The organism is Pseudonocardia broussonetiae, assembly GCF_013155125.1.
Classification (GTDB): domain Bacteria; phylum Actinomycetota; class Actinomycetes; order Mycobacteriales; family Pseudonocardiaceae; genus Pseudonocardia; species Pseudonocardia broussonetiae.
This window is the reverse complement of sequence record NZ_CP053564.1, coordinates 5,205,898-5,261,597: the sequence shown is the minus strand read 5'-3', so window position 1 is coordinate 5,261,597 and position 55,700 is coordinate 5,205,898. Positions and strand designations below refer to the sequence as shown.

Annotated in this window: 55 protein-coding genes and 1 riboswitch (2 of these 56 only partly in view); of the genes, 17 read left to right on the top strand and 38 right to left on the bottom strand. The window is 75.4% G+C overall.

Annotated features, from left to right (window positions below; translation table 11 throughout):
- Together recQ and HOP40_RS25535 are read right to left on the bottom strand one after the other, a co-directional pair.
- Positions 1 to 77, bottom strand: partial view of a DNA helicase RecQ gene (gene recQ / locus HOP40_RS25540; protein WP_420821768.1) — the 5' portion only. Its footprint begins 1,744 nt before the window's first position; only the first 77 of its 1,821 coding nucleotides appear in the window; it begins with the start codon at positions 75 to 77; its stop codon lies beyond the left edge, outside the window.
- A 26-nt stretch (positions 78 to 103) separates the two neighbouring features.
- A complete protein-coding gene (locus HOP40_RS25535; RefSeq protein WP_172162863.1) occupies positions 104 to 1,192 on the bottom strand; it encodes a winged helix DNA-binding domain-containing protein in 1,089 nt (362 codons plus the stop codon).
- A 92-nt stretch (positions 1,193 to 1,284) separates the two neighbouring features.
- Here HOP40_RS25535 and HOP40_RS25530 point away from each other — a divergent pair, with 92 nt between their 5' ends.
- Complete coding sequence (locus HOP40_RS25530) at positions 1,285 to 2,463, top strand: acyl-CoA dehydrogenase family protein (protein WP_172162860.1); 1,179 nt, start codon at positions 1,285 to 1,287, stop codon at positions 2,461 to 2,463.
- A 7-nt stretch (positions 2,464 to 2,470) separates the two neighbouring features.
- Here HOP40_RS25530 and HOP40_RS25525 read toward each other — a convergent pair whose 3' ends face one another.
- Genes HOP40_RS25525 through HOP40_RS25515 form a run of 3 tightly spaced genes read right to left on the bottom strand, consistent with a single transcriptional unit; the run spans position 2,471 to position 5,345 of the window.
- A complete protein-coding gene (locus HOP40_RS25525) occupies positions 2,471 to 3,463 on the bottom strand; it encodes a Gfo/Idh/MocA family protein (protein WP_172162857.1) in 993 nt (330 codons plus the stop codon).
- Between the two features lie 14 nt (positions 3,464 to 3,477).
- Positions 3,478 to 4,239: an SDR family oxidoreductase gene (locus HOP40_RS25520; RefSeq protein WP_172162854.1), complete on the bottom strand. Its 762-nt coding sequence runs from the start codon at positions 4,237 to 4,239 to the stop codon at positions 3,478 to 3,480.
- The gene (locus tag HOP40_RS25515; RefSeq protein ID WP_172162851.1) at positions 4,239 to 5,345 is read right to left on the bottom strand and encodes a phytanoyl-CoA dioxygenase family protein; all 1,107 of its coding nucleotides are present in this window, start codon (positions 5,343 to 5,345) and stop codon (positions 4,239 to 4,241) included. The genes HOP40_RS25520 and HOP40_RS25515 overlap by 1 nt, the downstream gene beginning before the upstream one ends.
- A 52-nt stretch (positions 5,346 to 5,397) precedes the next feature.
- On the opposite strand from HOP40_RS25515, the gene HOP40_RS25510 reads away from it, so the two are divergent.
- Positions 5,398 to 6,393 (top strand): LacI family DNA-binding transcriptional regulator, encoded by a 996-nt coding sequence (locus tag HOP40_RS25510; protein ID WP_240157275.1) that lies wholly within the window; start codon positions 5,398 to 5,400, stop codon positions 6,391 to 6,393.
- A 1-nt stretch (position 6,394) separates the two neighbouring features.
- Here the strand turns inward: HOP40_RS25510 and HOP40_RS25505 are convergent, their stop codons facing one another.
- The gene (locus HOP40_RS25505; protein WP_172162845.1) at positions 6,395 to 7,342 is read right to left on the bottom strand and encodes a helix-turn-helix transcriptional regulator; all 948 of its coding nucleotides are present in this window, start codon (positions 7,340 to 7,342) and stop codon (positions 6,395 to 6,397) included.
- Between the two features lie 62 nt (positions 7,343 to 7,404).
- Here HOP40_RS25505 and HOP40_RS25500 point away from each other — a divergent pair, with 62 nt between their 5' ends.
- Positions 7,405 to 7,818, top strand: coding sequence for a VOC family protein (locus HOP40_RS25500; protein ID WP_172162842.1), 414 nt, complete (start codon positions 7,405 to 7,407; stop codon positions 7,816 to 7,818).
- A gap of 65 nt (positions 7,819 to 7,883) precedes the next feature.
- Positions 7,884 to 8,672, top strand: coding sequence for a TIM barrel protein (locus HOP40_RS25495; RefSeq protein ID WP_172162839.1), 789 nt, complete (start codon positions 7,884 to 7,886; stop codon positions 8,670 to 8,672).
- A gap of 474 nt (positions 8,673 to 9,146) precedes the next feature.
- Here the strand turns inward: HOP40_RS25495 and HOP40_RS25490 are convergent, their stop codons facing one another.
- The 12 genes from HOP40_RS25490 to iolC are packed head-to-tail and all read right to left on the bottom strand — an operon-like array spanning position 9,147 to position 22,218.
- On the bottom strand, positions 9,147 to 10,130 hold the full coding sequence (locus HOP40_RS25490) for a LacI family DNA-binding transcriptional regulator (protein WP_172162836.1): 984 nt from the start codon (positions 10,128 to 10,130) through the stop codon (positions 9,147 to 9,149).
- A gap of 41 nt (positions 10,131 to 10,171) precedes the next feature.
- Entirely contained in the window at positions 10,172 to 11,188 is a 1,017-nt protein-coding gene (locus HOP40_RS25485; RefSeq protein WP_240157274.1) for a Gfo/Idh/MocA family protein, read from the bottom strand.
- Positions 11,185 to 12,054, bottom strand: coding sequence for a sugar phosphate isomerase/epimerase family protein (locus tag HOP40_RS25480; RefSeq protein WP_172162833.1), 870 nt, complete (start codon positions 12,052 to 12,054; stop codon positions 11,185 to 11,187). Before HOP40_RS25480 ends, HOP40_RS25485 begins: the two co-directional genes overlap by 4 nt.
- Complete coding sequence (locus HOP40_RS25475) at positions 12,051 to 13,046, bottom strand: Gfo/Idh/MocA family protein (RefSeq protein ID WP_240157273.1); 996 nt, start codon at positions 13,044 to 13,046, stop codon at positions 12,051 to 12,053. The genes HOP40_RS25480 and HOP40_RS25475 overlap by 4 nt, the downstream gene beginning before the upstream one ends.
- Positions 13,043 to 13,957 (bottom strand): ATP-binding cassette domain-containing protein, encoded by a 915-nt coding sequence (locus HOP40_RS25470; RefSeq protein WP_172162830.1) that lies wholly within the window; start codon positions 13,955 to 13,957, stop codon positions 13,043 to 13,045. Before HOP40_RS25470 ends, HOP40_RS25475 begins: the two co-directional genes overlap by 4 nt.
- 4 nt (positions 13,958 to 13,961) lie before the next feature.
- Positions 13,962 to 15,029 carry an ABC transporter permease gene (locus HOP40_RS25465; protein ID WP_172162827.1) on the bottom strand — a complete coding sequence of 356 codons (1,068 nt, stop codon included), beginning with the start codon at positions 15,027 to 15,029 and terminating at the stop codon, positions 13,962 to 13,964.
- A 59-nt stretch (positions 15,030 to 15,088) separates the two neighbouring features.
- Positions 15,089 to 16,069: a sugar ABC transporter substrate-binding protein gene (locus HOP40_RS25460; RefSeq protein ID WP_172162824.1), complete on the bottom strand. Its 981-nt coding sequence runs from the start codon at positions 16,067 to 16,069 to the stop codon at positions 15,089 to 15,091.
- Between the two features lie 34 nt (positions 16,070 to 16,103).
- A complete protein-coding gene (locus HOP40_RS25455; protein WP_172162821.1) occupies positions 16,104 to 17,600 on the bottom strand; it encodes a CoA-acylating methylmalonate-semialdehyde dehydrogenase in 1,497 nt (498 codons plus the stop codon).
- Positions 17,597 to 19,483 (bottom strand): 3D-(3,5/4)-trihydroxycyclohexane-1,2-dione acylhydrolase (decyclizing), encoded by a 1,887-nt coding sequence (gene iolD, locus HOP40_RS25450; protein WP_172162817.1) that lies wholly within the window; start codon positions 19,481 to 19,483, stop codon positions 17,597 to 17,599. The genes HOP40_RS25455 and iolD overlap by 4 nt, the downstream gene beginning before the upstream one ends.
- On the bottom strand, positions 19,480 to 20,367 hold the full coding sequence (gene iolB, locus HOP40_RS25445) for a 5-deoxy-glucuronate isomerase (RefSeq protein ID WP_172162814.1): 888 nt from the start codon (positions 20,365 to 20,367) through the stop codon (positions 19,480 to 19,482). The genes iolD and iolB overlap by 4 nt, the downstream gene beginning before the upstream one ends.
- Entirely contained in the window at positions 20,364 to 21,239 is an 876-nt protein-coding gene (locus tag HOP40_RS25440) for a Cgl0159 family (beta/alpha)8-fold protein (RefSeq protein ID WP_172162811.1), read from the bottom strand. The genes iolB and HOP40_RS25440 overlap by 4 nt, the downstream gene beginning before the upstream one ends.
- A complete protein-coding gene (iolC, locus tag HOP40_RS25435) occupies positions 21,232 to 22,218 on the bottom strand; it encodes a 5-dehydro-2-deoxygluconokinase (RefSeq protein WP_205346910.1) in 987 nt (328 codons plus the stop codon). The genes HOP40_RS25440 and iolC overlap by 8 nt, the downstream gene beginning before the upstream one ends.
- 108 nt (positions 22,219 to 22,326) lie before the next feature.
- Here iolC and HOP40_RS25430 point away from each other — a divergent pair, with 108 nt between their 5' ends.
- Positions 22,327 to 23,070: a GntR family transcriptional regulator gene (locus HOP40_RS25430; protein WP_240157272.1), complete on the top strand. Its 744-nt coding sequence runs from the start codon at positions 22,327 to 22,329 to the stop codon at positions 23,068 to 23,070.
- 10 nt (positions 23,071 to 23,080) lie between these two features.
- Here HOP40_RS25430 and HOP40_RS25425 read toward each other — a convergent pair whose 3' ends face one another.
- The 3 genes from HOP40_RS25425 to HOP40_RS25415 all read right to left on the bottom strand — a co-directional run bounded on the left by HOP40_RS25425 (position 23,081) and on the right by HOP40_RS25415 (position 27,515).
- Positions 23,081 to 23,794: a YqjF family protein gene (locus tag HOP40_RS25425; protein WP_205346909.1), complete on the bottom strand. Its 714-nt coding sequence runs from the start codon at positions 23,792 to 23,794 to the stop codon at positions 23,081 to 23,083.
- A gap of 122 nt (positions 23,795 to 23,916) precedes the next feature.
- Entirely contained in the window at positions 23,917 to 25,743 is a 1,827-nt protein-coding gene (locus HOP40_RS25420; protein WP_172162808.1) for an ABC transporter ATP-binding protein, read from the bottom strand.
- A complete protein-coding gene (locus tag HOP40_RS25415) occupies positions 25,740 to 27,515 on the bottom strand; it encodes an ABC transporter ATP-binding protein (protein ID WP_172162805.1) in 1,776 nt (591 codons plus the stop codon). Before HOP40_RS25415 ends, HOP40_RS25420 begins: the two co-directional genes overlap by 4 nt.
- Positions 27,516 to 27,635: 120 nt before the next feature.
- Here HOP40_RS25415 and fgd point away from each other — a divergent pair, with 120 nt between their 5' ends.
- Positions 27,636 to 28,637, top strand: coding sequence for a glucose-6-phosphate dehydrogenase (coenzyme-F420) (fgd, locus tag HOP40_RS25410; protein ID WP_240157271.1), 1,002 nt, complete (start codon positions 27,636 to 27,638; stop codon positions 28,635 to 28,637).
- Positions 28,634 to 29,404 (top strand): enoyl-CoA hydratase/isomerase family protein, encoded by a 771-nt coding sequence (locus HOP40_RS25405; protein WP_172162802.1) that lies wholly within the window; start codon positions 28,634 to 28,636, stop codon positions 29,402 to 29,404. Before fgd ends, HOP40_RS25405 begins: the two co-directional genes overlap by 4 nt.
- 63 nt (positions 29,405 to 29,467) lie before the next feature.
- Here HOP40_RS25405 and HOP40_RS25400 read toward each other — a convergent pair whose 3' ends face one another.
- The 3 genes from HOP40_RS25400 to HOP40_RS25390 are packed head-to-tail and all read right to left on the bottom strand — an operon-like array spanning position 29,468 to position 30,414.
- Positions 29,468 to 29,893 (bottom strand): ChaB family protein, encoded by a 426-nt coding sequence (locus HOP40_RS25400; RefSeq protein ID WP_240157270.1) that lies wholly within the window; start codon positions 29,891 to 29,893, stop codon positions 29,468 to 29,470.
- A 3-nt stretch (positions 29,894 to 29,896) separates the two neighbouring features.
- Positions 29,897 to 30,205 (bottom strand): DUF4235 domain-containing protein, encoded by a 309-nt coding sequence (locus HOP40_RS25395; protein ID WP_240157269.1) that lies wholly within the window; start codon positions 30,203 to 30,205, stop codon positions 29,897 to 29,899.
- Positions 30,202 to 30,414, bottom strand: coding sequence for a hypothetical protein (locus HOP40_RS25390; RefSeq protein ID WP_172162799.1), 213 nt, complete (start codon positions 30,412 to 30,414; stop codon positions 30,202 to 30,204). The genes HOP40_RS25395 and HOP40_RS25390 overlap by 4 nt, the downstream gene beginning before the upstream one ends.
- Before the next feature lie 110 nt (positions 30,415 to 30,524).
- Between HOP40_RS25390 and HOP40_RS25385 the strand changes: the two genes are divergently transcribed.
- Positions 30,525 to 30,950, top strand: coding sequence for an ATP-binding protein (locus HOP40_RS25385; protein WP_172162796.1), 426 nt, complete (start codon positions 30,525 to 30,527; stop codon positions 30,948 to 30,950).
- A gap of 12 nt (positions 30,951 to 30,962) precedes the next feature.
- Here the strand turns inward: HOP40_RS25385 and HOP40_RS25380 are convergent, their stop codons facing one another.
- From HOP40_RS25380 to HOP40_RS25360, 5 genes are all read right to left on the bottom strand, one after another.
- The gene (locus HOP40_RS25380; RefSeq protein ID WP_172162793.1) at positions 30,963 to 31,793 is read right to left on the bottom strand and encodes an AfsR/SARP family transcriptional regulator; all 831 of its coding nucleotides are present in this window, start codon (positions 31,791 to 31,793) and stop codon (positions 30,963 to 30,965) included.
- A 195-nt stretch (positions 31,794 to 31,988) separates the two neighbouring features.
- On the bottom strand, positions 31,989 to 32,933 hold the full coding sequence (locus HOP40_RS25375) for an ATP-binding protein (RefSeq protein WP_172162790.1): 945 nt from the start codon (positions 32,931 to 32,933) through the stop codon (positions 31,989 to 31,991).
- Positions 32,930 to 33,865 carry an MEDS domain-containing protein gene (locus HOP40_RS25370; protein WP_172162787.1) on the bottom strand — a complete coding sequence of 312 codons (936 nt, stop codon included), beginning with the start codon at positions 33,863 to 33,865 and terminating at the stop codon, positions 32,930 to 32,932. Before HOP40_RS25370 ends, HOP40_RS25375 begins: the two co-directional genes overlap by 4 nt.
- Before the next feature lie 313 nt (positions 33,866 to 34,178).
- A complete protein-coding gene (locus HOP40_RS25365; RefSeq protein WP_172162785.1) occupies positions 34,179 to 35,744 on the bottom strand; it encodes an acetolactate synthase large subunit in 1,566 nt (521 codons plus the stop codon).
- A complete protein-coding gene (locus tag HOP40_RS25360) occupies positions 35,741 to 36,250 on the bottom strand; it encodes an OsmC family protein (RefSeq protein ID WP_172162783.1) in 510 nt (169 codons plus the stop codon). Before HOP40_RS25360 ends, HOP40_RS25365 begins: the two co-directional genes overlap by 4 nt.
- On the opposite strand from HOP40_RS25360, the gene clsA reads away from it, so the two are divergent.
- From clsA to HOP40_RS25335, 5 genes are all read left to right on the top strand, one after another.
- Positions 36,249 to 36,944, top strand: coding sequence for a cardiolipin synthase ClsA (clsA, locus tag HOP40_RS25355; protein ID WP_172162781.1), 696 nt, complete (start codon positions 36,249 to 36,251; stop codon positions 36,942 to 36,944). The genes HOP40_RS25360 and clsA overlap by 2 nt on opposite strands.
- Positions 36,945 to 37,001: 57 nt before the next feature.
- Positions 37,002 to 37,379: a glycine cleavage system protein GcvH gene (gcvH, locus tag HOP40_RS25350; RefSeq protein WP_172162779.1), complete on the top strand. Its 378-nt coding sequence runs from the start codon at positions 37,002 to 37,004 to the stop codon at positions 37,377 to 37,379.
- A 77-nt stretch (positions 37,380 to 37,456) separates the two neighbouring features.
- Entirely contained in the window at positions 37,457 to 37,903 is a 447-nt protein-coding gene (garA, locus tag HOP40_RS25345) for a glycogen accumulation regulator GarA (RefSeq protein ID WP_172162777.1), read from the top strand.
- Positions 37,904 to 38,047: 144 nt separating this feature from the next.
- Complete coding sequence (locus tag HOP40_RS25340; RefSeq protein ID WP_172162775.1) at positions 38,048 to 38,521, top strand: bifunctional nuclease family protein; 474 nt, start codon at positions 38,048 to 38,050, stop codon at positions 38,519 to 38,521.
- A 177-nt stretch (positions 38,522 to 38,698) separates the two neighbouring features.
- Positions 38,699 to 39,277 carry a MerR family transcriptional regulator gene (locus HOP40_RS25335; protein ID WP_205346908.1) on the top strand — a complete coding sequence of 193 codons (579 nt, stop codon included), beginning with the start codon at positions 38,699 to 38,701 and terminating at the stop codon, positions 39,275 to 39,277.
- Positions 39,278 to 39,307: 30 nt separating this feature from the next.
- Here HOP40_RS25335 and HOP40_RS25330 read toward each other — a convergent pair whose 3' ends face one another.
- Positions 39,308 to 39,598, bottom strand: a complete 291-nt coding sequence (locus HOP40_RS25330; protein ID WP_172162773.1) for a YiaA/YiaB family inner membrane protein — start codon at positions 39,596 to 39,598, stop codon at positions 39,308 to 39,310.
- A gap of 92 nt (positions 39,599 to 39,690) precedes the next feature.
- Positions 39,691 to 39,784, top strand: a riboswitch (glycine riboswitch).
- Between the two features lie 164 nt (positions 39,785 to 39,948).
- On the opposite strand from HOP40_RS25330, the gene gcvP reads away from it, so the two are divergent.
- Complete coding sequence (gcvP, locus tag HOP40_RS25325; protein ID WP_172162771.1) at positions 39,949 to 42,816, top strand: aminomethyl-transferring glycine dehydrogenase; 2,868 nt, start codon at positions 39,949 to 39,951, stop codon at positions 42,814 to 42,816.
- Positions 42,817 to 43,202: 386 nt separating this feature from the next.
- Here the strand turns inward: gcvP and HOP40_RS25320 are convergent, their stop codons facing one another.
- Positions 43,203 to 44,249, bottom strand: coding sequence for a class I SAM-dependent methyltransferase (locus HOP40_RS25320; protein WP_172162768.1), 1,047 nt, complete (start codon positions 44,247 to 44,249; stop codon positions 43,203 to 43,205).
- A 175-nt stretch (positions 44,250 to 44,424) separates the two neighbouring features.
- Here HOP40_RS25320 and HOP40_RS25315 point away from each other — a divergent pair, with 175 nt between their 5' ends.
- Positions 44,425 to 47,226, top strand: coding sequence for an AfsR/SARP family transcriptional regulator (locus HOP40_RS25315; protein WP_172162765.1), 2,802 nt, complete (start codon positions 44,425 to 44,427; stop codon positions 47,224 to 47,226).
- Here HOP40_RS25315 and HOP40_RS25310 read toward each other — a convergent pair.
- The 6 genes from HOP40_RS25310 to HOP40_RS25285 all read right to left on the bottom strand — a co-directional run bounded on the left by HOP40_RS25310 (position 47,196) and on the right by HOP40_RS25285 (position 53,810).
- Entirely contained in the window at positions 47,196 to 48,431 is a 1,236-nt protein-coding gene (locus HOP40_RS25310) for an MFS transporter (RefSeq protein WP_205346907.1), read from the bottom strand. The two genes, HOP40_RS25315 and HOP40_RS25310, sit on opposite strands and share 31 nt — an antisense overlap.
- On the bottom strand, positions 48,428 to 49,207 hold the full coding sequence (locus tag HOP40_RS35575) for a PIG-L deacetylase family protein (protein ID WP_205346906.1): 780 nt from the start codon (positions 49,205 to 49,207) through the stop codon (positions 48,428 to 48,430). Before HOP40_RS35575 ends, HOP40_RS25310 begins: the two co-directional genes overlap by 4 nt.
- A 116-nt stretch (positions 49,208 to 49,323) precedes the next feature.
- Complete coding sequence (locus HOP40_RS25300) at positions 49,324 to 50,166, bottom strand: 3-methyladenine DNA glycosylase (RefSeq protein ID WP_172162759.1); 843 nt, start codon at positions 50,164 to 50,166, stop codon at positions 49,324 to 49,326.
- Between the two features lie 10 nt (positions 50,167 to 50,176).
- Complete coding sequence (locus HOP40_RS25295; RefSeq protein WP_172162756.1) at positions 50,177 to 51,250, bottom strand: hemolysin family protein; 1,074 nt, start codon at positions 51,248 to 51,250, stop codon at positions 50,177 to 50,179.
- Positions 51,243 to 52,583 (bottom strand): hemolysin family protein, encoded by a 1,341-nt coding sequence (locus tag HOP40_RS25290; RefSeq protein WP_172162753.1) that lies wholly within the window; start codon positions 52,581 to 52,583, stop codon positions 51,243 to 51,245. The genes HOP40_RS25295 and HOP40_RS25290 overlap by 8 nt, the downstream gene beginning before the upstream one ends.
- Positions 52,584 to 52,700: 117 nt before the next feature.
- Positions 52,701 to 53,810, bottom strand: a complete 1,110-nt coding sequence (locus HOP40_RS25285) for a DNA glycosylase AlkZ-like family protein (protein WP_172162750.1) — start codon at positions 53,808 to 53,810, stop codon at positions 52,701 to 52,703.
- A 91-nt stretch (positions 53,811 to 53,901) separates the two neighbouring features.
- Between HOP40_RS25285 and coaA the strand changes: the two genes are divergently transcribed.
- Together coaA and HOP40_RS25275 are read left to right on the top strand one after the other, a co-directional pair.
- Positions 53,902 to 54,858 carry a type I pantothenate kinase gene (gene coaA, locus HOP40_RS25280; protein ID WP_172162747.1) on the top strand — a complete coding sequence of 319 codons (957 nt, stop codon included), beginning with the start codon at positions 53,902 to 53,904 and terminating at the stop codon, positions 54,856 to 54,858.
- Positions 54,859 to 54,875: 17 nt separating this feature from the next.
- Positions 54,876 to 55,364, top strand: a complete 489-nt coding sequence (locus HOP40_RS25275; RefSeq protein ID WP_172162744.1) for a MarR family winged helix-turn-helix transcriptional regulator — start codon at positions 54,876 to 54,878, stop codon at positions 55,362 to 55,364.
- 3 nt (positions 55,365 to 55,367) lie between these two features.
- On the opposite strand, the gene HOP40_RS25270 is transcribed toward HOP40_RS25275, so the two are convergent.
- Positions 55,368 to 55,700 carry the end of a DUF427 domain-containing protein gene (locus tag HOP40_RS25270; RefSeq protein ID WP_172162741.1) on the bottom strand. The gene runs 465 nt beyond the window's last position, so 333 of the gene's 798 nt are visible here — the last part of the coding sequence; the start codon falls outside the window, past its right edge — the gene reads right to left on this strand; the stop codon is at positions 55,368 to 55,370.

Below are 55,700 nucleotides of genomic sequence, written 5' to 3'. Positions count from 1 at the left end.
TGCGGGCCGCGGAACGCCTCGTAGCCGAAGACCCGGCGCAGGACGTCGAGCGGGGCGGGTGCGGTGTCGGGGAGCACGGACCCGATCGTAGGCGCCGGGTCCGTCACCCCACGACCACCTCGGGCGCCGCGCGGGGGTGCAGGAACGCCAGCAGCGCCGCGCCCTCGGCGGTGACGGCGTCGCGCTCGCCCGGCGTCAGCACTCGGAACGGGCGGACGGTGAGGGTCGCGGCGCCGCGCACGCGGACGGCCCGCCAGGTGGCGGCGACGACGCCGTCGACGAGCACCGAGCTGGGCTGCTCGCCGCTGTCCCCGCCGAAACCCAGCGTCCGGTAGTCGACCGTCCCGACGATCCGGCTGCGGTCGGCGTGGGAGAGCAGGAGGTTGTCGAAGTCGTAGAGGAAGCGCACCGGCGCGGGGACGTCGGGGTCGGGGCGCGGGGCGTCGGGGAGGTCGACGAGCGCTCGGCCGTCCTCGGTGCGGAAGGTCGCGAGCGGGAGGTCGTCGACGACCTCCGCGAGCCTCGTCAGCCCGCACCAGGTCTGGACGTCGCGCACGGTGGCGGGGCCGAAGGCGGCGAGGTAGCGCAGCACCAGGTCGGCGACGGGCACCGGCGCCTGCGCACGGCCGAGCCAGTGCTCCAGCGGCGTCTGCAGCGGTCGCCCGCTGCGGCCCCACACCCCGCGCGGGGGGACCTGCACCATCGGCAGCCACATCCGGGCGCCCTGCGCGAGCGCGTCGGGGTCGTGCCCGGGGAACCGCCCGGCCAGCGCCCGGCCCAGCTCCGCGGCCGCCATCGGACGCCCCGTGGTGAGCTCCCGCGCCCGGTCGACGAGCGCGGCCCGGTCGACCCCGGCGAGCCGGCGCCCGAACACCCCCGTCGTCGAGCGCTCGATCACGACGTCGACGAGCGGCCGCCACGCCAGCGCGTCGGCCGCGGTGACGAGGTGGATCGTCGAGCGCATCAGCGGCACCCGCACCAGCCGGCGGTCCTGGAGCGCGGTCCCGACCGCGGCCGGGTCGAACCCCGCCAGCCGCGACCACAGCCCGACGTACCAGGTCTGCGGGGTCTGGGCCTGCAACCCGGCCAGGTGCGCGACGGCGTCGACCGGGTCGAGGTCGGCGCGCTCCAGCAGGAGCTGGCGGGCCAGCGTGGCGCGGTTCAGCGCGCGCGGGCCGAGGACGGGGGTCACGGGTGCGACGATAGGGAGGGCAGCGGCCGGTTCCCGACCGCATCGCCTCTTCTCGCCGTGCCGCGTTCCCCGCCCGGTGCCACCCTGGAGCGATGACCGCCGACCCGCTGCCCGGTGACTTCTTCCGCTTCGCCGACGCCCTCACCGACGACGAGCGCGCCGTCGTCGGGAAGGTGCGCGAGTTCCTGGCGAAGGAGGTGGCCCCGGTAGCGCTGGAGCACTGGACGAAGGCCGAGTTCCCGCACCACCTCATCCCCGGGTTCGCCGCGCTGGACATCGCCGCCCTGCCCTACGAGGGCCTCGACGGCCCGGCCGCACGTCGGCAGCTCGTCGGGTTCGTGTCGATGGAGATCGCGCACACCGATCCGTCGATGAACAGCTTCTTCGGCATCCACAACGGCCTGGCGATGGGCAGCATCGACCTGTGCGGCTCGGCCGAGCAGCGCGAGCGCTGGCTCCCGGCGATGGCGCGGATGGAGAAGATCGGCGCGTTCGGGCTGACCGAGCCGCACGGCGGGTCCGACGTCGCGCGCGGGCTGGAGACGACCGCCCGCCGCGAGGGCGACGAGTGGGTGATCGACGGCGAGAAGCGCTGGATCGGCAACGGCACGTTCGCCGACCTCGTCGTGGTCTGGGCGCGCGACGTCGCGGACGACAGCGTCAAGGGCTTCGTGGTGGGGCAGGACAACCCGGGCATGACCACCACGAAGATGGAGAACAAGATCGCCCTGCGGACGGTGCAGAACGCCGACATAGTCCTGCGCGGGTGCCGCGTCCCCGAGGAGGACCGCCTGCAGGAGGCGCGCTCGTTCGCCGACACCAACAAGGTGCTGCGCCGCACCCGCGGCGGCGTGGCCTGGGGCTCCACCGGCACGATGATGGCCGCCTACGAGCTGGCGCTTGCCTACGCGCAGGAGCGCGAGCAGTTCGGGCGGCCGATCGCGGGGTTCCAGCTCGTGCAGGACCTGCTGGTGCGGATGCTGGGCAACATCACCGCGTCGCTGGGCATGGCCGTGCGGCTGGCCGAGATGCAGGAGGCGGGGGAGGCGCGCGACGAGCACGCCGCCCTGGCCAAGGAGTTCTGCACGTCGAAGATGCGCGAGACCGTCGCCGCCGCGCGGGAGGTCGTCGGCGGCAACGGCATCGTGCTGGACTACGGCGTCGGCAAGTTCTTCGCCGACGCCGAGGCCCTGTACTCCTTCGAGGGCACCAAGCAGATCAACACGCTCGTCGTGGGCCGGGCGATCACCGGCCAGAGCGCGTTCGTGTAGCCCGGGCTCAGGCGATCTCGTCCGTCCGCACCGGCCGGTGCTCGCGCAGCGACACTGTCGCGGCCTCGGCGGCCACGGCCACCGCGAGCGCGTCGTCGACGGTGCAGGGTGAGGGCCGGGTGCCCGCGACGAGCTCGGTGAACGCGGCCAGCTCCGCCCGGAACGCCGACGCGAGGCGGTCCATGAAGAACGCGTGCGCCGGGCCGGCGGGGGCGAGCGCGCCGGGGCCGAGCGGGCGGATCGGCAGGCCGTCGTCGAGCCCGGCGGCGGCGCTGTCGGCGGCGCCGTGCACCTCCAGGCGCACGTCGTAGCCGCGGGCGTTGTAGCGGCTGTTGGAGATCACGCCGATCGTGCCGTCGGCCATGGTGAGCAGCAGCGAGGCGGCGTCGATGTCGCCGAGCTCGCCGAACATCGGGTCGCCGCGGTCGGCGCCGGCGGCGTAGACCTCGGTGATCTCCTGGCCGGTGACCCAGCGGACGGCGTCGAGGTCGTGCACGGTGCAGTCGCGGAACAGCCCGCCCGAGCCCGCGAGGTAGGCGCGCGGCGGCGGGGCCGGGTCGAGCGTGGTGGAGCGGACGGTGTGCACCCGGCCCAGCTCGCCGGCCGCGACGGCGCCGCGCACGGCGAGGAACCCGGCGTCGAAGCGGCGGGGGTAGCCGATCTGCACGGGGGCGCCGCGCACGGCGTCGGCCGTGGCGCGGGCGTCGGCCAGGCCCGCGGCCAGCGGCTTCTCGCAGAACACCGGCAGCCCGGCGTCGACGGCCGCGCGCAGCAGCGCGGGGTGGGCGTCGGTGGCGGCGGCGATCAGCACCCCGTCGACGCCCGCGGCCAGCAGCTTCTCGGGGGAGTCGGCGGGCTCCGCGCCCAGGCGCGCCGCGACCTCGGCGGTGACGCCCGGCGCCGCGTCGGCGACGACGAGCGAGCCGACCTGCTCCAGGTCGGTGAGGGTCTGCGCGTGGAACGCGCCGATCCGGCCGAGTCCGATCAGTCCGAGCCTCATGTCCGCGGTTCCCATCAGTCGAGTCCTCCGAGCACGTTCTGGTCCCAGTCGACGACGGAACCGGTGACGACGCCGCTGCGCGGCGAGAGCAGGAACACCACGAAGTCGGCGATCTCGTCGACGCGGCCCAGGCGCCCCATCGGCAGCCGGGCGGCGGCGCCGTCGCGCCAGCCGTCGTCGGCGTCGTGGAAGCGGCGCTGGACGGCGTCCTCGCCCTCGGTGTCGGTCCAGCCGATGTCGACGCCGTTGACGCGCACGCGGTCGTGGCGGTGGGCGTGCGCGGCGTTGCGGGTGAGCCCGGCGAGCCCGGCCTTCGCGGCGACGTAGGGCGCGAGGTAGGGCTGCCCGCCCAGCTCCGAGGACGAGATGACGTTGACGACCGAGCCGGGCTCGCCGCGGGCGACCATGTCGGCGACGGCGGCCTGCATCGTGAAGAACGGGCCGCGCAGGTTGACCGCCACGTGCCGGTCGAACAGCTCCGGGGTCGTGTCGAGCAGCGTGCCGCGGTCGGTGAGGCCGGCCGCGTTGACCAGGCCGTCGATCCGGCCGTGCTCGGCCACCACCGCGGCCACGGACGCCCGCGCCTGCGCCGGGTCGGCGACGTCGGCGGCGACGAACCGCGCGCCGGTGTCGGCGGCGGCCTTCTCCCCGACGTCGATGCGGCGCCCGCTGATCGTGACGTGCGCGCCCTCGCGCACCGCGGCCCGCGCGACGCCGGCGCCGACCCCCTGGGTGCCGCCGCTGACGAGCACGACCATGCCGTCGAGCAGGCCCATCAGTGCGTGTCCCGTCGTGCCGCGTGCTCGGTGAGGGCGGCGTCGAACGCCTCCGCGTCCCAGCCCTCGGTCACCGCGCGCCGCACCAGGTCGGCCTGGCTGGGCGGGGCGAGACCGTCGACGGGCGGGTCGCGGTCGAGGTTGGTGGGGAAGGCGTAGCCCTCGGCCGCGGCGGCGATCGCGTGCTCGTGCCCGGGGCGCAGGTGCGGGTAGACCGCGCGGCAGACCCGGGCGCGGTCGACGCTCTCCATCGCGCGCCCGAACGCCGAGCTGATCTGCAGCAGGTTGGCGGTGCGGCGGACGTCGGCGGTGCGGTTGGTGCCCGCGCCGTGGATGACGGCGGGGTTGAAGAACGCGGCGTCCCCGGTGCGCAGGGGCAGCTGGACGTGGTGCTCCTCGAAGTACCGCGCGAACTCGGGCAGCGCCGTCGCGAGGTAGCCGTCGCCGTACTTCTGGGAGTGCGGCAGGTACAGCGTCGGGCCCGACTCCACCGGCATGTCGGCGTGCGCCACCGCCCCCTGCAGCGTGAGGACGGGGGAGAGGCGGTGCACGTGCGCGGGGTAGCGCACGATCTCGGTGGGCGGCAGGAAGCCGAGGTGGTAGTCGCGGTGCCCGACCTGGGCCTGCCCGCCCGGGTGCACGACGTTGACCTGCGAGGTCACCTGATAGCCCGGGCCGAGCCAGGCCAGCGCGACGAGGGCGAGCACGTCGGAGGCGTAGTAGTCGACGAACACGTCCGGTGCCCGCACGGCGAGCTTCTCGAGCGCGTTCCAGACGCGGTCGTTCGTGCCGCGGCCGTTCTCGTCGACAGCCGCGAAGTGGTCGCCCACCTGGCGTCCGGCGGCGTGCTGCTCGGCGACCATCGCGTCGAACTCGGCGGTGGCGCGGTCGACGACCCGGCGCTCCAGCGCACCGCGCACGACGACGACGCCGGGCCCGTCGGCGAAGGCCCGCACCAGCTCCGCGGGCGGGGCGGCCCGCACCCCGTCGGCGGAGTAGACGAGCACCTTCTGCTCGACGGACTCGGCGTGCGGGAAGTCGGCGGGGTCGGTGCGGTCGTCGAGGACGGCCAGCAGGTCGTCGAGGACGGGGGTACCGGTCGGCATCGTCGCCTCCGTTCGGTCTTAAAGCGCTTTAACGGTGTGTACCCTCCGGCACGTGACCGGAGCTGTCAAGAGGCCGCGGCTGGAGGACGTCGCCGCCGCCGTGGGGGTGTCGACGGCGTCGGTGTCGCTCGTCCTGCGGGGGGTCGCGGGGCCCAGCGCCGAGACCCGCCAGCGGGTCCTGGACGCCGCCGCGCGCCTGGGCTACCGCACCGACCGGACCGCGAGCCTGCTCGCCCGGCGCCGCACCCACCTGCTCGGCGTGCCCGTGCTGCTGCGCGACTCGTTCCGCACCGAGCTCGCCGAGGAGGTGCAGATCGCCGCCGACGAGCACGGCTACGCCCTCGCGCTGTCGGGCATCACGCGCACCCATGACGAGGAGCGGGTGGTCGAGACGCTGCTCGACCTGCGCTGCGAGGGGCTGCTGCTCCTCGCGCCCGGGCTCTCGCCGGCCGCGCTGGCCGCGCTGGGTGCGCGGGTGCCGACCGTCGTGATCGGGCGCCGGCTGCCCCCCGAGGGCTTCGACGTGGTCCGGGTGGCCGACGGGGACGGCGTCGGCGACGCGGTCGACCACCTCGTCGCGCTCGGGCACCACGCGATCGCCCACGTCGACGGCGGCAGCGCCCACATGGCCGACGACCGCCGCGCCGGCTACCTCGCCGCGATGGCCCGGCACGGGCTGGAGCCCCGCGTGGTGCCGGGCGGCGACAGCGAGGACGCCGGGGCGCGGGCCGCCCGGGCGCTGCTCGACGCCGGCCCGCCGTCGGCGGTCGTCGCGGCCAACGACCGCTGCGCGCTCGGCGTGCTCGACGTGTTCCTGCGCGGCGGCGTCCGCGTGCCGCAGGACGTGTCGGTGGTGGGCTACGACGACGCCGAGCCCGCTCGCCTCGCCCACATCCGGCTCACGACGGTCAACCAGGACGCCGCCGAGCAGGCGCGGACCGCCGTCGCGGTGGCGCTGGAGCGGCTCGACGGCGACCGCGTCGACGCGGTGGACCGGGTGCTGTCGCCGCGGCTGGTGGTCCGGGGCACCACCGCCCCACCGCCCTGACTCACGGGTAGGCCGCCGCCAGTTCCGCGCCGATGCGGGCCAGCTCGGCGCGCACCTGCGGCGGGTCGAGCACCTGCACCGCGGCGCCCCAGCCGGCCAGCGTGCGTGCGATGTCGAGTGCGGTCGGGGCGCCCACGCGCACCTCGCAGCGGCGGTCGGGACCGGGCGGGCCGGCGTCGCAGTGGCGGCCGAACTGCGCGCGCAGCACGGGCACGGACCGGGCCTCGACGACGAGCGTCGCGGTCAGCCGACCGCGCCGCGCCTCCACCTCGTCGACGACCCGCTCCCACGCCCGCTCCAGCGCGAACCCCTCGGGCCGCGCCGCGGCCAGGTCGCTGACATCGGCGTCGAGGACCCGGTCGACGCGGAACGTCCGCTGCCCGGCGTCGGTGCCCGCGACCAGGTACCAGCGGCCGTCCTTGTCGACCAGGCCCCACGGGTCGACGAGCCGCTCCGTGGGCTCGCGGGTGCGCCCGGCGTAGCGCAGCCGGACCCGGCGGCGCCGCACCACCGCGCCCTGCAGCAGGTCGACCAGCGGCGGCCGGTCGTCGTCGCGAGCGCCCCAGGCGGCGGCGTCGACGACCACGGAGCCCGCCGTGGCCGCCGCCTCCTCGCGGAACACCGCGGGCAGCGCGCGCGTCAGCTTGCGCAGCGCCGAGCGCGCCTCGGGGGCGCCGCCCGGCGACGCGGCCGGGCCGAGCAGCCGGAACAGCGCCCGCGCCTCGGGGGCGCTGAGCCCGGTCAGGTCGGTGCGGGCGCCGCCGAGCAGTGACCAGCCGCCGCCGCGGCCCGGCTGCGGGTAGACCGGGATGCCCGCGGTGGACAGGGCCTCCAGGTCGCGTCGGGCGGTGGCGACCGAGACCTCCAGCTCGGTCGCGACCTGCCCCGCCGTCACCCGCCCCCGGGCCTGCAGGAGCAGGAGGGTGGCCACGAGCCGGTCCGCGCGCACCTCGTGAGTCTGGCAGGGAAAGTGCTCAGGAGGTGAGCACTTCGGGCGGCAGGATCGGTGCCATGACCACCTTCCGCGGATTCGCCACCCTCAACGTCTGGGCCGACGAGGTCGCCGTCGCCGCCCGCTGGTACGCCGAGGTGTTCGGCGTCGAGCCCTACTTCGAGCGGTCCGGATCCGACGGCCGGCCCGCCTACGTCGAGTTCCGGGTCGGCGACACGGAGGCCGAGTTCGGCATCATCAGCAGCGCCTACCGGCCGCAGGCGGGGGACGGGCCGGCCGGGGCGATCCTGCACTGGGCGGTCGACGACCTCGAGGCGACGGTCGCGCGGCTGCGGGACCTCGGCGCCGTGGAGTACCTCCCGGTGGAGCCCAGGGGTGAGGGGTTCGTGACGGCGTCGGTCGTCGACCCGTTCGGCAACCTGCTCGGCGTGATGAGCAACCCGCACTTCCTGGAGGTGCTCGAGCGCCCTTGACAGGTGCCGCCGGAGGCGACGACGCTGTTAGCACGTGCTAACCGCCGCCACCCCGAGGATGTGCCATGCCCTTCACGCTCGCCGTCTGCGCGGAGATGGTCTTCACCGACCTGCCGCTCCCGGAGCGGGTCCGGCGCATCCACGACCGCGGCTTCGCCTGCGAGATCTGGGGCTGGACCGACAAGGACGCCGCGGTGCTCGCCGCCACCGGTGCCCGTTTCACGTCCATGACTGGCTACGTCGAGGGCGACCTGACCACCCCCGACGGCGCCGACGCCCTCCTGCGCACGGCCGAGCCGTCGATCGCGTTCGCGCGCGAGATCGGCTGTCCGACCCTCAACATCCACGGCACCGGCCTCGGCGAGGGCGGCCTGCCGGTGCGGCCGGTCGACGTCGTGACGGGGGAGATGTGGTTCGCCGCGCTGCGCACCCTGGAGCGGGTCGCGGCGCTGGCCGAGCGCTCGGGCGTCACCTACGTGATCGAGAACCTCAACACCGAGGTCGACCACCCCGGCACCCCGTTCGCCCGCGCCGCCGACACGCTCGCCCTGGTCCGCGCCGTGGGCAGCCCGCACCTGCGGATGAACCTCGACCTCTACCACGCCCAGATCGGCGAGGGGAACCTCGTCGAACTCGTCCGCCGCGCCGTCCCGTTCGTCGGGGAGGTGCAGGTGGCCGACGTCCCCGGCCGCTGCGAGCCCGGCACCGGCGAGGTGGCCTGGCCGTTCGTCGCCCGCGCGCTGGCCGACGCCGGGTACGAGGGGGTGGTGGCGATGGAGGCGTTCGCCTCCGACCCCTCCGTCGACGGTTCCGAGCGCGCCCTCGACCGGTTCCGGAAGGCCTTCACCGTCTGAGACCCCGCGAGTCGCGCTCTCGTTGCGTGCGAGTCGCGGTGGGACGGCGCGTTCGGCACGCTGTGGCTGTCGCGGCCACCGCCGACGACCACCCCGTACCGATCGCGCGTCGGCCGGATCGGGTGGCCGCCCCGAGGTGAGCCCGGTCTCCGGCAGGGCCGCCACCGTGCGGTCGGCGGCCGGGTCGCCCGTCTCCGTGTCCCTCGTCGCCTCATGATCACCGTCTCGGCGCGCTCCGGGCCGCATGTGGCCGGGAACGCGCCGAAGTGGCGATCTTCGGCCGGCCGGCCCCGCTGCTGCTGCCCGCCCCCTCGGCGTTCCGCGGAACTCAGGAACGGGCTCGGGTGCAGCCATAGCGCCCCCGGCGCCCGACGGCGCGTGAAGGCCGCCGACGCCTGCCGGCCCCACACACCGCCCCGCACTCCGCACACCGCCCGCAGCCGGTGTGCGAGCCACGAGACCGGTGCGCCGCCCTCAGGACGCCGGGGCCCGACGGCTGCTCGCCCGCTCCACGAGGGTGGGCGTCAGCACCTCGTGCCGCGGATCCGTCCGGCCCGCCACCCGCTCGACCAGCATCTCCACCGCGGTGCGGCCCATGAGCAGGCGCGGCTGGTCGACGCTGGTGAGCGAGAGCAGGGGGAGGCCGGCGAAGTTCGTGTTGTCGTAGCCGACCACCGCCGGGACCGGGTCGCCCGCCTCCACGAGCCGCGCCCACGCGTCGACGGCCACGAAGTCGTCGTGCCCGAACAGCGCCGTCGCCCGCGCCCCGCCCGGCCACGACCCGGCGGCCGCGACGACGTCGTCGCTGGTCCGCACGATCCGCGCGGCGTCGCCCAGCCCGGCCTCCTCCAGCGCCTGCCGGTACCCGGCCTCGCGCCCCGTGCTGGCCGCGTTGGGCACGTCGGCGGTGACGTCGAGGATGCGGCGGTGGCCCAGGTCGAGCAGGTGGCGCACGGCCAGCAGGCCCCCGAGCCGCTCGTCGGTGACGACCGCGTCAACGCCCGGCCCGGCCGGCGGGCGCCCCACCAGCACCGTCGGCACGACGCCCGCCGCCTCGACCAGCCGCTCGTCGGGCAGCGCGGGGGAGATGAGGACGACCCCGTCCATCCGCAGCTCGAGGAACGTCTCGATCGCCGCCCGCTCGACGTCGGGGTCGCGCAGCCCGGTGTTGATCAGGACCTGCAGGCCGTGCTCGGCCGCGCCGCTCTGGATGCCGTCGACGACCTCGGCGAAGAACGGGTAGTGCAGGTCCTGCACGACGACGCCGATCGTGCGGGTGCGACGCCCGAGGTGCCGGGCGGCGGCGTCGGGCCGGTACCCGAGCTCGGCGATGGCGTCGAGCACGACCCGGCGCCGGTGGTCGCTGACGTTCGCTGCGTCGCGCAGCACCAGCGACACCAGCGCCCGCGAGACGCCGGCGCGCGCCGCGACGTCCGCCTGCGTCACGCGTCGCACCATGCGCGGACTCTAGGACAGCGCACCAGGACAGCGGGCCGGGCTCAGAGGCGCGTGCGCGGCCGTGGCGGCAGCCCGGCCGCCCCGTAGACGGCGTCGATCAGCTCCGCGCCCCGCACGGCGTCGTCGGCGTCGGAGACGAAGGGCGCGCCCTCGCGCAGGTGCGCCCGCACGGCCTCGAGCTGGTAGAGGTAGGTCGAGCGGGTGCCCAGGTGCTCGGTGCGCTCGCCGGCGGGCCCGCGCACGACCACCCGGTCGTCGCGCTGGGGGAGCACGACGTTCATGGCCGTCGCCTCGCCGTCCTCGCCGACCACGCGGCAGGTGATCGCCCAGTCGTCGGACGCCATGTCGCAGTGCGCCTCACCGGTGACGCCTCCGGGGAACGCGAGCTGCGCGGTGAGCCGCTCGTCGACGCCGGGGTGCCCGGCCCGCTCGTCCGCCCGCGCCGACACGACCTGCGGCTCGCCGCCCGCCCACGGCGCGAACGAGCGCAGGCACTGCAGGGGGTAGCAGCCCAGGTCCATCAGCGCGCCGCCGGCGAGGTCGAGCTGCCAGCGCGGGTCGTCGTCGCGCGGGGACGGCATGGTGAACACCGCCTCGACCCGGCGCAGCGCCCCCAGCTCCCCGGACGCGACGAGCTCGTGCAGGCGCAGCAGCACCGGGTGGTGGGCGTGGTGGAACGCCTCCAGCACCGCGACGCCCGCGGCCGCGGCGGCGTCGCGCACCTCCCGGGCCTCCTCGGCGTTGCTCGCGAACGGCTTCTCGGTGAGCACGTGCTTGCCCGCCCGGACCGCGGCGAGGTTCCACGGACCGTGCAGCGCGTTGGCCAGCGGGTTGTAGACGACCTCGACCTCGGGGTCGGCGAGCACCTCGGCGTAGGACGCCGCCACCCGCTCGACGCCGTGCTCCGCGGCGAACGCGGCCGCCCGCCGCGGGTCGCGCGCCGCCACGACGACGAGCCGGTCGCCCGTCTCCTTCGCGGGTTCGACGAGCGCGCCGCCCGCGATCCGGGACGCGCCGAGGACGCCGATGCGCAGGGGTTCCGAGGAGTGGTCGATCACCGAGCGAGCATGGCACGCAGGGCGTCGACGCTCGTGCGCACGTCGGTCAGCGGGCCCTCGCCCACCGGCTCCTCGACGAGGATCGTGTCCTGCTCCAGCACGTACCAGCCGCCGTAGCCGTGCGCGCGGAGGTGGTCGATGATCGCGCCGAAGTCGACGTCGCCGTGCCCGACCGGGCGGTACATGCCCGCGCGGACCGCTTCGGTGTAGGTCAGCCGCCCGCCCTGGACCTGCTTCGCCAGCCCGAGGTCGACGTCCTTGACGTGCGTGTGCGCGATCCGCTCCGGCGCCTGGCGGGTCAGCGCGACGGGGTCGGTGCCGCCGATGAGCAGGTGCCCGGTGTCGAGGCACAGCGCGATCGAGGAGCCGTCGAGCACGCGCTGCACGTCGTCGGTGTTCTCCACCATCGTGCCGACGTGCGGGTGCAGCACCGCGCGGACGTCCCGCTCCGCGGCCACGGCGGCCAGCCGGTCGAGGTTGCCCAGCAGCGTGCGCCAGCCGGCCTCGTCGAGGACCGGGCGGGTGTCGTACCCGTCGAGCCCGCTGATCGCGGACAGCACGAGGGTGTCGGAGCCGGTGGCCGCGTAGGTCTCCAGCAGCTTCTCCACCTCGGGCACCGGGTCGTGCCCGGGCACGTGCAGCAGCAGCGGCGTGAACCCGCCGATCGCCTGCAGGTCGTGGCGCGCGAGGACCTCCACCGGGTCCTCGGGCAGGAAGCCCTCGGGCCCGAACTCGGTGGCCGCGAGCCCCACCTCCTGCATCTCGGCGAGGACGCGGGCCGGCGCGAGCTGGTGGCCCCAGCCGGGCACCTCGCAGACGCCCCACGAGATCGGGGCGCCGGCGATGCGGTCGGTCGCGCGCGTCATGCGGGTACCTCCATGCTGACGGGCCGCCCGGTCCGCCAGGACTCGTCGGCGGCCAGGGCGAGGTCGAACGCGGCGAGCGCGTCACGACCGGTGACGGGGGGCGGGGTGCCGTCGCGCACGGCGCGGGCGAACGCGTCGAGCTCCGCGGCGTAGGCCCAGGGGTAGCGCTCCTCGAAGTCGCGGGCCAGGTCGCGCGAGGCGAGCCCGGGCGTCCGCCACTCGACGCCGCGCACGTGCGGGGCGTCGATCCGGGCGGTGGCGAGCGTGCCCATGACCTCGGTGGAGCACTCGTAGCCGTAGCGGGCGCTGCGGCTGTTGTCGATCACGCCGAGCGCGCCGTTCGCGAACCGCAGCACCGTCACGGCGGTGTCGATGTCGCCCAGCGCCGCGAAGGCCGGGTCGGCGGCCGCGCCGTGCGCGTGCACCTCGACGACCTCGCCGACCATCCAGCGGGCCACGTCGAGGTCGTGCACCACGACGTCGAGGAAGAAGCCGCCCGAGCCGGACAGGAAGGCGGGATCGGGCGGGGTCATGTCGCGCAGCGAGGTGCGGAACAACGTGACCTCGCCGAGCTCGCCCGCCCGGATCCGCGCGGCGGCGGCGGCCCAGTCGGGGTCGCTGCGCCGGTGGAACCCGACCTGGAACACGATCCCGGCCTCCTCGGCGGCCTCGACCGTCGCGACGGTCGTCGCGCGGTCCAGGGAGATCGGCTTCTCGCAGAACACGTGCCGTCCCGCGGCCGCCGCCTGCGCGGTGAGCGGGGCGTGCGTCCCGGTCGGGGAGGCGATCGCCACCGCCCCGACCCGGTCGAGCAGCTCGTCGTAGGACGTCGTCCACGGCACGTCGAACTCCGCGCCGGCGGCCTCGGCGGCCGCCGGCAGCGGGTCGTACACGCAGGCGAGGCGCGCCACCGAGCAGCGCCCGGACAGGGCGGCGGCGTGCACCCGCCCCATCCGGCCGAGCCCGGCCAGCCCGATCCCGACCCGCGTCACCTGCCCGGGCCCGGGGCGGAGGATCCGGCCGGGAGGGTCAGGTCGTGCGCCTCGGCGCCCAGCTCCTGCGCCGCCTCGGCCGCCGCGCCGCCGCCCTGCTGCAGCTCGTGGCTCAGCGCCTCCAGCTCGGCGCCGCCGGCCATCAGGCCGGTGAGCTCGTCGCGGGTGATCTCGCTCTTGGCGAAGTCACCGAGGCTGCGGCCGCGCTTGAGCAGCATGAACCGGTCGCCGACGGGATAGGCGTGGTGCGGGTTGTGGGTGATGAAGATGACGCCCAGGCCGCGCTCGCGGGCCTGGATGACGTACTTGAGCACCACCCCGGCCTGCTTGACGCCCAGCGCCGCCGTGGGCTCGTCGAGGATGAGCACCTTCGCGCCGAAGTACACGGCGCGGGCGATCGCGACGCACTGGCGCTCGCCGCCGGACAGGGTGCCGATCGGCTGGTCGATGTCGCGCAGGTCGATGCCCATCGCCAGCAGCTCGGCCTTGGCGATCTTGCGCATGGCGTCGCTGTCGAGCCGGGCGACCGGGCCCCGGCCCTTGCGGATCTCCGAGCCGAGGAAGAAGTTGCGCCACACCGGCATCAGCTTCACGACCGCGAGGTCCTGGTAGACGGTGGCGATGCCGGCGTCGAGCGCCTCGCGGGGGGAGCCGAACGAGACCGGCTCCCCCTCCAGCAGGAAGTCGCCGCCGTCGTGCTTGTGCACGCCGGCGAAGATCTTGATCAGCGTCGACTTGCCGGCGCCGTTGTCACCCAGGACGCAGGTGACGGCGGCCGCGCCGACCTTCGTGGAGATGTCCTGCAGCGCGATCACGCTGCCGAAGAGCTTGGTGACGCCGCGGATCTCGAGCAGCGGTGCGTCGGTCGCGGCGCTCGAGCCGCTCGGGGTCGTCGTCTCGGTCGTGGTCATCGTGCTACCTCCCGCTCCGCTCGGCGTACCGGCGGACGTACTGGTTGGCGAGCACCGCGAGCAGCAGCATCGCCCCGAGGAAGAACTTGAACCAGTCGCTGTCCAGGCCCGCGTACACGATGCCCTGACTGGTCATGCCGAAGATCAGCGCGCCGATGGCGGCGCCGATCACCGATCCGTAGCCGCCGGTGAGCAGGCAGCCGCCGATCACGGCCGCGACGATGTAGATCAGCTCCTCGCCGAAGCCCTGGCTGGTCTGCACCGAGGTCTGCTCCATCAGCTTCAGCGAGCCGACGAGCCACGCGCAGGCGCCGACGCCCATGAACAGCGTGATGGTGGTGCGGGCGGCCGGGACGCCGATGTTGCGGCTGGCCACCGGGTCGCCGCCGACGGCGAAGGTCCAGTTGCCGAACCGGGTCTTGGCGAGCACCCAGGCGCCGATCGCGACGACCAGCACCCACCACAGGATCTGGATCTTGAAGTCGACGCCGAACAGGCTGATCCGGCTGGCGAACAGCGGCCGCACGGTGTCGAAGTAGGGCACCTGCGACATGCCGCCCACCGACACGGTGCCGGTGATCAGCTTGGTGACGGCGAGGTTGAGCCCCTGCAGCATGAGGAACGTGGCGAGCGTGATGATGAAGCTCGGCAGGCCGGTGCGCGTCACCAGGTAGCCGTTGACGAAGCCGATGCCCAGGCAGAGCACCAGCGACACCAGCAGCGCGACCCAGATGTTGAGGCCCCACTGCGTGGTCATCACCGCGGTGGCGAGGCCGGCGGTGCCGGTCAGCACGCCCGCGGAGAGGTCGAAGTGGCCGCCGATCATGAGCATCGCGACGGCGACGGCCATGATGCCGAACAGCGACGCGGGGTCGAGCCAGTTCGAGATGCCGGCCAGCGAGTAGAACTGCGTCGACGACACGGCGAACAGCACGAAGAGGATCACCGCGCCGATCAGCGAGCCGATCTCGGGCCGCAGGACGAGGCGTCGCAGCAGCCCGACGCGGGCCACGCGCTCGTCGGCGGCGGGAGGGGCGGAGGGCGGTGGGGTGGGGTTCAGGGTCGTGGTCATGGTGTGCTCCGGGATCCGGGGAGGGGAGCCGGTCGGCCCGGCCCCCCTCCGTCGACCTGCTAGCGGGTGCCCGCGGTGGCCAGTTCCTGGACCTGGGCGGCGTTCTCCTGGGTGACGTAGCCCGGTCCGGTCAGGACCGGCTGTCCGCCGCCGATGGTGTTGAGGTTGGCCTTGTACAGCGTCAGCATCACGATGGGCAGGTAGCCCTGCGTGTACTGCTGCTGGTCGACCGCGAAGAGCATCTTGCCGTCGGCGATGGCCTGGGTGACGTCGCCGTTGAGGTCGAACGTGGCGAGCTGCGCGGACGAGCCGGACTCGCCCACGGCGGTGATCGCCGCGGCACCGATGACCGGGCCGAGGGTCAGGACCCCGTTGATCGACGGGTCGGACTGCAGCTTGGCCCGGATGGTCGCCTGCGCGCCCGTCGGGTTGCTGTTCTCGACCTGCAGGTTCTCCACCGAGCCCCCGAGGCCCTCGGCGAAGCCCTGGCAGCGCTGCTCCAGGCCGATGTTGCCGGCCTCCTGGATCACGCACAGCGCCTTTGTCACCCCGGCGGCGGCCATCTGCGCGCCGGCCCCCCGACCGGCGATGCCCTCGTCCTGCCCGACGTGCGCGAGCGCGCCGAACTCCGTGGAGCGGTCCTGGCCGGAGTTGATGGTGATGACCGGGATCCCCTTGGCCGTGGCGGCCTCGATGGAGGCCCGCAGCGCGTCGGGGTTGGCCATCGAGACGACCAGGCCGTCGACGTTCTCGTTCACGGCGGCGTCGATGAGCTGGGCCTGGCGGGCGGGGTCGCCGTTGCTGTCGCGGTAGGTCACCGTGACGCCCTCGTCCGTGCCGGCCTGCTCGGCGCCCTTCTTCACCACGTCCCAGAACGTGTCGCCCGCGGCGCCGTGGGTGACGACGGTGAAGTTGTACCCGTAGGTCCCGGAGCCGCCGCCGGCGTCCTGGGCCGACGGGGGCTGACCGGTGCCGCTGCAGCCGGCGGCCAGGAGCAGTACTGCCGAGGCGGCGACGACGGCGCCCGTGCGGAGTTTCATCGGTGTGTTCCTTCTTCTCGGGGGGAGGGGCGGGTCAGGTGGAGGTGGGGAAGTGGAAGGACGAGCCGGAGGCGGCCTGCACCTGCGGCCATCGCGCGGTGACGACCTTGGCGCGGGTGTAGAACGCGACGCCCTCGGGCCCGTGGATGTGGCTCTGCCCGAACAGCGAGTCCTTCCAGCCGCCGAAGGAGTAGTAGGCCATCGGCACCGGGACGGGCACGTTGATGCCGATCATCCCGACGTTCACGCCGCGCTGGAACCGCCGCGCCGCCTCCCCGCTGGAGGTGAAGATCGCGGTGCCGTTGCCGTAGGGGTTGGCGTTGATGATCGCGATGGCCTCGTCGACGGTGTCGGCGCGCACCACCGACAGCACCGGCCCGAAGATCTCCTGCTTGTACACGTCCATCGACGTGGCGACGCGGTCGATCACCGTCGGGCCGACGAAGAAGCCGTCCTCGTGACCGGGGACCGACAGCCCGCGGCCGTCGACGGCGAGTGTGGCGCCCTGGGCCTCGCCGGTGCCGATCAGCTCGACGATCCGATCGCGCGCGGCCGCGGTGATGACCGGCCCCATCTCGCTGTCGGCGTCGCGGCCGGGGCCGACCTTCGTGGCCCGCGCCTTCGCGCTGACGGCCTCGACGAGCTCGTCGGCGGCCGACCCCACGGCCACGGCCGCCGAGATCGCCATGCAGCGCTCGCCCGCCGAGCCGAACGCGGCGGCGACGAGGTGGTCCGAGGCGTAGTCGACGGCGGCGTCGGGCATGACGATGGCGTGGTTCTTGGCCCCGCCCAGCGCCTGCACGCGCTTGCCGTTCGCGATCCCGCGCTCGTGGATGTACTTCGCGATCGGCGTGGAGCCGACGAACGAGACCGCCGCGACGTCCGGGTGGTCGAGCAGCGCGTCGACCGCCTCCTTGTCGCCGTGCACGATGTTGAACACCCCGTCGGGCAGCCCGGCCTCGGCCCACAGCTCGGCGGCGAGCATCGACGCGCTCGGGTCGCGCTCGCTGGGCTTGAGCACGAACGTGTTGCCGGTCGCGATCGCGACGGGGTACATCCACATCGGCACCATGGCCGGGAAGTTGAACGGCGTGATGCCGGCGCAGACCCCGAGCGGCTGGCGGAACGAGAAGAGGTCGATGCCGCCCGAGACCTGGTCGGAGTACTCGCCCTTGAGCAGCGTCGGGATGCCGCACGCGAACTCGACGACCTCCAGGCCGCGCTGCACCTCGCCCTTCGCGTCGCTGAGCACCTTGCCGTGCTCGTCGGAGATGATCTCGGCGAGCTCGGCGGTGCGGGCGTTGACCAGCTCGCGGAACGCGAACAGCACCTTGGTGCGCTGCGAGAGCGACGACTGGCCCCACGTCTCGAACGCGGCCTTCGCCGCCTGCACGGCGGTGTCGACGTCGGCGGTGCTCGCCAGCAGCACCTCGGCCTGCTGCTGCCCGGTGGCCGGGTTCCAGACCGGGCTCGTCCGGGTGGACGTGCCGGTGGCGGGCTTCCCGCCGATCCAGTGGCTGACGGTCCTCACGGTGCGTTCCTTCCGATCAGGGGGCGCTGCGCGGCCTTGCGCGCCTCGTAGGTCGTGCGGGCCTGCTGGGTGCTCTCCAGCGCCGACACCTCGGAGACCGGCACGTCCCACCAGCTGTCGGGGTCGGGCACCGGGGCGAGCGGGTCGGTCTCGATGTGGATCGCGGTGGTGCGGGTCGCGGCGCGGCAGTGCTTGATCGCGTCGCGGAACTCCTCGATGGTCCGCACGCGGATCACCTCGGCGCCCAGGCTCTCGGCGTTGGCGGCGAGGTCGACGGGCAGCACCGTGCCGTCGAACCGGCCGGACTCCCCGCGGTAGCGGTAGCTCGTGCCGAAGCGCTGCGAGCCCAGCGACTCCGAGAGCGCGCCGATGGAGGCGAACCCGTGGTTCTGGACGAGGACCAGGTTGAGCTTGATCCCCTCCGACACGGCGGTGACGATCTCGCTGGCCATCATCAGGTAGGAGCCGTCGCCGACCAGCGCCCAGACCTCGCGGTCCCCGGAGGGATCGACACGCGCCGCCATCTTCACGCCGAGCGCTCCGGCGATCTCGTAGCCCATGCAGGAGTAGGCGTACTCGACGTGGTAGCCCTTGCGGTCCCGCGCGCGCCAGAGCATCTGCAGGTCACCGGGCATGGACCCGGCGGCCTGGACGACGACGTCGCGCGGGTCGATCTCCTCGTTGAGCGCGCCGAGCACCTCGGTCTGCGCGGGCAGTGGCCCGTGCCCGAGGTGGAAGGCGCGGTCGACCTCGGCGTTCCAGGCCGTGGCGTCCCAGGTCTGCTCCCAGCGCTGCCCGTCGAGGGCGGCGGTGAGCGCGTCGAGGCCCTCGCGGGCGTCGGCGAGCACCATCTCCCCGGCGTGCTTGGCCGCGTCGAGGGAGGCGACGTTGACGTTGACGAACCGGACGCCCGGGTGCTGGAACGCCGTGCGGGAGGCGGTGGTGAAGTCCGACCACCGCGTGCCCACGCCGATCACGACGTCGGCCTCGCGGGCCAGCGCGTTCGCGACGGGCGAGCCGGTGGAGCCGACGCCGCCGACGGCCTGCGGGTGGTCGTGCAGCAGCGCGCCCTTCCCTGCCTGGGTGTCGGCGACGGGGATGCCGGTGGCCCCGGCGAAGCGGGCCAGCGCGTCGGAGGCGCGCGAGTAGTGCACGCCCCCGCCCGCCACCAGCAGCGGACGCTCGGCGCCCGCGATCAGGGCCGCGGCCCGGGCGAGCGCCGCGGGCTCGGGCACCGGCCGGGCCAGGTGCCAGACGCGCTTGGCGAACAGCTCCTCGGGCCAGTCGTGCGCCTCGGCCTGCACGTCCTGGGGCAGCGCGATCGTGGCCGCGCCGGTCTGGGCCGGGTCGGTCAGCGCGCGCATCGCGCCCAGCAGCGCCGCGGGCAGCTGCTCGGGGCGCCAGACGCGGTCGAAGAACACCGAGAGCGGGCGGAAGGCGTCGTTGACGCTGACGTCGTAGCCGTCGGCGCGCTCGATCTCCTGCAGCACCGGGCTCGCGACACGCGTGGCGAACACGTCGGAGGGCAGCAGCAGCACCGGGATGCGGTTGGTGGTGGCGAGCGCGGCGCCCGTCAGCATGTTGGTGGAGCCGGGACCGATGCTCGCGGTGCAGGCCAGGAACTGGGTGCGGTCGCGCATCCGGGCGTAGCCGACGGCGGAGTGCACCATGCCCTGTTCGTTGCGGGCCAGGTGGTAGGGCAGCTCGCCGCCGTAGGAGCCGGGGGAGTCCGCGACCTCCAGCAGCGCCTGGCCCAGGCCGGCGACGTTGCCGTGGCCGAAGATCCCGAAGCAGCCCGGGACGAGCCGCTGCTCCTCGCCGTCGCGCTCGCTCCACTGGTTGACCAGGAACCGCACGATCGCCTGGGCGACGGTCAGTCTCACTTCTCCTCCGTGCCGGTCAGGGGCAGGCGCGGGTCGACCGCCTGCCCGTCCCACGTGCCCCGCACCCACGCGTGGTCGGGGTGGTCGCAGATCCGCCAGGCCCGCTCCGCGCCGGGGCCGGCCATGACGTTGAGGTAGTAGAGGTCGTGGCCGGGCGTCGCCATCGACGGGCCGTGCCAGCCGTGCGGGATGAGGACGGTGTCGCCGGAGCGGACCTCGGCGCACACGTCGATCTCGCGGCCGGGCCCCGAGGTCGACACGCGCTGGTAGCCGGGGCCGGGGGTGCCGTCCGGGCCCGGGGCGACCTCGAAGTAGTAGACCTCCTCGAGCACCGACTCGCCCTCGCGGTCCTCGTCGTGCTTGTGCGGCGGGAACGACGACCAGTTGGCGCCGGGCGTCAGCACCTCGACGGCGATCAGCGCGTCGGCGTCGAACGTGCCGGGCATGCAGAAGTTGTTGACCTGGCGGCTGCACGACCCGGCGCCGCGCAGCTCCACCGACACGCCCTCGGCCGGTCCGTAGCGGGCGGGCAGGCGCCGCGTCGCGCGGGCGGCGGGCAGCGCGAACCGGCCGCCGCCCGTCGAGCTGACGGTGACCTGCGCGTCGCGGGGGACGTAGGCGAAGTCGGTGACGCGGCTGAAGACGCTGCGGCGGCCGGTGAGCTCGAAGCGCTCTCCGCCCGAGTCGTCACGGCACTCCACGACGCACGATCCGTTCAGCGGCAGCACGATCGTCTCGTCCTCGCCGGTGTCGAACGTCGCGCTGCCGCCGGGCTCCAGCGCCAGCACGCGCAGCGAGCTGTACTCCCAGCCGGCGGTCTTCGGCGTGACGACGAGCTCGAACGCGCCCTCGGCGGCCTCCCCGGCCCGGATCACGGCGTTCACAGCAGCCCCACCGCGGTGTCGACGGCGGCGGCGACGTCGTCGTCGGCCGGGTAGAGCAGGGAGCGGCCGATGACCAGGCCCTGCACGGTCGGCAGTGCGAGCGCCTTGCTCCAGTCGGCGAAGGCGGCGTCGGGGTCGGCGCTCACCTCGCCGCCCAGGATCAGTGCGGGCAGCGTGGTGGCCGCCATCGCGCGCTCCATCTCCTCGACGATCGGGACCTTGAGCCAGGTGTGCGCCGACGTGCGGCCGAGCCCGGCGGCGACGGTCATCGCGCGGGTCATGGCCTCCGCGGTGAGCTCGTTGCGCACCCGGCCCTCGACGCGGTGGGAGATGAACGGCTCGACCATCGCCATCAGCCCGTGCGCGGCGAGGTCGGAGACGGCGTGGGCGCAGGACTGCAGGGTCGCGACGGTCGTGGGGTCGTCGGCGTCGATGCGGGTGAGCATCTTGCCGCCCTCCCAGCCCGACGCGGCGATGCCCTCGGCGTCGTAGGCGGTGAAGCGGTCGTCGATCTCGAAGACCGTGCCGGCCAGGCCGCCGCGGTTCATCGACCCGACGACGACCTTGCCCTCGAGCGCGCCGAGCAGCAGCAGGTCCTCCAGCACGTCCGGCGTGCCGAGGACGCCGTTGACGCCCGGGCGCGAGAGCGCGAGGCACATCCGGTCGAGGAGGTCGGCGCGGTCGCCCATGGCCAGCGGCCGGTCGCCGGCGCGCAGCGCGCCCCGGGCGGGGTGGTCGGCGGCGATCATCATCAGCCGGCCGTGGTCGCCGAGCAGCGACGTCGGGCGGACGCGGCGCGCCGCGGCCTCAGCGACGGCGCCGGGGCGGTGGACGCGGGTCTCGACCAGCGTCCGCAGGCTCTCCTCACGCACCGACGGCCTCCTTCAGCATCGCGTCGACCTCGTCGGAGGTGGGCATGGCGTCGGCGCAGGCCAGGCGGCCCGCGACGATCGACCCGGCGGCGTTGCAGAACCGCATGGAGCGCTCCAGGTCCCAGCCCGAGAGCAGGGCGTGGCACAGGGCGCCGCCGAACGCGTCGCCCGCGCCCAGGCCGTTGACGACCTCGACCGGCACGGGCGGCACCACGACCTCGCGCGTCCCGCCGTCCGGGGTCGTCTCCGACGCCAGCACCCCCGCCGGCCCCTGCTTCACGACGGCGAGCCGAACGCCCGCGGCGTGCAGCGCGGCCGCGGCGGCCCGCGGCTCGCGCTCGCCGACCGCGGTGTCGCACTCGTCGAGGTTGCCGACGGCGACGTCGACGTGGGGGAGCGCCTCGCGGACCCAGCGGCGGGCCTCCTCGCGGGACTCCCAGAACATCGGCCGGTAGTCGAGGTCGAGCACGGTGGTGCCGCGGCGGCCGCGGGCGCGCAGGGCGTCGAGGGTGGCGGTCCGGCTGGGCTCGCGCGACAGGCCCGTGACCGTCGCCCAGAAGACGTCGGCGTCGCGCACGGCGTCGAGGTCGAGCTCCTCGGTGCGGATCACGAGGTCCGGCGCGGGGTCGCGGCCGTAGAAGTAGAGCGGGAAGTCGTCGGGCGGGAAGATCTCGCAGAACACGACCGGCGTGGGGAGTCCGGGGACGGCGCTGACGTGGCGGTCGTCGACGCCGAAGCCGCGCAGGGCGTCGTGCAGGAACTCGCCGAACGGGTCCTCGCCGGTGCGGGTGATCACCGCGCTGGCCCGGCCGTGGCGCGCCGCGGCGACCGCGACGTTCGTGGCGCTGCCGCCCAGGTACTTGCCGAACGACGTCACCTCGCGCAGCGACACCCCGATCTGCAGCGGGTAGACGTCGACGCTGATGCGCCCCATCGTCAGCACCTCCGGTGCCGCCCCGGCCCTGTCCTGCACTGGCATCCCGACTCCCTCGTCGCGGTGTGGTCCGATCCGCGGGCTCAGGTGTACTCTCACCCGGAGATCAGGTCAACACTTTGTCCTGACAAAGTCGGCAACAGGTGGTGGATCGTGACGGAACGTGCCGTGCCCGAGGTGGCGCTCGACCGTACCAGCCCGGTTCCCCTGTACTTCCAGGTCGCGACCCGATTGCAACAGCTCATCGAGGACGGCGTGATGCCCGTCGGCAGCCGCCTGGAGAACGAGGTGGAGCTCGCCGAACGCCTCGGTGTGTCGCGGCCCACCATGCGCCGGGCCATCGCCTACCTGGTCGAGCGCGGCATGCTGGTGCGGCGGCGGGGGATCGGCACGCAGATCGTGCACCCCAAGGTGCGCCGGCCCGTCGAGCTGACCAGCCTCTACGACGACCTCGCGAAGAGCGGCCAGGCTCCCCGCACCGAGGTGCTGCTGCTGGAGGTGCGCCGCGCGCCCGACCACGTCGCCGAGGCCCTCGGGGTGCCCGGCGGCCTCGACATCACCTGGATCGAGCGCCTGCGCCACGCAGGCGGCGAACCGCTGGCGATCATGCACAACGCGGTCCCGCTCGACCTGCTCCCGCTCACCGAGGCGGACCTCGCCGAGCGCGGCCTCTACGAGCTGCTCCGCGCGGCCGGGCACGTGCCGCGGATGGCGAGCCAGACGGTGGGGGCGAAGGCCGCCACCGCCACCGAGGCCCGCCAGCTGGGCGACCCCCGCGGCGCCCCGATGCTGACGATGGTGCGCACGGCGTGGGACGAGTCGGGGCGGGCGGTGGAGTTCGGATCGCACGTCTACCGCGCCAGCCGCTACAGCTTCGAGCTGACGCTGACGAGCTGACGCCCCCCGGTCAGCGGGCGGTCGGGACGCCGAAGCTCACCGGCACCCCGTCGCTGAACAGCACGTGGTCGGGCGGCCCGTGCACCAGGTGGCCGAGGCCGACCGACGCGACCAGCCCGTCGTCGAGCTCGGTCACCGCTGCCGTGCGCAGCGGCCACGGCGGGTGGGCGTTGCGGACGTGCAGCGTGCGGCCCAGGTGCGCGACGTGCAGTCCCCAGCGCGCGGTGAGGAACCGCTCCAGCTCCCCGTCGGCGGCGGGACCGCCGGGCCGCAGGCCGATCCGGCTCTCCGCCGCGACCCCCGGCCAGCGCAGGCGCGCGGCGTAGCGATGGACGCCGTGCTCGGCCCGGTACCGCATCCGCGCCCACCGGTAGGGCAGCCCGAACACGGCGCGGGCCCCGGCGACGATCACCGCGCGGTCGGTGTCCAGGCTGAGGAACAGCACGCCGCGGCGGCCGGTGTCGTCGACGGAGTACAGCCGGACGTTCGTCTCCAGGAACGTGCCCGCCCACGGCACGCCCGGCCCGTGCGCGAACCCCGCCCCGACCATCCGGAACGGCACCAGCCCGACGTAGGTCCGCCCGTCGAGCACGTCCGGGCGGACGCCGGGCGGGAACAGGTGCGCCACGTCCGCCGGGTCGACCGCCCAGTGCAGGAACCCGACGTCGGACCAGCGCTGGCGCATGAGGTGGGGTCGGGGGAGCGCGGGGGCGGTGGGTGACACGGGTTCGGGCGGAGGCACCCCTCCAGGCTGCTCCTCCCTGCCCCGGACCGCGCGCCCGCCACCCCGGCCCGGCGAGCGAACGGCACTCCCACCCCACCAGGTCGGGCGAGAGTGCCGTTCGCTCACGCCAGGGAGGCCTGCCACGCCGTGTGCAGGGCCGCGAACTCGCCGTCGCCCGCCAGCAGGTCGGCGGGGGAGCCGTCCTGCACCACCACCCCGTCCGCCATGACCAGCACGCGGTCGGCGATCAGCACCGTCGAGAGCCGGTGGGCGATGATCAGGGCGGTGCGCCCGGCCAGCACGGTCTCCAGCGCCTCCTGCACGGCGCGCTCGGACGGCACGTCGAGCGAGGACGTCGCCTCGTCCAGCAGCACGACGGCCGGGGCCGCCAGCACCACCCGCGCCAGCGACACGAGCTGGCGCTGCCCGGCCGAGAGCCGCCCGCCGCGCTTGCGCACGTCGGTGTCGAAGCCCTCGGGCAGCGCCTCGACGAACCCGCGGGCGCCCACCGCCTCCGCCGCCGCGACGACCTCCTCCCGCGTCGCCGACGGCCGCCCCAGCGCGATGTTGTCGGCCACCGAGCCGGAGAACAGGAACGCCTCCTGCGTGATCATCACCAGCGCGTCGCGGAGGTCGGCGTCGGCGACGTCGCGCAGGTCGACCCCGTCGAGCCGGACCGCGCCGGCCGTCGGGTCGTAGAACCGCGCCGCGAGCTTGACCAGCGACGACTTGCCCGCCCCCGTCGCCCCCACCAGCGCGACGGTCTGCCCGGCCGGCACGCGCAGCGAGAACTCCGGCAGCACGACGCGGTCGGGCGCGCGGCGGTAGGCGAAGCGGACCCGGTCGAACTCCAGCTCCCCCCGCACCGGCGACGGCAGCGCGACCGGCCGCTCCGGCTCCTCGACCCCGGCCGGCGTGTCGAGCACCGAGCTGATCTTCTCCAGCGCCGCGGCCGCCGACTGGTAGGCGTTGAAGAACTGCGCGAGGTCGTCGAGCGGGTCGTAGAAGCGGCGCAGGTAGAGCAGGAACGCGGTGAGCGCGCCGAGCGCCAGCGAGCCGTCGACGACCCGGAGCCCGCCCACCAGCAGCACGGCGGCGAGCGTCAGGTTGCCGACCGCGCGCGTCAGCCCGACGTACCAGGCGACCGTGCGGAACGCGGCGATGTTGGCGTCGCGGAACGACGCCCCCAGCCCGTCCATGATCGCCTCGCTGCGTCGCTCCCGGCGGAACGCCTGCACGGCGCGGATCCCGTTCATGGACTCGACGAAGTGCACGATCAGCCGCGCGACGGTCGTGCGCGTGCGCCGGTAGCCGGCCCGCGAGCTGCGCTGGAACCACCGGGTGAGGAACACCAGCGGCACGAACCCGACGAACACGATCGCGGCCAGCGCCGGGTCGAGCAGCACCAGCAGCACCGAGATGCCGACGAGCGAGAGCACCGCGCCGAGCAGCCCGTCGAGGCCGCGCTCGAGCAGGTCGCCGAGCGAGTCGAGGTCGCTGGTGAGCCGGGAGATGAGCCGGCCCGAGGTGTAGGACTCGTGGAAGTCGAGCGAGAGCCGCTGCCCGTGCGCGAACACCCGGCGCCGCAGCTCCAGCAGCAGGTCCTGCCCGATCCGCCCGGACAGCACGAGGAACGCCGCACGCAGCCCGGCCCCGGCCAGGCCGCAGGCCGCGTAGCCCGCGATGGTCCACGCCAGCGGGGCCGGCCGGCCGTCGAGCGCGGCCGGGACGCCGGTGTCGATGGCCAGCGCCACCAGCAGCGGCCCGGCCAGCATCACCGCGTTCTCCAACACGAGCAGCGCCACCGCCAGCGCCACGGGCCGCCGGTGCGGCGACACCAGGTCGACGACGAGCGCCCGCGCCCGCCGCTGCAGCCGCAGCCCGGCCGCGGCCGTGACCTCCTCGTCGTCCTCCGCGGCGACCCCGCGCCACTGCTCGTCGGTGCTCACGCCGTCACCCCGGTCTCCAGGCTCGCCAGCAGCGCCCGGTACTCCGCGTGGGTCGCCATCAGGTCGCTGTGCTCGCCGACCACCGCGATCCGCCCGCCCGACAGCAGCGCCACGCGGTCGGCCAGCTGCACCGTCGACGAGCGGTGCGCCACCACCAGCGCCGTGACGCCGCCGAGCACCTGGCGCAGCGCGGTCTCCACCTCCGCCTCGGTGTGCACGTCCAGCGCGGACAGCGGGTCGTCGAGCACCAGCACCGGCGGGCGGCCGAGCACCGCGCGCGCCAGGGCGAGGCGCTGGCGCTGCCCGCCCGACAGCGACATGCCCTGCTCGCCGATCCGCGTGTCGAGCCCCCAGGGCAGCGCCGCGACGAAACCGTCGGCCCGCGCGACCCGCAGCGCCTCCCACACGTCCTCGTCCGACGACCCCGGCGAGCCCAGCGCCACGTTCTCCCGCACGCTCGCCGAGATCAGCACCGGGTCCTCGAAGGCCGTCGCGACCGTGCGCCGCAGGTCGGCCAGGGTGAGGTCGCGGACGTCGACGCCGTCGACCGTCACGGAGCCCGCGGAGACGTCGTAGAGGCGGGGGACCAGCGCCGTCAGCGTCGTCTTGCCCGACCCCGTGACGCCGACGAGCGCCATCGTCTCGCCGGGCCGCAGCACCAGGTCGACGCCGGTCAGCACGTCGCGCTCCGCGCCCGGGTAGCGGAACGCCACCCCGCGCAGCTCCAGCGCGCCCCGCACCGGCGACGGCAGCGCGAGGGGCGAGGCCGGGTCGGTGATCGCGGGCAGCACGTCGCGCACCTCCCAGTACCGGGTGGTCGCGGTGGCGGCGTTGCTCGCCTCGGCCAGCAGCCACCCCAGCGACGCCACCGGCCAGTACAGGTAGGTCATCACGGTGACGGCGGCGACGAGCGTGCCGATCGTGAGCGACCCGGTGGCGACGCCGTACGCGCCCAGCCCGAGGATCGCCGCGATCGCCGTCTCGGGCAGCATGACCAGCACGAACCACAGCCCCGCGAGCAGCCGGAGCTTGACGAGCTCGGTGCCCCGCAGCCCCCGCGACTCCGCCACGAAGTGCGCGGTGAGCCGGCGCCCGCGCCCCAGCGACTTCAGCACCCGGATGCCCAGCGCCGACTCCTCGACGGTCGTCGCCAGGTCGCCCTGCTGGTCCTGCGCCCGCCGCGCGGCCACCGAGAAGCGCCGCTCCAGCGCCATCGTCAGGACCGTCAGCGGCACCGCCACCACGGCGACGACCAGCCCCAGCCACGGCGAGAGCCACACCAGCACGCCGATGCCGACGACGAGCGTGACCGCGTTGACGACCAGGAAGATCCCGGAGAACGCGACGAACCAGCGGATCGTCGTGAGGTCGGTGGTGGCGCGGGAGAGCAGCTGCCCCGAGGCCCAGCGGTCGTGGAACGCCACGGGCAGCCGCTGCAGGTGCGCGAACAGGTCGGCCCGCATGTCGGACTCGATCTGGTTGCTCGGGCGCGCCACCAGCGCCCGGCGCAGCGTGATCAGCGCGGCCTCGGCCAGGCCGAACGCGAGGACGCCGAGCACGAGCCAGGGCAGCACGTCGAGCTCGCCGCGGGCGATCGGCCCGTCGACGATCTCGCGCGTGACGAGCGGGACCGCGAGCCCGGCCAGGGTGGCGGCGAGCGCGGCGAGACCGCCGGCGATCAGGGGGGTGCGGTGGGGGCGGACGTAGGGCAGGAGCCGGCGCAGCGCGGACAGGGTTCCTGCCGTGGGGCCGGGCGGGGGGAGGTCGCTCATGGCTCCTCCGACGGTAGGTCGAGATCGCCCGGGGCGCATGCGAGTTCGGACGTGCTGTAGAAGGGTGAGGTCCGGTCACCGCGAGAAGGAGCAGCCACAGTGTCGTTGAGGTCCGGGTCGTTGAGGATCGGCTACAAGGCGTCGGCGGAGCAGTTCGCCCCGCGCGAGCTGGTGGAGTACGCCGTGCGGGCCGAGGAGGTCGGACTCGACAGCGCGGCGGTGTCGGACCACTTCCTGCCCTGGCGCCACGAGGGCGGCCACGCGCCGTTCGCGCTGAGCTGGCTCGCCGCGGTGGGGGAGCGCACCTCGCGCATCCAGCTGGGCACCTCGGTGCTGACGCCGACGTTCCGCTACAACCCCGCGGTGCTGGCGCAGACGTTCGCCACGCTGGGCCTGCTCTACCCGGGGCGGGTGATGCTGGGCGTCGGCACGGGCGAGGCGCTCAACGAGATCGCGGTGTCCGGGCGCGAGTGGCCCGAGTTCAAGGAGCGCTACGCCCGGCTGCGCGAGGCCGTCCGCCTGATGCGCGAGCTGTGGACGTCCGACGAGCCGGTGTCGTTCGAGGGCGAGTACTACCGCACCGTCGACGCCACGATCTACGACCGCCCCGAGCAGCCGGTGCCGGTGTACATCGCCGCCGGTGGCCCGCAGATGGCGAAGTACGCGGGCCGCGCGGGCGACGGCTTCATCTGCACCTCGGGCAAGGGCATGGAGCTCTACACCGAGAAGCTGCTGCCGGCCGTCGCCGAGGGCGAGGAGGCCGGGGAGAAGAAGCCCGGCTCGGTCGACCGCATGATCGAGGTCAAGATGTCCTACGACCGCGACCCCGACAAGGCGCTGGAGAACTGCCGGTTCTGGGCGCCGCTGTCGCTCACGCCCGAGCAGAAGCACAGCGTCGACTCCTCGGTGGAGATGGAGCGCCTGGCCGACGAGCTGCCGATCGAGCAGGTCGCGAAGCGCTGGATCGTCGCCTCCGACCCCGACGACGCCGTCGCGCAGATCCAGCCCTACATCGACGCCGGGCTCAACCACCTGGTGTTCCACGGTCCCGGCCACGACCAGGAGCGCTTCCTCACCCAGTTCTCCGAGGACGTGCTGCCGCGGCTGCGGGAGCTGGGATGAGCGATGCGGTCGAGCACGACGGGCGGGTGCTGCGCGCCCGCGTCGCGCGGGGGCGCCACGGCACGCTCGACGGCGAGGCGCTGCCGGTCATCGCCGAGGCCCTGGCCGCGCTCGACCCGGCGACCACCGGCGCGGTGCTGCTCGTCTCCGAGGGCGACAGCTTCTGCACCGGCGGCGACGTGCGCGCCTTCGCGGGTGCGCAGGACCGCGGGAGCTACGTCCGCTCGCTGGCCGAGTCCTTCCACGTGTTCCTGCGGGCGCTCGTGGAGTCGCCGGTGCCCGTCGTCGCGGCGGTGCCGGGCTGGGCGGCCGGGGCGGGCATGAGCATCGTGTGCGCCGCCGACCTCGCCGTCGGCGGCCGCTCCACGAAGCTGCGCCCCGCCTACCCCGGCATCGGGTTCTCCCCGGACGGCGGCATGACCTGGACGCTGCCGCGGATCGTCGGCGCCGGCCGGGCCCGGCACATCCTGCTCACCGACCGCGCCCTCGACGCCGCGACCGCGCTGGAGCTGGGCATCCTCGCCTCCGTCGTCGACGACGGCGAGGTGCGGGCCGAGGCCGAGCACACCGCGCACCGCCTGGCCCACGGGCCGACGGTCGCGCTGGGCCGGATCAAGACGCTGCTCGGGTCGTCGGCGGACCTGCCGCTGGCCGACCAGCTCGCCGCCGAGGCCGCGGCGATCTCGGCGAGCGCCGCCGGACCCGAGGGCGCCGAGGGGCTGGCGGCGTTCACCGAGAAGCGGCCGCCGGACTTCCACCGGGGCTGAGCCCACCCACCACGCACGACGGAGGGCCGGTGCGGCACGCGCACCGGCCCTCCGTCGTGTCGGTCAGTCCTTCTTGCGCGCCTTGGCCGTCTCCCGGTTGCTGGCCTTGCGCACCGCCTCCACGAGCTCGTCCTTCTTCATGGACGAGCGGCCGGGCACGTCCAGGCGCCGGGCCAGGTCCATCAGGTGCTCCTTCGTGGCGTTGGCGTCGACCCCGCCCGCCGTCGGCAGGTCGGAGTCGGCACCGCCGCGGGCGGCCTGCTCGTCGGACGGGCCGTACTCGTCCTTGGGCTCCCAGTGGTCGCCCACCTTCTCGTGCGTGTGCTTGAGCGCCGCGAACGCCGTGCGCCGGGCACGGGCGCCGTCCCCGTCGTAGGTCTCCATCGCGGACTCGTAGGTCTTCTCCCACGTCCGCTCGGCCTTGTCGTCGGAGCGCTCGACCGTGCTCGGCAGGGCCTCCTTGCCGGAGGGAGCCTTCTCGGGGGGCACCGCCTACACCTCCGTGCGGCGCGCCGGCGCGTCGAGGAAGCGCCGCACACCCTTCATGCCGTAGCGGTCGACCGCGGTCTTGATCAGCCCGAACACCGCGCCCTGGATGGTCGCGGCCAGCAGGACCTCGCGGGTGCTGTACTGGTCCGACAGGGGCTGGGGGGTGTCGTCCTCGTCGGACACCCGCTTCCACACCAGGCCGAACACCCAGCTGGCGATCATGCCGCCGAGCACGCCGAACACCAGGCCGAACGGCTTGTAGGCGATCTTGCCGAGCGTGCTCAGCTCGTTCCCGTCACCGCGGCGGCTCACTGCGCCCGCCTCTCGGCGCCGGTCTCCTCCGCGTACGCGGGGTCGTCGCCGGCCACGCGGCCGACGAACTCCTGGTTGGGGCCCGTCCCGGTCGTGCTGGTGGTGTCCGGGGTCTCCTCGGGTTCCGTCGAGTCGTTCTCGCGGCCGCCGGTCTCGCGGGCGTTCGCGAGGGCGGGGTCGTTGGGGACGTCGTCCTCTGGTCCGTGCATGTCGGCGTGTACCCGTACGGGGCGGCCGTGACACACCCGTTGTGACGCACGTCCTCCCGCCCGCTGCCCGCACGCGTTTGCCGGGCCGGGGGCCGGGGCAACCGGGGAGCGTGAACGACGGTCGCACACTGAGCCACGGCGGGACGCCCCGGCTCCGACTGCGGCACCGGGCCGACCCCGTCGAGCTCGGGCGCATCCGCCGCCACATCGCCGGGTGGGCGCGACGCTCCGGGGTCCCCGAGGACGTGACGATGGACCTGCAGCTCGCCGTGGGCGAGGCCGTCGCGAACGGCGTGGAGCACGCCTACGGCTCCGGCGGGGCGGGCACGGTCGAGGTCGACGTCGCGGTGCGCGACGAACCACCCGTGGCCGTCGTGGTGCGCGTGACCGACCACGGCACGTGGCGCACCGCGCCGGCCGCCACCGGCTACCGCGGGCGCGGCCTGCTCATGATCGAGCGGCTCGCGCAGCAGGTGCGGGTGCTGCCGTCGTCCGGGGGCACCGAGGTGTGCTTCGAGATCCGGTACCCCGGGTGAGACGCCTGCGGTCTAGCGGAAGGTGCCGGGGACCGATCCGCCCGCGACGAGGCGGCGGGTGGAACCCGAGGCGCGCACCGAGCGCAGGCCCGGCAGCTGCACCGCGGAACGCGGCATCACCGAGCGGGCGCGCATGACGGGCCACGCCGGGCTGGGCGGCATCAGGGCGTCGAGGGCGAACGCGGGCGCGGCGCCGACGCTGGAGCGCAGGAGCTCCTGGTACTCGTCGTACTCGGCGACGGCGGCGGCGATGTTGCCCTGCGCCAGGTGCGCCTCGATGAGGGCGCGGCGGGCGGACTCGCGGCTGGGCGCGGCGTGCACGGCCTGCTGCGCGAGCGCGACGGCCTCGTCGTACCGGGCGGCGGCGGTGAGGCGCAGGCTGCGCTCCTCGGTGGCGTGCAGGCGGAGCTGGCGGAACCGCTCGCGCTCGACGACGAGCCACGCGGCCGTCCAGCCGGGCAGGATGTCGGCGGCGAGCAGCGCGAGGTCGGGGTCCTCGGCGGCGGGGACGTCGGGCAGCGTGCGCAGCAGCGCCATGGCGCCGGCCAGGTCGACCTCGACGTCGGGCCCCAGCGACAGTGCCCCGTCGGCGTCGGTGACCAGCAGCCCGGGTACGTCGACCGCGAGCACCGCGTCGTCGAGCAGCCGCATCGCGGCCGCAACAGGGACGCCCGGCCACAGGTCGACGGCGAGCGCGGCCCGCCGCTGCGGACGCGGGTGCACCGCGAGGTAGGCGACCACGCGGCGCGCGTCGACGCCGAGGGGCACCGGAGCGTGGTGCACGTGGAGGGTGAAGGAGCCGAGAACGGTGACCCGGTGGGGCGCGCTCGTTCCGGCCGGCATCGTGCGAGATCGTCGCTGATCCTCAGGCATGGCTGTCCCGGTCTGTGGTGGTGCCGATGATGACCCGTCTGCAGCCGTATGGCGCCGAGTCCGCAGAGAAGTGTTCTCCGGCGACGACCACTTGCCAAGGGGCTGCTTCGTCACAGTTGCCGGCGCGCGTGCGGCCGGACGGGTGACGATCGCGAGGATCATAGCTCAGGGGGCGGCGCGGACCCGCACGTGGGTGCCGTGGTCGTCGGACCACACGTGCAGCAGGTCGCAGAGCTGGCGGGCGATCCACAGGCCGCGCCCGCGGGGCTCCGACGGGTGCGGCGAGGCCATGCCCGGCAGCGGGTCGGCGAGCGCACCGGTGTCGTGCACCTCGCACACCAGGCCGCCCCCGGTGGCCCACACGTGCAGCTCCGCGGCCGGGCCGCCGTGCTCGACGGCGTTGGTGGCGACCTCGTTGACGGCGAGCACGACGTCCTCGGTGCGGTCGTCGGTGAAGCCCGCGGCGCCCGCGAGGCTCCGCACCGCGCGGCGCACGTCCTGCAGCTGCCACGACCGGAACGACACCGTCACGTCGGGCACGCCGAGCAGCAGGGGAGGGGCGACCGGGTGCGCGGTGAGGACCTCGCGGGGCGCGCGGTGGCGGGTGTTGGGGTGCAGGCCGCCGCGGACGAGCACGTGCGGGTGGTTCTCCGCGGCGCCGTCCAGGACGCACTGGTGCAGCGGCAGCTCGGGGAAGAAGCACGTGAGGCGCACGGGGAGCTCGGCGAGCGCGACGTTGACGGCCGCGTCGAGCTCGGTCCAGAAGCTGCCGTCGGGGCCGTCGAGCTCGGACTGGTGCTCGGTGAGCACCGTGACCGGGCCGTCCCGGGTGAGCTCGCGCAGCTCGCGGCCGCGCTGCAGCGCCACGGTCTGCCCGGACCCGGCCTCGGTGGGCGGGGCCAGGACGTGCAGCGGCGCGCCCGCGCCGAGCTCGGTGCGCAGGGCGGCCTCGGTGTCCGGGTGGAGGGCCAGCGCCACCCGCTCGTCCCGGACGAGCGCGTGCTCCACCAGCGGCACCAGCTGGGCCAGGAGGTCGGTGCGCGAGGAGTGGTAGGCCGCGGCGTGCACCAGCTGCGGGGCCGTGTGCGCCGGCGCTCCGGTGATCCTCACGAGGCGTCCTGCGCGACGGCGTGCGCGGGATCACCGGACGCGGTGTCCGCCGCGTCGTCCTCGGTCGGCCGGTGCGGCTCGACGCGCAGCTGCTCGGCGAACGGGGCGCCGCAGCGGTCGAGCAGGCGCCCCACGCCCGGGCGCACCCCGGTGAGCACCAGGGTGTGCGTGCTGGGGAACTCCTCGGCGGCGTGCACGAGGCTCACCGCGGCGGCGACGTCGAGGAAGCGCAGCGACGCCAGGTCGAGCGCGACCTCCGCCGACGACGAGTGCGAGCGCAGGGCCTCGTCGAGCGCGGTGTCGAGCGCCCGGCGGATCCGCGGCCGGTTGCTGTGGTCGATCTCGCCGGCCACCCGCGCCGACGACGGCCCGGTGGCGGTGATCCGCAGCAGGCTGTCGTCGTAGATCGCGGGGACGTGGATCTCGGTGGTGTGCACCGCGCGCAGCCGCTCGATGAGGTCCTCGGGGTAGCGGCCGCGGTCGAACGTGCAGAGCATGCGTCCCGGGCGGACGTCGAGCACCTCGTCCAGGCGCGACTCGTACTCGAGCATCGCCACGCCGCCGTCGTGCTCCACCCCGTGGCTGCCGTCGCCCATCACGCGCACCGAGGGCCAGCCCTGCTCCACCGACTCCGTGATCACGTGGTCGAGGGTCTGGAGCAGCTGGTTCACGCCGCCGGTCACCAGGCCCCGGGTGACCTCCGCCGGCACGATGGAGAACTGGCCGCTGCGCAGCGCCGCGCGGTAGGCGACGCGGTCGTCGTCGAAGCGCCGCAGCAGCGAGCCGGCACCGCCGTCGTCGAAGTAGAGGACGCGCTCGCCCTGCGCGATGCCCTGCGCGAGGTAGGCCGCCGTGGTCTCCCACAGCTGCTCGTCGCTCACCGGGACCGTGCAGGCGTGCGACACGGAGGTCGCGTCCTGCAGCGCGGTCATCGGTCCCCCAGGGGGGTCGGGTGCGGGTGGGAGCGCCCACCTCGGGCCTCGGCGCGGTCGCGGACTCGCAGCGTCACGCCTCCACCACTGTACGTCCGGGGCCCCCGGCCCCCTCCCGGCCGGGCCGGTCGCAGAGCGGTGAAGGGCGCGTGGGCCGCGACGAGCGGTGGCCCGTCCGCGACGGGCGTGACCAGCGCCATCAGCGCGCAGCGCCGTTCGGAGCAGTCTGCACGTGCAGAGCGTCGGAGCATCTGCACGTGCATCTCCGTGACGCAGGCGCAGGCGGATGGGTTGCGTCGCCGGGCGGCCCGGGTCAGACGAGCGCGGGGACCATCGCCTCCACGAGGTGCGGCCCCGGCTCGGCCGCCGCCCGCCGCAGCGCGTCGGCGAGCTCGTCGGCCGTGGTGGCCCGGACGGCGGGCACGCCCATGCCGCGGGCGATCGCGGTGAAGTCGAGCTCGGGACGCCCGAGGTCGAACAGCCCCGCCGCGGCCGGGCCGCCCGTGGCGCCGACCGCCGCCAGCTCCATGCGCAGGATCGCGTAGGCGCTGTTGTGGTAGACGACCGTGGTGATGTCGAGGCCCTCGCGGGCGTGGGTCCACAGCGCGGAGATCGTGTACATGGCGCTGCCGTCGGCCTGCAGGCACCACACCGGGCGGTCCGGGCACGCCACGGCCGCGCCGGTGGCGGCGGGGAGCCCGTAGCCGATCGCGCCGCCGGTGAGGGTGAGCCAGTCGTGGCGCGGGGCGCCCGCGGTGGCGTCGGGCAGGCCGAGCCCGGAGGTGATCGCCTCGTCGACGACGATCGCGCCCTCGGGCAGCAGCGCGCCGACCACGGCCGAGGCGCTCGCCACCGTCAGCTCCCCGGTGGGCAGCTCCGGGCGCGCGGCCGCAGCCGTGACGGCGGTGGTGCCCGGGGCGAGGAGGTCCGCGAGCTCCTCCAGCGCCGCGGTGGCCGCGCCCGTCCCGTCGACGACGGCGTGCACGGCGCACCCGTCGGGCACGAGGTCACCGTCCTTGCCGGGGTAGCCGAAGAAGGCGACGGGGGAGCGGGTGCCCACGAGCACGAGGTGGCGGGCGGCGCCGATCTGGTGGCGCGCGGCGTCGCCCAGGTAGGCCAGCCGCCCGACCGGGGCCACGCCCGCGCCGCGCTCCAGGCGGGCCGGGAACGTCTCGGCGAGCAGCCGGGCGCCGGTGGCCGCGGCGATCCGGTTCGCGGCGGCGAGGCCGGCGGCGCGGGTGGCCTCGCCGCCGATCAGCAGGACGGCGGGCTCGCCGGAGGCCAGGGCGTCGGCCGCGGCGCGCAGCGTCCCGGGGTCGGCGACGGGCCGGTCCGGCACGGCCGCGGGCGGCGCGACCCGCCCGCCGTCGCCCCAGCTGACGTCGGCGGGCAGCACGAGCGTGGCGACCTGGCCGCGGTGGGCGGCGGCCACGGCGTCGGCGGCGTCGGCGCCCACGTCGGCGGTGGACGCGCTGTGGCGCACCCACCCCGAGACGCTGCCGGCGATCGCGGCGATGTCGGACTGCAGCGGGGCGTCGAGCGGGGCGTGGGTGAGCGCGTGGTCGCCCACCACCGCGACGACGGGCGTGTGCGCCCGCCGCGCGTTGTGCAGGTTGGCCAGCCCGTTGCCCAGGCCCGGGCCCAGGTGCAGCAGGGTGGCCGCGGGGCGGCCGGCCATCCGGGCGTAGCCGTCGGCGGCGCCGGTGGCCACGCCCTCGAACAGGGCGAGGACCGCCCGCATCCCGGGGACCCCGTCCAGGGCGGCGACGAAGTGCATCTCCGACGTGCCGGGGTTGGCGAAGCAGACGTCGACGCCGCTGCCGTGCAGGGTGCGCAGGAGCGCGGTGGCCCCGCTGGTGTCCCGCTCGTCGCCGCTCACGCCGCGGTCGTCACCGTCACGTCGGTGTGGGGCGAGGAGACGAGGGTCTGCAGCACCACGCAGTAGCGCTCCGTCAGCTTCATCAGCGTGGCGACCTGCTCCTCGTCGGCGGAGGTCTGCAGGTCGAAGTTCAGGCGGATGTCGCGGAAGCCGACCGGGGCGTCCTTGGCGACGCCCAGGGTGCCGCGGAAGTCGAGGTCGCCCTCGGCGTGCACGGTGCCCGACACCTCGACGCCGATCGCCGTGGCGACCGCGCGCATCGTCACCCCGGCGCAGGCGACGAGCGCCTCCAGCAGCATGTCGCCCGAGCACAGCTGGGTGCCGTCGCCGCCCGTGGCGGGGTGCAGGCCGGCCTCCGAGAGCGCGGTGGCCGTGCGCACCTTGCAGGCGATGCCCGAGCCGTCGAGCTCGCCCTCGGCCTTCAGCGTGACGAGCGCGGCCGTGGGGTCGTCGACGTACTGGGCCTTGAGCGGAGCCTGCACGGCCTTGAGGGCAGCGGTGTCCATGCGCCACATCGTGCACAACGGGTCGCCCCGGCGCACTCCCCGGCCCTACCCTGCGGGCGTGTCCGCCCCGCCCACCGACCGCGTGCTGACGGTCCCGAACCTGCTCAGCCTGCTGCGCCTGGCCGGCGTGCCGCTGTTCCTGTGGCTGCTGCTGTCCCCGGGCGCCGACGGCACCCCGGGCTGGGGCGACGGCTGGGCGGTCCTCGTGCTCGCCGTCGGCGGGTTCACCGACTGGCTCGACGGGAAGCTCGCCCGGCTGCTGGGCCAGTACTCGCGCCTGGGCGCACTGCTCGACCCGGCCGTCGACCGCCTCTACATCCTCGCCGCGCTGGTGGGCCTGGGGGCGCGGGGGATCGTGCCGTGGTGGTTCGTCGGGCTGCTGGTGGCCCGCGACCTCGTGCTCGCCGTCTGCGTGCTGGTGCTGCGCGGGCGCGGGTACGGGCCGTTCGTCGTGACCTACCTGGGCAAGGCGGCCACGTTCCTGCTCCTCTACGCCTTCCCCCTGCTGCTGCTCGGGCAGACCGACGGCGCGCTGGGCGCGGTCGCGCTCCCGCTGGGCCTCGCGTTCACCGTCTGGGGCACCGCGCTCTACCTCTGGTCCGGCGCGCTGTACCTCGCCCAGTTCGTCCTGGCGCTGCGTACTCGTCTGCCCCACCCCGGGCCTCCTCCGTCGGTGCTTCCGTCCCCCGACTAGTCCCACCCGCCCCGGGCCTCCTCCGTCGGCCCTTCCGTCCCCTACTAAGCTCCCCGCGTGATTCCCGACGACCTGCGGTACACCGAGGCGCACGAGTGGGTGCGCGATCTGGGCGACGGCGTCGTCCGCATCGGCATCACCGACCACGCGCAGAACCAGCTCGGGGACGTCGTCTTCGTCCAGCTGCCCGACGTCGGCGCCTCCGTGGCCGCCGGGGCGTCGATCGGCGAGGTCGAGTCCACCAAGTCGGTCTCCGACATCTACTCGCCGCTGGCCGGGGAGGTCGTGTCCGTCAACGACGCCCTCGCCGACAACCCGGAGCTCGTGAACACCGGGCCGTACGAGGCCGGGTGGATGCTCGAGCTGCGCGTCACCGACGGCGGTCTGGACGCCCTCCTCGACGCCGGGGCCTACGCCGAGCTGACGGGCGCCTGACCCCTCGCGTGCCCACCCGGCACGGTAGGTTCCAGCCCACCATCCACCGCCCCACCACCGCAGGAGGAGACCCCGACGTGACCACGAACGACGGGCCAGGCGTACCGCCGGAGCGCGCCCCGGAGACCACCTCGGTCTTCCGCGCCGACTTCCTCGCCGACGCCGAGCCGCCTGCCCAGGACCAGCCGGTCTCCGGTGTCGACGCGCTCCCCGCGGGAGCCGCCCTCCTGGTCGTCAAGCGCGGCCCGAACGCCGGCTCCCGGTTCCTGCTCGACCGCGTCTCCACGAGCGCGGGCCGGCACCCGGACAGCGACATCTTCCTCGACGACGTCACCGTCTCCCGGCGCCACGCGGAGTTCCGCCGCGACGCGGGCGAGTTCGTGGTCGTCGACGTGGGCAGCCTCAACGGCACCTACGTCAACCGGGAGCCGGTGGACACCGCCGTGCTCGCCAACGGGGACGAGGTCCAGATCGGCAAGTTCCGCCTCGTCTTCCTGACCGGACCGGCGCAGCCCGGGGAGTGACGCGTCCGACGCGGCTCGCCGCCCGTCCGGAGGCGGGCGCGGGACGGGCCGCCCGTGTAGCGTCGCGGGTGTCGGACACGGGGTGCCCGGTCGCAGGACCGGAGAGCCCCGACACCGCAGCACGACCCAGGAGGAGGATTGCGCATGAGTGAGATGCGCGTCGTGGGAGTCCGTGTCGAACTCCCGGCGAACCAACCCATCCTCCTGTTGCGGGAGACGAGCGGAGACCGCTACCTGCCGATCTGGATCGGCTCGGTGGAGGCCACGGCCATCGCCCTCGAGCAGCAGGGGGTCAAGCCGGCCAGGCCGTTGACCCACGACCTCCTCAAGGACGTGATCTCCTCGCTCGGGCGCAGGCTCGAGCAGGTGCGGATCACGGACCTGCAGGAGGGCACGTTCTACGCCGAGCTGATCTTCGACGGCGGCATCACGGTGTCCGCGCGGCCGAGCGACTCGGTGGCGCTGGCCCTGCGGATCGGTGTGCCGATCCACGCCGAGGAGAGCGTGCTCGCCGAGGCGGGCCTCGTGATCCCCGACGAGCAGGAGGACGAGGTCGAGAAGTTCCGCGAGTTCCTCGACTCCATCTCGCCCGAGGACTTCCGGGGCGCCCAGCCCTGAGGTGCGGCCGGCCCCGCTCCGGGATGCCGGCGTTGGTCCGGTCCGGTACCGTGCTGTCCGACGCGCCCGTGGTCGGGTGATGCGGCCCGGCGCGCCGCGTTGACCCGGAGCGTCGTCCCGCTTACGGTCAGCTCCGAGATCGGGTCCCGCTCGGGGACCCCGGCGGGAGGGAGCTCGGTGGACAACCCACCGTCGGTCGACCCGGAGCAGGGTGAGCTCTTCCCGGACCCACTGCTGGGAGCGGGCCTCGACGGCCTGCCCGACCAGCTCGTCGGGTTCCGCGGCCCCACCGCGTGCCAGGTGGTCGGCATCACGTACCGGCAGCTGGACTACTGGGCGCGCACCGGGCTGGTCATGCCCTCGATCCGCGGCGCGGCCGGTTCCGGCTCGCAGCGGCTGTACTCGTTCAAGGACGTGCTGGTCCTCAAGGTCGTCAAGCGCCTGCTCGACGCCGGGGTGTCGCTGCAGAACATCCGCGTCGCCGTGGAGCACCTGCGCCGCCGCGGCATCCGCGACCTGGCGGGCATCACGCTGTTCTCCGACGGCACCACGGTCTACGAGTGCAGCTCGCCCGAGGAGGTCGTCGACCTGCTCCAGGGCGGTCAGGGCGTCTTCGGCATCGCGGTCTCCGGGGCCATGCGCGAGATCAGCGGCTCCATCAAGGACTTCCCGGTCGAGCGCGCCGACGGCGGCAGCGTCGACGAGACGCCCGAGGACGAGCTGTCCCGCCGGCGCTCGCGCCGCGCCATCTCCTGAACGGATCCTCCTGACGGCACCCTCGCGGGGTCAGCGCACCGCGAACGGGTCGTGCTCCACGAGCAGCTTGTCCATGCGCGCCTGGTCGACGCGCGTCACGACCGTGCTGACGTCCTGGCGGTCGCGGATCGTCTTGGCGAGCGTGAACGCCGACGTCGTGACGTAGAGGATGCCGAGGCCGAGGAACGCCCGGACCCAGCCGTCGGCCGCCAGGAAGACCACCGCGACGGCGACAGCGGACAGCGAGACCGCGAAGGACAGGACCGCCTGGACGTGGAAGGCGGCGGTCGTGGGCGAGACGGGCGGCGGGGTCGAGGTCATGGCGGGAATCCTGCCGGGCTGGTGACCGTCGTCGCGTCCGTAGGAGTACGGCGATCGGGCCGCAGGTCCCCTACAGTGGGCGGGGCAGTCGCCGAACCAGCGCGGGAGAGTCCGGTCGCCGAGCCGGACGCCGAAGGAGCAACTCCTCCCCGGAACCTCTCAGGCACCCAGGACCGCGCCGGTGAGACGCCTCTGGAAAGCGACCGCGCCCCCACGGGCGGTCCACCGACGGGGAAAGCCCGGCGCTCACGACGAGCGCCGCCGGTGAATCTCTCAGGTGCCTTCGGGTGGTGACAGAGGGGGAGGACGGTTCCGTCCTGTCCCGCCCGCCCCGCCCCGGAGGTCCGCACGTGAGCACTGACCGCCCCACGCAGCCGAGCCTGGCCGAGCTGGAGAGCGGCGTCCCGTTCGCCGACCGGCACATCGGCCCCCGCCCGTCCGAGCTCGACGCGATGCTGGCCGCCGTCGGCGTCGGCTCGCTCGACGAGCTCGCCGCCCGCGCGGTGCCCGACTCGATCCGCGACACCGGGCCGGTGCCCTCCACGCTGCCCCCGGCCGGGTCGGAGACCGAGGTGCTCGCCGAGCTGCGGGCGCTGGCCGCGCGCAACACCGTGACCGTCCCGATGATCGGCCTGGGCTACTCCGGCACGATCACGCCGCCGGTGATCCGCCGCCACGTGCTGGAGAACCCGTCCTGGTACACGGCCTACACGCCCTACCAGCCCGAGATCAGCCAGGGCAGGCTCGAGGCGCTGCTGACGTTCCAGACCGCCGTCGCCGACCTCACCGGGCTGCCGGTCGCGGGCGCGTCGCTGCTCGACGAGGCCACCGCCGCCGCCGAGGCGATGACGCTGCTGCGCCGGGCGGGCAAGGCGCCGTCGGCCCGGTTCGTCGTCGACGCCGACACGCTCCCGCAGACCGTCGACGTCCTGCGCACCCGGGCCGAGCCGCTGGGGATCGACCTCGTCGTCGCCGACCTCACCGGCGGCCTCCCCGAGGGCGACGCGTTCGGGGTGCTGCTGGCCTACCCGGGCGCCTCCGGCGCGGTGCGCGACCCGTCCGCCCTGATCGCCGCGGCGCACGAGCGCGGAGCATTGGTGGCCGTGGCCTCCGACCTGCTCGCCCTCACCCTGCTCACCCCGCCCGGCGAGCTCGGTGCCGACGCGGTCGTCGGCACCACGCAGCGCTTCGGCGTCCCGATGGCCTACGGCGGCCCGCACGCGGCGTTCCTGTCGGTCGGGCAGAAGCTGGCGCGCCAGCTCCCGGGCCGGCTCGTCGGGATGTCGCGCGACGCCGACGGCAACCCCGCGCTGCGCCTGGCGCTGCAGACCCGCGAGCAGCACATCCGCCGCGAGAAGGCGACGTCCAACATCTGCACCGCGCAGGTGCTCCTCGCCGTCGTCGCGGCCTGCTACGCCGTCTACCACGGCCCCGACGGGCTGCGCCGCATCGCGCAGCGCACGCACCGGATGGCCGCGGTGCTGGCCGCCGGGCTGCGTGCGGGCGGCGTCGAGGTCGTCCACGACGCGTTCTTCGACACCGTCACCGCCCGCGTGCCGGGCCGCGCCGACGCGGTCGCGACCGCCGCGCACGAGGCCGGCGTCGCGCTGCGCCGGGTCGACGCCGACACGCTCGGCGTCGCCACCTCGGAGCTGACGACCCGCGCGCACCTGGAGACGGTGTGGGCCGCGTTCGGCGTCACCGCCTCGGTGGCCGACCTCGATCCCACGACCGCCGACGCCCTGCCCACCGATCTGGCCCGGACCAGCGAGTACCTCACGCACCCGGTGTTCCACTCCCACCGCAGCGAGACCTCGCTCATGCGCTGGCTGCGCCGCCTCGCCGACGCCGACCTCGCGCTGGACCGCACGATGATCCCGCTGGGCTCCTGCACCATGAAGCTCAACGCGACCGCGGAGATGGAGCCGATCACCTGGCCCGGCTTCGCCGACCTGCACCCGTTCGCGCCCGCCGCCGACGCCGAGGGCACCCTCGAGCTGATCGCCGACCTGGAGCGCTGGCTCGCCGAGCTCACCGGGTACGCCGCGGTGTCGCTGCAGCCCAACGCGGGCAGCCAGGGCGAGTTCGCGGGCCTGCTCGCGATCGCGGCCTACCACCGCTCCCGCGGCGACGACCACCGCGACGTCTGCCTCATCCCGGCCAGCGCGCACGGCACCAACGCGGCGTCGGCCGTGATGGCGGGGATGCGGGTGGTCGTCGTGGCCACCGCGCCCACCGGCGACGTCGACCTCGACGACCTGCGCGCGAAGATCGCCGAGCACCGCGACGCCCTGGCCGCGCTGATGATCACCTACCCGTCGACGCACGGGGTGTACGAGGCCGCGGTCCGCGACGTCTGCGACGCCGTGCACGAGGCCGGCGGCCAGGTCTACGTCGACGGCGCCAACCTCAACGCGCTGGTCGGGGTGGCCCGGCCCGGCGCGTTCGGCGGCGACGTCAGCCACCTCAACCTGCACAAGACATTCTGCATCCCGCACGGCGGCGGCGGCCCGGGCGTCGGCCCGGTGGCCGTGGCCGAGCACCTGGCGCCGTTCCTGCCGGGCCGCGGGATCGTCGGCCCGGTGTCGGCCGCGCACCACGGCAGCCCCGGCGTCCTGCCGATCTCGTGGGCCTACGTGCGCCTGATGGGCATCGACGGCCTGCGCCGCGCGACCCTCACCGCCGTGGCCGCGGCCAACTACGTCGCCGCGCGGCTGGGGGAGCACTACCCGGTGCTGTACGCGGGCGCCGACGGGCAGGTCGCCCACGAGTGCATCCTCGACCTGCGGGGGATCACCAAGGACACGGGCGTCACGGTCGACGACGTGGCCAAGCGGCTCGCCGACTACGGCCTGCACGCCCCGACCATGTCGTTCCCGGTGGCCGGCACGCTGATGGTGGAGCCCACCGAGAGCGAGGACCTCGCCGAGATCGACCGGTTCGTCGACGCGATGATCGGCATCCGGGCCGAGATCGCCCGCGTCGCGGCGGGGGAGTGGCCGGTGGAGGACAACCCGCTGCGCGGCGCCCCGCACACCGCCGCGTGCCTGGTCGACAAGTGGGACCACCCCTACCCGCGCGAGCTCGCCGCCTACCCGACCGGTGCGACCCCGGGCGTCCACGACCGCAAGGTGTGGCCCCCGGTCCGGCGGATCGACGGGGCGCACGGCGACCGCAACCTGGTCTGCTCGTGCCCGCCGGTGGAGGCGTACTCCTAGCTCGTCGGGCCCTCCTCCGCGGTCTGCGGGGGAGGGCCCTCTCGCCACAACAGTCAATGATGCGTTGACGCACCGGACACCGCAGCGGCCTCCCTTCCCACTGCGACGCCCCCCTCTCCTCTTCGGTCAACGAAACATTGACGCCTTCGAACCGTCGTTGAAACGATGACGGGCGGACTCCGCCAGCCCGGACGCCGAACGTGGGGCCCGACCGGCGCCGCAGCGCCAGCCGGGGCCGCGGTGGTCCCAGTAGCAGCGCGGGCCGTGGCGGTGGGGAGGTGCGGTCGGGTCGTGGCGGGCGGGGTTCGTCATGGCGGTTCTCCTCGAGGTCGGGACGGGCGGAGGGGAGTGGCGGGGCCCGGGAGGGGCCCCGCCACCCGGTGGCGCTACGGCCGGATCTCGTAGACGAGGTTGAAGGCGGACTGCGCCGCCCGGCGGAAGCGCGTGAAGCCCGCCTCCTCGACCACGCGGCGGATGGCGGCCTCGCCGGCCTGCGCGCCCAGCGCGTAGCCGCCGTCCTGGGAGAGCCCGTTGGGGACGCACAGGAACGTCGAGCCGGCGTAGTAGAGGCGCCCGACGGGGGTGAAGGTGTCCTCGACGGCGTCGCCGGCGTAGGGCTCCACCAGCAGCCACGTGCCGTCCGGGGCGAGCGCCTCGCGGACGCGGCGGGCGGCCCCGACGGGGTCGCCGAGGTCGTGCAGGGCGTCGAACATCGTCACGAGGTCGTAGCCCGTGCCGCCGAACTGCTGCGCGGTCGCGACCTCGAACCCGACGCGGTCCCCGACCCCGGCGTCCGCGGCCTTCTTCCGGGCGAGCTCGATCGACGCGCCGTGGTAGTCCGAGCCGGTCACCGTCGCCTGCGGGTAGGCCTGGGCGATGAGCACGGCCGTCGAGCCGAGGCCGCAGCCGACGTCGGCCACCCGCCCGCCCGCGGCGAGCTTCGCGTCCACCCCGTCGAGCGCCGGGATCCAGCTCGGCACCAGCTCGGCGACGTAGCCCGGCCGGTAGAACGCGTCGCACCCGACGAAGACGTCCTCGTGGTGCTCGTGCCAGCCGATCCCGGCGCCGGTGCGGAACGCCTCGGTGATCCGGGGCTCCGCGCGCAGGTAGCCCAGGGCGGCGACGAAGGCCGCCGACACGTCGGGGCCGTTCGGGTCGGCCAGGCAGAACGCCTGCTCCTCGGTGAGCGAGAACTCCGCGGTCGCCGGGTCGTAGGTGACGTACCCGCCCGCGGCCTGGCCGCGCAGCCACTCCGTCAGGTAGCGCCGGTCGCAGCCGGTGCGCGCGGCGAACGCCTCCGGGGTCGCCGGCCCCTCGGCCAGCGAGCGGTAGAGCCCGAGGCGGTTGCCGACCGCCACCGCCCCCGCGGAACCGGTCGCCCCCATGTCGGTCACGAACTGCCCGAGGAACGCCATCACCTTGTCGTGGTCCATCGTCGTCTCCTGTCCACCGCGGCCTCGTGCCGCGTCGGGACCGAGGTTCGGCGCCGGCGCTGTCACCGCTCTGCCTCCGGCTGTCGCCCTGCTGGCACCCGGCTGGCACGGCGGGCTGTCCCCGGGGCGGCCGGGCGGCCATGCTGGTCGTCGGACACGGGGCGGCGGAGGTGCGATGACGGAGGGGCCGGCGGTCCGGGTCGGTCTGCTGGGCCCGTTGCACCTGTTCGTCGACGGGACCGGCCGGGAGGTGCCCGGCCCGAAGCGGCGCGCGGTGCTGGCCCTGCTCGCCCTGCAGCCGGGGCGGACCGTGACCGTCGAGCACCTCGTCGACGCGCTGTGGCCGTCGGAGGTGCCCGAGTCGGGACGCCAGGCCCTGCACACGCACGTGTCCCGGCTGCGCGGGCACCTGGGCGCGGCGGCGGACCGGCTGCAGACCCGGCGCGAGGGCTACCGGCTCGAGCTCCGCGACGACGAGCTCGACGTGGCGCGGGCGCGGGCCCTGCTCACGAGCGCACGGGGCGCCGGGGCCGGGGACCCGGCGGCGGCGCTCGGGCTGCTGCGCGAGGCGCACGCGCTGTGGCGCGGCCCGGTGCTCGCCGACCTGACCGACGTGGCGCCGCTCGCCGCCGCGGCGCAGGAGTACGCGCGGCTGCACCGCGACGTCACCGACGCGCTGGTCGCCGCCGCCGTCGACGCGGGGCGGGCCGCCGAGGCGCAGGACCTCGCCGCGGCCGCGCTGGCCGCGGACCCGCTGCGGGAGCCCGCGGCGCTGTTGCTGATGCGGGTGCTCGCCGCCACCGGCCGGACGGCGGAGGCGCTGCGCACCGGCCGGGACCACCGCCACCGGCTGGCCGAGGAGACCGGGCTCGACCCGTCACCGGCGCTGGGCGAGCTCGAGCGCAGGATCGCCGGGGGCGCCGCGGGCCCGGCGCCCGCCCCCGCCCCGTCGCCCGCCGGGCCCACGACCCGCCTGGTCGGGCGGGAGGCGACGGTCGCGGCGCTGCACCGCCTGCTGTCCTCCGAGCGCCTGGTGACGCTGGTGGGGCCGGGCGGGGTCGGCAAGACGAGGGTCGCCGCCGAGGTCGCGCGGGGGAGCGGGCAGGCGCCCGTGCTGCTCCTCGCCCCGGTGACCGATCCCGCGGCGGTCCCGCACGCGCTGGCGTCGGCGCTGGGGCTGCACGTCGTGCACGGCGACGTCCTCGCCGCGTGCCTCGCGGTGCTGGGCGACCGCCGCGGCCTGCTGGTGGTCGACAACTGCGAGCACCTCCTCGACGCCGCGCGCGACACCGTCGAGGCCGTGCTCTCGGCGTGCCCGGGCCTGTCGGTGCTCGCGACCAGCCGCGAACCCCTCGGGACCGCGGCCGAGCACGTCTCCCGGCTGGCCCCGCTCGGGCTGCCCGGACGCGACCAGGACCCCCGCAACGCCCCGGCCGTCACGGCGTTCCTCGACCGCGCCGAGCGCGTCCGGACCGGTCCCGCCCCGACCGCGGCCGAGCTGGAGGTGATCGCCGAGATCGTGCGCGGGCTCGACGGGATGCCCCTGGCCATCGAGCTCGCCGCGGGCCGCCTGTCGACCTTCTCCCTCGTCGACCTGCGCGACCGCCTCGACCGCTCGCTCGACCTGCTGGGCGGCGGGCGGCGCCCCGACGACCGCCACCGCACGCTGCGCGCGACCGTCGAGTGGTCCTACCAGCTGCTCAGCGGCGACGAGCAGCGGCTGTTCCGCTACCTGTCCGTGTTCGCCGACGGCGTCGACCTCGCCGACGCCGAGCGGCTCGCGGCCGACCTGGCGCCGGGTACCGACCCGGGGAGCCTCCTGGCGCGGCTGGTGGACGCCTCCGTGGTCGAGGCCGACTTCACCGGCCGCACCCGCTACCGGCTCCTGGAGACGCTGCGCGCGTACGGCCGGGACCGGCTGGCCGCAGGGGGCGAGGCCGGGGACGCGGCCGCGCGCCTGGTGCGGTGGGCCGCCGCGCTCGCGACCTGGTTCGCCGCGACGGCCGTCACCGAGGACGAGCCCGTCGCGGACGCGGTGCTGCGCCGGGAGGTGGCGAACCTGCGGGCCGCGTGGCAGGCCGCACGGGAGGACCCCGACGCCGCCGCCGTGATCGTGGCCGGGCTCTTCCCCGCGGTCGGGTACCGCGACCTCACCGAGATCCGCGGGTGGGCCGAGGAGCTGGCCGCGGATCCGCGGCTCGTCGGACGCCAGGCGCGGGCCGCGGTGCTGGGCACGGCGGCCGAGGCCGCCTACCAGCGGGGCGACCTCGCGCGCGCGGAGCGGTGGGCCCGCGAGGGCCTCGCGTCCGCGGCCGGGGGCGCCGGCACCGCGTACTGCCTGGGGCCGCTGTCGGTCGTCGACCTGGCCCGGGGGGCGTTCGCCGACGCCGCCGAGCACGCTCTCGCCGCGGCGGCCGAGGGGCTGGGGGAGGCCCTCGGGATCGCCGCGCTCGCCACGGCCTACGGGGGCGATCGGGAGACCGCGCGGGCCCTCGTCGCGGAGGCCGCGGCCGGAGCCGGATCACCCACGGTGCGCGCGTGGAACGCCTACGTCACCGCGGAGATCGACAGCGCGGCGGGGGACGCGGCTGCGGCCGAGGCGCACTACCTCGACGCCGTCGACCTCGCCCGCACCGCGGGCGCCACCTTCCTCGTCGGCGTGGCGACGGTGGGCCTGCTGACGGTCCGGGCGTCCGCCGGGCGGGTGCGCGAGGCACTGGGCGGCTACCGGGAGGTCGTCGACTACTTCGACCGCACGGGCAACTGGACCCACCAGTGGACGACCCTGCGCAACCTGGCCGGGCTGCTGCGCCGGCTCGGGGACGGCGGCACGGCGGACATGCTGGAGGCCGCGGCCGACCGGGCCCCGGACGCGCCCGCCGTCGGGACCGGGCCGACGTCGGCGGGCCCGGTGCTCGGGCGCCGGGCCGTCCTCGACCTGGCCCGTCAGGCGATCGACCGGCACCTCGGAGGCTGAGCAGCGCCTGCGCTGCCCGCCGGGCGCCCGGTCACCGCGGTGGGCCGGACCGCCGCCAGCACGGCGCAGCCCGCGACTCCCAGCGCGGCGCCGACGGCGACCGCGGCGGACGGGCTGCCGGTGAGGTCCGCCGCCACGCCCGCGGCCGCCGGCCCGACGAGCCCGCCGACGGCCGTCGCGGCGTGCAGCGACCCGATCCGCAGGGCCAGCGCGTCGGTGCCGTGGAGCTGGAGCACCACCGCGGCCGCGACGCCCAGGTAGGCGCCGTGCCCGAGCCCGAACACCACGGCGAACGCGGTGAGGCCGGTGGGGCCCGCGGCCGTCGCCCAGAGGGCGAACGCCCCGCAGAACACCGCCGCGCCGGCGCGGTGCACGGCCCAGGCGCCCCAGCGCGCCTGCGCCGGCACCGCCAGCAGGCGCCCGGTCAGGCTCGCGGCGCCGGCCAGCGCCACCAGGGCGGCCCCGCCCGCGGGGTCCGTCCCGTGGGCGGCGGCGTAGCCGGGCAGGTGGGTGAACGGCACGAACATCGCGGCGGTCAGGCCGACGGTGGCCGCGGCCAGGAGCCGCCAGCCGGGACCGGCCGACGGCCGTCCGGCAGCGGGCGTCCGTCGGCCGGCCGGCCGGGGTCGCCCCGGGCACGCGGGGACGCACGCGACGAGGACCCCGGCGCTCACGAGCCCCGCCGCCCGCAGCGTCCCGGGCAGCCCGAGCACGGGCAGCAGCGCGGCCAGCACCGGCGGCGTCACGACGGTGCCGAGGCCGCCGCCGGCGGTGGCCACGACCAGCGCCGTCCCGCGACCGTGCGCGAACGCCGCCCCGGTCGCGGCCGCCATCGGCACCACGACGCACCCCGCCCCGACGCCGACCCCGGCCACCAGCGCCGCCGCGGCGGGCGCGAACCGGTCGGCGGCCGCCGCGGCGAACAGGCCGGTGGGCACCAGCAGCGCGCCGGTGCCCACCAGGGCGCGGGCGCCGAGCCGCCGGGCGAGCGGCCCGGTGACGACCCCGAGGCCCAGCGCCGCGCACAGCGTCGCCGACAGGGCGAGCGACACGGCGCCCGTGCCGACCCCGTGGGCCGCGGCCATCGGGCCGAGGAGCGGGCCGGTCCCCGTGACCAGGCCCAGCGCGACCGTGCCGGCCGCGACCGTCGCGCCGAGCAGGGCGGCCCGCGCGACCCGGCCCGACGTGGGCGCTCCCGCGCTCACCCCGCACCCGCCGCGCGGAAGTACTCCCCGGCGACCGCGGCCCGGTAGCGGTCGCCGCCCACCGCGGCTTCTACCCCGGCCGTCTGGCTCTCCTGGGCGCGCAGCGCCGCGACCTTGCGGTCGAGCGCCGCGCCGGTCAGGTCGAGGTCGACGGCGAGCAGCTCGGCGGGGCACGGGCGGATGGCGTCGTCGCTGTCGTCCATCGACGTCACGAACTCGCCGAACGCCTCGACCCACGGGCCGGTGACGACGGCGTGCAGCACCCGGGGCGCGGCGGACGCCAGCCGCAGCGCCCGGTCGGTCCAGGCCGACACGGCGCGGTGGTCGCCGTGACCGGTGAGCCCGTCGGGCCCGAAGGTCAGCACGGTGTCCGGCCGGACCTCGTCGACGATCGCGGCGAGCTCCTCGACGGCACCCACGGGCGGGGTCGGGCGCAGCGACCCGTCGAGGTGGCAGACGCCCCCCGCCTGCCCCAGGAACCGGTGCTCCACGGCGGGGTGCAGGGCCCCCAGCGACCGCAGGACCTCCCGCTCCCGGATCCGGGCCAGCACCGCGGGCGGCAGGCGCTCCGGGTCGTCGGTGCCGTGCTCGCCGCGGGTCGCGGTGACGACGACGACCCGCCGTCCCGCGGCGGCCGCGGCGGCGAGCAGGCCCCCGGAGAGGTAGACCTCGTCGTCGGGGTGGGCCCAGACGCCGAGCAGCGTGCCCAGCGCGGGCACGTCGTCGAGGGTGCGGACGACGCGGGTGGGGGTCGGTGCGGACAGGGTGGCGGACATGGCGGGCTCCTCGGCCGGTCGGTGCGGTGACGCCACCGAGCATCGGGAGACGCGCTGTCACGCCCCTGGCACCGTGCTGCACCGCGCTGTCAGCAGCCGCCGGGCCCGCCGGAGGATCAGCCGGTCACGGCGTCGCACACGGCGACCAGCCGCCGACGCAGGGGAGCGGCCCGCTCGGCGAACCCGGCCTGGGCGCGCGCGTACTCGGCACGGCCGGCCGGGGTCTCGATGCGGACCGGCGGGTAGCCGAGGTCGGCGAGGTCGTACGGGCTCGCCCGCATGTCGAGCACGCGCACGTCGACGGCGAGCGCGAAGCAGTCGGCCAGCAGGTCCGACGGGGTGGCGGGGGAGAGCTTGTAGGCCCACTTGTAGAGGTCCATCGTCGCGTGCAGGCAGCCGGGCTGCTCGTTCGCGACCTGGTCCTCGCGGGTCGGGGTCAGGGCGTTGCGGGGGCGGGCGGCGTCGGTGAAGAACCGGAAGGCGTCGTGGTGGGTGCAGTGCACGGGCAGCGACTCGACCACCGCGTCGGTGCCCGCGGACCCGAGCCGCAGCGGCACGGCGCCGTGGCGGGGCGCGTCGGTGCGGTAGACCATCGCCCACTCGTGCAGGCCGAAGCAGCCCAGGCGGGCGGGCCGGGAGGCGGTGGCGTCGAGCAGGGCGCGGACGAACTCCGCGGTGCCCCGCAGCCGCTCCGGCAGTGCCGACGCGTCGAGGTGCACGGCGTCGCCGTCGCGGACCCAGCCGGGACGCTCGTCGCCGCCGCGCAGCGCCACCCCGAGACCGGGGTCCCACTGCTCGAGCCGCGCGGGGCGCAGCGAGTAGTAGGTGAACAGGAAGTCCAGGACGGGGTGCGCCTCGCCCCGGCGGCGCCGCTCGCGGTGCGGGTCGGTCCACGTGCCGACCCGGGCCCGGTGCGCGGCGGCCAGCCCGCGCCACGTCGGCTCGTCCAGCACCCGCACGGGCCCGACGCTACCCGGCGGGCCGGGTGCCGCCGGGCGCGGGCGACCGGGCGTGGGTGGCGTCGCGGACGTCGCCCACGTACCGCTCGATGAGGTCCTCCATCGTCACCAGGCCCGCCGTGGCGCCGCCCGGCCCGACCGCCCGGCCCAGGTGGGCGCGGTGGCGCCGGAGCACGGCCAGCGCCTCGTCCAGCCGCGCCCCGACCGGCACCTCGGGCAGCGCCCGGATCCGGGCGGGGGGCACGGCGGCGTCCTCGTCGTCGGCGAGGTCGAGGATGTCCTTGACGTGCAGGTACCCGGTCAGCCGGCCGTCGGCGGCGCGGAGCGGGAACCGGGAGAACCCGGTGCGCGCCACCTCGCGGGCGACGTCGCCGACGACCGGGCGCGGGCCCAGCGTGACGAGGTCGCCGGTGGCGATGACGACGTCGGCCACGGTGGCCTGGGCCGAGCGCAGCGTGCGGGTGAGGCGACTGGTCTCGGCGTCGTCGAGCAGGCCCTCGCGGCGCGACTCGGTGATCAGGTCGGCCAGCTCGCCGGAGGTGAAGGCGGCCTCCAGCTCGTCGCGCGGCTCGACCCCGACCAGGCGCAGGACGCCGTTGGCGAGGAAGTTGAAGAACGCGATGAGCGGGCGCGCCGCGGTCGTGAACACCAGGAACGGCGGCACCAGCACCAGCGCAGCGGCCTCGGGCCCGGCGATCGCGATGTTCTTCGGGACCATCTCGCCGAGCACCATGTGCGCGACGACGACGACGGCCAGCGACACCGCGAACGCGATCGGGTGCAGCACCGCCTCGGGCAGCCCGACGAACGCGAGCGGGACCTCGATGAGGTGCGCCACCGCGGGCTCGCCGAGGCGGCCCAGCAGCAGCGAGCAGATCGTGATGCCCAGCTGCGACGCGGCGAGCATCCGGGACAGGTCGGCGTGCGCGCGCAGGACGACGGCCGCGGCGTTCTGGCCCGAGTCGGCCATCGACTCCAACCGGTCGCGCCGGGCGGAGACCAGCGCGAACTCCGCGCCGACGAAGAACGCGTTGCCGGCCAGCAGCAGCACGGCCGCGACCAGGGCGAGGACGTCGCTACCCACGGGTGGCCTCCTCGGGGAGCGGGTGGGACGACTCGGGCGGCGGCGGGTGCATCCGCAGCTCGGCGACCCGGTTGCGGTCGCGGCGGGTCACGGTGAACCGGCGCCCGGCGACGACGAGCTCGTCGCCGACGTCGGGCAGGCGGCCGAGGTGGGCCAGGACCAGGCCGGCGAGCGTCTCGTAGGGCCCGTCGGGCATCTCGAAGCCGGTGGCGTCGGCGACCTCGTCGGCGCGCAGCAGCCCGGACACCAGCCAGCCGCCGTCGACGAGGGACTGCACGCGGTCGCGCTCGCCGCTGTCGTGCTCGTCGTGGACGTCGCCGACGATCTCCTCGATGAGGTCCTCGAGGGTGACGATGCCGGCCGTGCCGCCGTACTCGTCGACGACCAGCGCCATCTGCAGCCCGGACGCGCGCAGCGAGGTGAGCAGCGCGTCGCCGTCGAGCGAGCCGGGGACCGTGGGCACGGTCTGCACCAGGTCGCGCACCGGCGCCTGCCGGTCGGGGGCACCGAAGGCCTGCTTGACGTGCACCACCCCGAGGACGACGTCGGGGTCGCCGGCGTCGACGGGGAAGCGGGAGAACCCGGTGCGCCGGGCGAGGGCGACGAGGTCGGAGAGGGTGTCGTCGGCCGAGAGCGACGCCACCCGCACGCGCGGGGTCATCAGGTCCTCCGCGACGCGGTCGGTGAAGCGCAGGGAGCGGTCGAGCAGGGTGGCGGTGCCGGCGTCGAGGGTGCCGCTCTCCGCGCTCGACCGCACCAGCGACGACAGCTCGCGCGGCGACCGCGCCGAGCGCAGCTCCTCCGCCGGCTCGACGCCGAGGCGGCGGACCACGGCGTTGGCGGTGCTGTTGAGGGCGGTGATCAGCCAGCGGAAGGCGTGGGCGAAGCCGCTCTGCAGCCAGACGACGTTGCGCGCGGTGCGCAGCGGGTTGGCGATGGCCAGGTTCTTCGGGACGAGCTCGCCGAACACCATCGACAGCGTGGTCGCGACCAGCAGCGACAGGATCGTCGCGGTGGTGGCGGCGGCGGTCTCCGGCAGCCCGACGGCGTCGAGCGCGGGCCGGAACAGCGACGCGATCGCGGGCTCGGCGATGTAGCCGGTGACCAGCGTGGTGACGGTGATGAGCAGCTGGCTGCCCGAGAGCTGGAACGACAGCGCGCGGTGGGCGCGCTGGACGGTGCGGGCACGGGCGTCGTCGACCTCGGCGACGTGCGCGTCGACCTGGCTGCGCTCCAGCGCGGTCAGCGAGAACTCCGACGCGACGGCGACGAACGTGCCGAGCGTCAGCACGGCGACGCCGACGAGGCCCAGGACGGAGAGCAGGACCGTCATGGGCGCACGACCGTCGTGCGGCGGGTGGGTGGGGTGGTGCAGCCCGGCTCGGCCGGGCGTGCGGTGCGCACGGACGAACTCCTCGGTGCTCGGTCGCGGCCAGTGTAGGCGCGCTCCCTAGACCCGGCTGACCGCGACGTCGGCCGCACCCCGCACGACGGCCAGCCGCCGGGCCTCCTCCTCGACCCCCTCGGGCGCCGCGCCCTCCACCGCCACCTCGAGGCGCTTCCCGCGCTGCTTCGCACGCCAGAGCCCGACGACGTCGACGCCGGACAGCACGACGCCGGGCCCGCCCAGCGCCGTCCAGACGCGCTTGCGCAGGGCCGGGTCCGGGACGACCACCTCGCGGTCGCGGCCCTGCAGCCAGGGGTCCGACGGCGGCAGCAGCCGCACGACCGGCGCCGGCTCGGCCGCCCGGATCTGCTCGAGCACGTCCGGCGCGACGGCCGCGGCCCGGCCGTCGACGGTGACCGGCACGAGGTCCGGGGGAGCGTCGGGGCGCAGCGCGGTGCGGGTCGTGCCGAGGAAGGCGGCCAGGTCGGCGGCCGACGCGGGTGGGAAGAAGCGCAGGTAGCCGCGCTGCAGGGCGGCCGTGCCGGCGTCGGCGTCGGCGGGCGGGCCGGGCCAGCCGGGGATCGGCTCCAGCAGCAGCGGGCGGTGCCCGCGCAGCCGGATGCCGCCGGCGAGCCCGGCGACGCGCAGCAGCTGCTCGCCGACGTGGTGCACCCCGCACCCGGCGCAGTACGGCGAGAGCTCCGCGGGCAGGACGGCCGTCAGCGCGGCGCTGAGCTCGCCCTTCGTCATCGGCCCGTGCAGCACCCGGGGCACGGCGTCGGCGAGGGTCCGGAACGCCGCGCGGGCCGCCCCGCCCGCCTCGGCGAGCCGGGCGCGCTGCCAGCCCAGGCGCGCGGCGGCGTCGGCGTCGTCGCGGGGCCAGCAGGCCGCGGCGAGCGCCGGCAGGTCGGCGGTGCGGTGCAGGTGGGGGGCGCCGCGGTGCGACCAGACGCGGGTGAGGACGCCGTCGCCGGTGGCGTCGTCGTCGGCCGGGTCGTCGGTGGCGGGGGCCGGCTCCGCGGTCCGGGCCGCCAGCGCGGCGGCCAGCGAGCCGGGCGGGGTGTCCTGCACGCCGAGGTCGAGAAGCGCGACGGCGTCGGGCGAGGCGGCCCGCTCGACGAGGTCGTGGCGGTGCAGCCGGTGGGCGAGCACCTGCTCCCGGGTCAGCTCCATGCGTCCATCCTGCCCAGCGGGTCCGACAACGGGTGAGCCGCACGTCACCCCCGCCTGCCGAGGGGCCCGCCGCGATCTAGGTTGTCGGGTCATGAACGGACGCAGCGTGGCGCGGGAGACGTCCTCGCCGTTCGTCGACTTCGACCGGGCCTCGTGGGCGAAGCTCGGCGAGTCGACGCCGCTGCCGTTGACGGCCGTGGAGCTCGACACGGTGCGCAGCCTCGGCGACGAGGTCGACCTCGACGAGGTCCGCGAGGTCTACCTCCCGCTCTCGCGCCTGCTGACCCTGCACGTGCAGGAGGGCGGGCGGCTCTACCGCGCCTACCGGACGTTCCTGGGCGCCCAGAGCGTCCGCACGCCGTTCGTCATCGGGGTGGCGGGCTCGGTGTCGGTGGGCAAGTCGACGACCGCGCGGCTGCTCAAGCTGCTGCTGGCGCGCTGGCCCCAGCACCCGCGCGTGGAGCTCGTCACGACCGACGGGTTCCTGCACCCCAACGCCGAGCTCGACCGCCGCGGGCTCATGGCGCGCAAGGGCTTCCCGGAGAGCTACGACCGGCGCGCGCTGCTGCGGTTCGTCACCGAGGTCAAGGCGGGGCGCGCCGAGGTGACCGCCCCGGTCTACTCCCACCTCGTCTACGACATCGTCGGCGGCGAGAAGCTGACCGTGCACCGGCCCGACATCCTGCTGCTGGAGGGCCTCAACGTGCTGGCCCCCGCATCGTCGCTGCCGGGGCGGGCGGCGCTCGCCGTCAGCGACTTCATCGACTTCTCCGTCTACGTCGACGCCGCCACCGACGACATCCGCCGCTGGTACGTCGACCGCTTCCTGCGGCTGCGCGAGACCGCGTTCCGCGACCCCGAGTCCTACTTCCGCCGCTACGCCGCCCTCGACGAGGCCGGGGCCGTCGCGCGGGCGGAGACGATCTGGGCGGAGATCAACGGGCCCAACCTGGAGCACAACATCCTGCCCACCCGCGGGCGCGCCAGCCTGGTGCTGCGCAAGGGCGCCGACCACAGCGTCACCGGGGTGCGACTGCGGAAGGTCTGAGCTGGCACGATGCCCCGATGGACGCCCGTTCTGACCGGATCGACGCCACCCTCCTCGACGAGGACGAGGCCCTCGACGGCGACAGCGAGCTCACCGAGCTCGCCGCCCACCTGCGCCTGGCCGTGGGCCGGCTGCACCGCCGCATCCGGATCGACGGCCGCGAGTCCATCCCGCCGCTGCAGCTCTCGGCACTGGTCACGGTGGAGACGTCCGGGCCGCTGCGGCTCTCCGAGCTCGCGCGCCGCGAGGCCGTCACCGCCCCGACGATGAGCCGCGTGCTCTCCGCGCTCGACGAGCAGGGCCTCGTCGTGCGCTCCCCGGACCCGCAGGACGCCCGCGGGGTGCTCATCACGCTCTCGGAGCTGGGCGCGACGAAGCTCAACGAGGTGCGCACCCACCGCACGGCGCTGGTCGCCCGCCGCCTCGCCCGTCTCGACGGCGCCCAGCGCAGCGCCCTGGCCGCGGCGCTGCCGGCGCTCGAGGCGCTGCTGGTGGACGACGAGTAGCCCCTAGACCTCCGTGCCGTCGACCACGGTGCGCAGGTCGTCGTGCAGGAAGCTGTGGTGCCCGGCGATGCGCGCCGACTCCGGCAGCGGGTCCGGGTAGCCCCAGGCGGCGTCGGTGAGGACGCGGCCGTCGGCCAGGTGGACGTCCCAGTAGCTCGACTCGCCCTTGTACGGGCAGCGCATGTGGGTGTCGGACCGCTCCAGCCGCGCGCGGACGTCGCCGGGGGCGAGGTACCAGCGGGTGGGCAGGCCGGTCTCGTCCAGGCGCAGCGGGGCGTGCGACTCCGCGACGAGCTCGTCGCCCGCGAACACCTGCACGTGCCGGCTCGTGGGGCG

Bases quoted from the DNA above. Each gene is read 5' to 3' on its own strand.
- HOP40_RS25520 (WP_172162854.1), bottom strand. From the start codon at position 4,239: ATGGGCCTGCTCGACGGCATGGTCGTGCTCGTCAGCGGCGGCACCCAG.
- HOP40_RS25330 (WP_172162773.1), bottom strand. From the start codon at position 39,598: ATGACCTCGACCCCGCCGCCCGTCTCGCCCACGACCGCCGCCTTCCAC.
- HOP40_RS25530 (WP_172162860.1), top strand. From the start codon at position 1,285: ATGACCGCCGACCCGCTGCCCGGTGACTTCTTCCGCTTCGCCGACGCC.
- HOP40_RS25515 (WP_172162851.1), bottom strand. From the start codon at position 5,345: ATGCCGACCGGTACCCCCGTCCTCGACGACCTGCTGGCCGTCCTCGAC.
- HOP40_RS25495 (WP_172162839.1), top strand. From the start codon at position 7,884: ATGCCCTTCACGCTCGCCGTCTGCGCGGAGATGGTCTTCACCGACCTG.
- HOP40_RS35575 (WP_205346906.1), bottom strand. From the start codon at position 49,207: ATGTCCGCCACCCTGTCCGCACCGACCCCCACCCGCGTCGTCCGCACC.
- HOP40_RS25290 (WP_172162753.1), bottom strand. From the start codon at position 52,583: ATGACGGTCCTGCTCTCCGTCCTGGGCCTCGTCGGCGTCGCCGTGCTG.
- HOP40_RS25370 (WP_172162787.1), bottom strand. From the start codon at position 33,865: ATGACCGCGCTGCAGGACGCGACCTCCGTGTCGCACGCCTGCACGGTC.
- HOP40_RS25390 (WP_172162799.1), bottom strand. From the start codon at position 30,414: ATGCACGGACCAGAGGACGACGTCCCCAACGACCCCGCCCTCGCGAAC.
- HOP40_RS25480 (WP_172162833.1), bottom strand. From the start codon at position 12,054: ATGACGCGCGCGACCGACCGCATCGCCGGCGCCCCGATCTCGTGGGGC.
- HOP40_RS25405 (WP_172162802.1), top strand. From the start codon at position 28,634: ATGAGCGATGCGGTCGAGCACGACGGGCGGGTGCTGCGCGCCCGCGTC.
- HOP40_RS25465 (WP_172162827.1), bottom strand. From the start codon at position 15,029: ATGACCACGACCCTGAACCCCACCCCACCGCCCTCCGCCCCTCCCGCC.
- HOP40_RS25315 (WP_172162765.1), top strand. From the start codon at position 44,425: ATGACGGAGGGGCCGGCGGTCCGGGTCGGTCTGCTGGGCCCGTTGCAC.
- HOP40_RS25500 (WP_172162842.1), top strand. From the start codon at position 7,405: ATGACCACCTTCCGCGGATTCGCCACCCTCAACGTCTGGGCCGACGAG.
- HOP40_RS25275 (WP_172162744.1), top strand. From the start codon at position 54,876: ATGGACGCCCGTTCTGACCGGATCGACGCCACCCTCCTCGACGAGGAC.
- HOP40_RS25490 (WP_172162836.1), bottom strand. From the start codon at position 10,130: ATGGTGCGACGCGTGACGCAGGCGGACGTCGCGGCGCGCGCCGGCGTC.
- HOP40_RS25415 (WP_172162805.1), bottom strand. From the start codon at position 27,515: ATGAGCGACCTCCCCCCGCCCGGCCCCACGGCAGGAACCCTGTCCGCG.
- coaA (WP_172162747.1), top strand. From the start codon at position 53,902: ATGAACGGACGCAGCGTGGCGCGGGAGACGTCCTCGCCGTTCGTCGAC.
- HOP40_RS25320 (WP_172162768.1), bottom strand. From the start codon at position 44,249: ATGGACCACGACAAGGTGATGGCGTTCCTCGGGCAGTTCGTGACCGAC.
- clsA (WP_172162781.1), top strand. From the start codon at position 36,249: ATGCGCCACATCGTGCACAACGGGTCGCCCCGGCGCACTCCCCGGCCC.
- HOP40_RS25360 (WP_172162783.1), bottom strand. From the start codon at position 36,250: ATGGACACCGCTGCCCTCAAGGCCGTGCAGGCTCCGCTCAAGGCCCAG.
- iolC (WP_205346910.1), bottom strand. From the start codon at position 22,218: ATGCCAGTGCAGGACAGGGCCGGGGCGGCACCGGAGGTGCTGACGATG.
- HOP40_RS25460 (WP_172162824.1), bottom strand. From the start codon at position 16,069: ATGAAACTCCGCACGGGCGCCGTCGTCGCCGCCTCGGCAGTACTGCTC.
- HOP40_RS25285 (WP_172162750.1), bottom strand. From the start codon at position 53,810: ATGGAGCTGACCCGGGAGCAGGTGCTCGCCCACCGGCTGCACCGCCAC.
- HOP40_RS25380 (WP_172162793.1), bottom strand. From the start codon at position 31,793: ATGCCGGCCGGAACGAGCGCGCCCCACCGGGTCACCGTTCTCGGCTCC.
- HOP40_RS25340 (WP_172162775.1), top strand. From the start codon at position 38,048: ATGAGTGAGATGCGCGTCGTGGGAGTCCGTGTCGAACTCCCGGCGAAC.
- HOP40_RS25525 (WP_172162857.1), bottom strand. From the start codon at position 3,463: ATGAGGCTCGGACTGATCGGACTCGGCCGGATCGGCGCGTTCCACGCG.
- HOP40_RS25470 (WP_172162830.1), bottom strand. From the start codon at position 13,957: ATGACCACGACCGAGACGACGACCCCGAGCGGCTCGAGCGCCGCGACC.